Here is a 50,470-nt window from a genome sequence, read left to right as displayed (position 1 = left end):
CCTGTTGGCTGGGCGATGTCTTTGAGTCCGGATTGTGAGCTCATTAGTAAGGCGCTTATTATGGCTTATGAATTAAGAGGAAAACCTAAGGGAGTAATGTTTCATTCCGATCAAGGCAGTCACTTATAACTCGTCAGATAACGAGAAAATGTAACTAGCTAGGGCGGTGTCATTAAAATGAGAAGAGGTAATGTTGACAGCGATAGGAAGTACTTTTCTCTTGTCATTAAGGCAACGACGTAAGCAGTTAAATACTGTTTTATAATAACTATTATCATTACCTGATTTTAATATCAGCTTACACGAAGCATCTTAGGTTAATAATAGTGGTTCATTTGGCTATCTATTACAGATTGCTAGACGTACTATCAGCGACGGTAGTGGTATGTGTACAGCAACTACCTCAAGTACCAAGCAAAATTTGTAAATAGTTAATGAGGAAATAATGACAACAAGACCTGATATAACGATCTCTTCGTTGGATTTGAAGAGAGTAGAAGACCTAATTGATTCGCTTCCTAAAGCGGATATCGCTGGTGTGAGTGAACTAGAAGAAGAGCTTACACGCGCAACGATTGTTGCTCCTAAAGATGTTCCAGACAATATTATCACCATGAACTCAACGGTTAAGTTTATTGTTGAAGCTACAAATAAAGAGTTTGAATTGACGTTGGTGTATCCAAAAAACATGGAATCGAATGGAACAACTATTTCAATTTTAGCGCCTGTGGGTAGCGCATTGCTTGGTCTTTCTATTGGTGATGAGATTGAATGGCCGAAACCCGGTGGTGGAAATTTAAAGATTAAAATCATACAAGTGACGTTCCAACCTGAAAGGGCTGGTGAATATCAACTGTAGTTGACGTTGTAAAAAAGTTTTGGCGATACCCGTTATTGTAAGTATGTAAAAAATTATACATGTGAAACTTTTTTCTTACACATCGTTATCATTCCCGCTGGTCAGATGCTTCAATATCATAGTGAATCAAGCTCTATTGATTAATCAGAGAAATCCTGATGGCGTTGATCCAGCCGCTTTTCAAAAATACTTTGTTCAATTTGGCCGATTCACTGCGGGTACTGCTATCCACTACTCGCAATCAGACTTAGTATCCTCAGGAAAACATCAAGACTTAGCAACAGGACAAACCATTGGTATGCGTTTTCATTCTGCTAAAGTGACTCGCCATGCTGACGCAAAACCTATGCATCTTGGACATAGTATAAAAGCTGATGGTCGTTGGCATATCCTCGCCTTTGCTGGAGAGCAAAGCTTTATGGATAATAACTGCCAAGTTAAAGCACTATGTGAATTTCTACAAAATAATCCGTTATCCCCTATTCAGCGTTTCACACCAAATGGTGCGGATATAGATGAAATGATCACCGTACAAGCGGTTTTCCAAGCATCTCATCGAGAGGTTGAAGTAGACGATATCCATCCGCTTTTACAACCCTCGAAAGATCGCTATGGTTTAACGGATTATGAGAAAGTCTACAGCGCTATTTGTGAAGGCACTTCTTTCTATGACAAACGTGGAATTGATAAGGAGAACGGCTGCATTATTATTGTGAGACCAGATCAATATGTTGCTGATGTTTTGCCGCTAAACGATCATGACGAATTAACAAAATTTTTTGAAGCTGTCCTGAACCCAGTTTCTTAAACATTAACGCCCACTCCTCTCGTTGCCAAACGAGAGGAGTGGTAGCTGATACAGTTGTCAGAGTGTTAATTTAGTATTAATACTACATACGACAAACTCGTTTCCTTCCGAGACTTTGAGTAAAAAGGCCCAATTACGACGACTGCAAGTCGATCCCATGAACTCAACCTATTCGAATACAGAAAAAGGAAATATGCCTGTATTTCTACTTCTTTTAATATTCATTTTTGATATAGTTGTAAAAAAATAGGAAGCCACATGGAAATCAACATTCCCAATTTACGACACTTACGCGTTTTTCTTGCTGTTGCTGAATTTAAAAGCATCACCCGTGCTTCTGAGCGTATTTTTTTATCCCAACCCGCCATTACACAAGCTATCGCAAAATTAGAAAGTGTATTGGGCGCAACTTTATTTGAACGGCATTCAGATGGTATGTACCCAACCGACTCAGGTGAAGTCTGGCAAAAACGTGTCGCCAGAGCGGTTGATCACATCCAACAAGCTATTCAAGAGATTGTGAAAGACACGACAATTAAAGAGCGCTCTCCGAAAAATCTTATTGCCCTTATTAGTACCACGCAATTACGAGCTCTTATTGCGGTCAGTGAATCGCAAAATTTCAGTATCGCAAGCCGCCAATTGGGCGTGTCTCAGTCTTCTGTTCATCGTGCAGCACGGGATCTTGAAAGGTTATTGGGAGTGATACTTTTCGAAAAAAACAGCTTGGGGATCAGTACTACCAAAGCTGCTAGAACCTTATCAAAAGCCACGAAACTAGCTTTTAGTGAACTACGCCAAGGTATTTACGAAATTAACGCGCTGCAATTTAAAGACGTCAGCACCATCACTATTGGCAGTATGCCATTGGCACGGATGACTATTTTACCCAAATCCATTTTACAATTTAACGAACGCCATCCAGACGTTAATATAAACGTCACAGAGGGCCCTTATGTCGATTTATTGCATCACCTGCGCCAGGGAGACATAGACATTATCTTAGGTGCATTACGCCACCCAACACCGGCTGATGATGTGGTGCAAGAGGAATTATGGTCACCACCATTGTCTATAGTTGCGCGAAAAAACCATCCGCTTACAAAGAAAGCACAAATCTGTGTTCAAGATCTAGCTCAGTATGCTTGGGTGGTACCTACAAAAAGTACCCCCACTAGACAGGCCTTTGAGGCATTGTTCCAAGACGTCAATGTTGCTTTGCCGACGCGACTAGTGGAATCAAGTTCACAGGTATTGATTCGTGAATTACTCCTCGAAAGTGATCGACTTACACTTATCTCGGCTCATCAGGTTGAGCGAGAAATTAATATTGAATTGCTCACGGTATTAGATTTTCCGCTTGAACATACTCGTCGTCCAATTGGGCTTTGCGTCCGAAAAAGCTGGCTTCCCACGGTGACACAATCTCATTTTCTTAGCGTACTACGAAAAATATCTGAACACTTTCGTTAACAATGAGCTTAGTCTTGTTGCGAAAACTGAATAGCTTATGCGGTTTATGGATTATCCCCTTCAGATATCAAATGCTAGATTTGTAGTTAATGTATATTTGGGTATGACCCCATTCACACTCGCATAGTTAGGAGTAGATTAATGAGAATTTGTATCGCTGGTGCCTCTGGTGCTTTTGGAATGAAACACATGGACGCCATTGCAGCAATAGACGGCGTAAAAGTGGTATCTGTGGTTGGCACTAAAATTGATGCCATCAAGACATTTGCCCAGGAGCGTGGTGTTCCTCACTACACAACGGATTTGGCTGAAAGTCTCGCCCGTGACGATGTTGACGCAGTGATTTTAGCAACACCTACACAAATGCACGCGGCACAAACGATTCAATGTCTTGAAGCCGGCAAGCACGTAATGTCTGAAATTCCCATGGCTGATACCATTGAAGATGCTCGCAATGTGGTCGCTGCACACAAGAAAACCAATCTAGTCGCCATGGCTGGTCACACTCGCCGCTTTAACCCATCGCACCAATGGATTCGTAATAAAATTGAAGCGGGTGAATTGACTGTACAACAAATGGATGTGCAGACTTATTTCTTCCGACGTTCCAACAAAAATGCTCTTGGTAAAGCTCGTTCCTGGACAGACCACCTTCTGTGGCATCATGCATGCCACACAGTAGATTTGTTTCAATATCAAACTGGTGAAACCGCCAGTAAAGTTCAAGCCATGCAAGGCCCTATCCATCCAGAGCTAGGCATTGCAATGGACATGAGCATTGGTATGAAGGTACCTAATGGTGCGATTTGCACCTTGTCATTGTCTTTTAACAACGACGGTCCGTTTGGTACTTTTTTCCGCTATATCTGCGACAATGGTACCTACTTAGCACGCTACGATGACCTGTTTGATGGCAACGATAATAAGATCGATTTGTCGGGGGTTGCTGTGTCTAATAATGGTATTGAATTGCAAGATCGTGAGTTTATTGCAGCGATCAAAGAAGGCCGTGCACCAAATGCTTGTGTCTCTCAGGCGATTGAAGCAATGGAAACCTTGCATCGTCTAGAAGAATGCTTAGAAGCCTAAGTCACTCTGCTCTGCCGTGATGAAACACTACTCAAACAGGGAGCCTAGGCTCCCTGTTTTTTATGAAGGATTTTTTAATGTCAGCACAATCACTGTTTACTCATCCACACATTGGCCTTGGTTGCATGAACGTATCTCACGCATACGGTACGCCACTGGAAGAAAACCAAGCTATTGAAGCACTGCAAGCGGCTTTTGAGATGGGCTATCGCCATTTTGATACAGCGACTTTATATGGTGGAGGCAATAACGAATTACTTGTAGGCAAGGCTCTAAAGAATCATCGCAATGAGTTTTTCCTAGCCAGCAAATGCGGAATGGCCATGGTCAATGGAAAAAAAGAAATCAATGGTCGCCCAGATAATCTGCGTAAGCAATGCGAAGATAGCCTAAAACGGCTACAAACTGACCACATTGATTTGTATTATTTGCACCGTTTAGACCCTAATGTGCCTATCGAAGAAAGCGCTGGTACACTCGGTGATTTGGTCAAAGAAGGCAAAATCGGTAATGTGGGGTTATCTGAAGTGTCAGCTGATACGCTGATTCGTGCGCATGTTGAAACGCCTATCAAAGCCATTCAATCGGAATATTCTTTGTGGACTCGCAATCCAGAAATCGCTGTATTAGAAACTTGCCAGAAACTGGGTACCACCTTTGTGGCCTTTAGCCCCTTGGCGCGTGGCTTTTTAACCGGTGTGTTAAAAGACATTACCGAATTAGACGCCAAAGACATCCGTAATAACATGCCTCGTTTTCATGCTGAGCATTACCCAAATAACTTAGCATTATTAAATGATTATCTTGCTCTAGCCAAAGACATTGGCTGCACTCCAGCACAGCTTGCCTTAGCGTGGTTGCGTGCCAAAGACGACAACATCGTCTCCATCCCTGGCACACGCTCAGTGCAACACATGCAAGATAACCTTGCCGCAACTCAACTCACATTGGACGCGAAACAAATTGGCTTGCTGGACGAAATGATTAATCAAAATAACGTACACGGCACCCGTTACACCGCAGCTCAACAAGCAGAAATCGACACCGAAGAGTTTTAAATTCACCAAAAAAGGCGAGCCCACCAAAATGAGCTCGCCTTGTAAAATCCCTTTGTAGCACTGTTTTGCTAAGAGTTAACTCTCTGGCATTTCGTGTTCCAGCAGCATTAACCCTGAACCTGTATTGGAAATAGGGGCGTGGTAGTTACGGTGTAATTCCGTCACTTTACCTAATAAGGTACCGCGCATGGCGATGTGCATATTGAGTTCAACGGCTTGAGCGCCACCTTGCTCTACAAGATCTATGTTGGTGTATTTGGTGAGTGCTTCTGGGTCGTTGACTAATTTGTCTAGGCAGTCAATGTCGAAGGCGCGGTTGATAAAGCCTGCACGTTCTCCGTCGAGCTGATGAGACATGCCTCCGGTACCAAACACCACCACATTAATGTCTTTCTCATAGGACTGCACAGCACGGCCAATGGCTTGCCCCAAAGCATAAGTTCGCCAAGGCTGAGCCATTGGGTACTGCTCGCAGTTGATGCATACGGGAATGACTTTTACATGGCCATATTGGTGACCTGGCCACATCAGATTGAGTGGTACAGTTAAGCCGTGATCTACCTTCATTTCTTGACAGACCGTCATGTCAAAGCCTTCGTCAACGATGCTATTGGCGATGTGCCAAGATAAGTCCGATTCGCCTGTTACCGGCGGTATCGTTGGAATCCCCCACCCTTCGTCGGCATTGTGGTATTCATCCGCTACACCTATAGCAAAAGTAGGTTTTTTATCGATGAAAAACTCTAAGCCATGGTCGTTGTAAAACAAAATGATGACGTCGGGTTTTTTCTCATTTAGCCAGTCACGCACAGGTGGATACGCATCAAAAAAAGGTTTCCAATAGGGTGTTTGCTCTAACCCATTAGCCATAGCGTTAGCGATTGCTGGGATATGAGACGTGGTGACGGCTCCTATTATATTCGCCATTAGATTTCTCCTCGTCCGTTTTTCTCAAGCATTGCTTTAAAAGCATCAGTAGTCATACCTGTTTGCAATCCACCGATGTCTTGCATGTTTAGCTTTAATAAGCCGGCAAATTTTGCCAAGTAATAAATACTGCCGCCTTCTCGTAATAAGGCAATTATGTCTTTGTTATGAATGGCGTCTTTTTGTGCGGCACTAAGTTTGAACTTGTCACAATAAGCATTAGGGTCCGTGTTAAACTCATCACGAGCTACTTGTTCGTTAAATGTGTAGCACATTTTGTTTAAGCCGTAGCCTTTTTTGGCCATTTGCCCATCAAAAAGATAGGTGCCCTGAAAGTGACGGTCTGTGTAGTTACTAGCCATATGGTAACCTCTTATTTATTCTGTTGGGATGATACTAAGACCAATACAAGCGCATCGGATTGTCCACTAACAAAGCTTGTTGTAACTCTGTCTTTGGGGCGATATGAGGAATCACGTCCACAAGATGGCCATCATTTGGTGCCTCAACTTTCATGTTTGGGTGTGGCCAATCTGTGCCCCATAAAACCCGATTCGGAAACTGCTCGACTAAAGTACGGGCGAACGGATACACATCGGAGTAATCAGGTGCGTGTTGGGTTAAACGCTCAGGGCAGCTCACTTTACACCAGACGTCGTCGTTGTCGGCCATAAAGTCTACAAAGCGTTTGAAATCTGGGTGGTCAACACCATTTTTCACATTAGGTGTACCCATGTGATCGACTACTATGGTGGTGTTAAGTGCCTTTAAGAAAGGGATTAATTCTTCTAATTCTGCGGCTTCAAAATACACCACAATGTGCCAACCAAAGGGGCGAATCTTATCTGCAATGGAGAAAAATGCTTCTTTAGGGGTGCTATCAACTAGACGTTTTACAAAGTTAAAACGTACACCACGAACACCTGCGGCGTGCATTTTTTCGATGTCTTCGTGGGTGATGGTGTCGTCCACAAAAGCCACACCGCGGGCCAAGTCCCCTGCACTTTCTAACGCATCAATGAGCGCAGAGTTGTCAGTACTGTGACAAGATGCTTGTACAATAACATTACGTGAGAACCCCAAGTGATCACGCAAAGCGAACAGCTGCTCTTTTGACGCATCACAAGGGGTGTACTTGCGTTTTGGGTGGTAGGGGAATTTATCCGCTGGGCCAAAGACATGGCAGTGTGCATCTACCGCACCGGCAGGCGCTTTAAACGTCGGCTTGCTTGGCGTTGGGTGAAAAGGAATGTAGTTTTTGTCCATCATCTTCAAATACCTATTTTATAATTCGTTACTGTGAGCAAATACTTGTCCATCAAACAGTTTACGAGCGGTGCGTAAAATCGCTGCGGAACCCACTTCGCCTTGGTCATTTTGATCTAATATTACCGTCATTGCGCCAATAGGATGTTCTACATCCAAAGTCATTCGTGCACTTGCCTGATAACTGGCGACATCGTTTGCAGGCGAGCCTTTTAATACCGCGGCCGTTGCCACACTGACGGCACCCAAAACACCAATTGAGGCATGACAACGATGGGGAATAAAAGTACGAGTAGATAGCGCCCCACCGTTTGTGGAAGTACTCACCATGGTCATTTTCGGTACCGATTTGTCTTTCACGTTCCCCAGATTCATCATTGGACCAACTTGTAAACGAATCGACTCTAACTTAGCCCGTAATAAGTCATTGGCTTCCAGTTCTTCGCGAGACTCCAGACCTGTGATGCCCATATCCGTCGCGCGCATAATTACAACAGGCATGCCATTATCAATGCAGGTTACTTCGACACCATCGATCACATCGACAACACTACCTGTCGGTAGCAATGAGCCACAACTAGACCCAGCTGTGTCTTGGAATACAATCGGCACCGCCGCTGAAAACCCCGGAACGCCATCAATACGAGCATCGCCTTCGTACTGTACTTCACCATCTTTGACTAACACTCGTGCAACAGCAATTTGGCCAGTATTTTCCATGAAAATACGCACCGAGGTTTCCCCTTCGCACGCCGTCACCAAGCCTCGTTCAATCGCAAATGGCGCAATCCCCGCTAGAATATTGCCGCAGTTTTGTGCGTCGGTCACAATGGCCTTATCAACAAACACTTGCAGGAACAAATAGTCCACGTCAGCGTCGTCACGAGTTGATTTTTGTACCACAGCCACTTTAGAGGTAAGAGGATCTGCACCACCGATACCGTCGATTTGACGCTCATCGGGCGAGCCCATTACGCGCAGTAAAAACTGCGCGCGTGCCTCGTTGTCTGAAGGTAAGTCAGCGGCTAAAAAATAAGCGCCTTTTGAGGTGCCGCCGCGCATCCACATACAAGGTGCACTTTTGTAAATGCCCGTATGTTTAGACATATTTCAGGCCTTTTTCTTTTAGCCGTGCACGCATGTCGTAAATATCCAAACCCAATTCGCCGTTTGCCATACGAATACGTTTAGCTTCCTCGTTGGCCATACGAGCACGAGCAAGCTCAAGCACTTCAGCAGCATTTTCTCGTCGTACTACAACAACACCGTCGTCATCTGCTACGATCACATCACCTGGGTTAATTAGAGTATCAGCGCAAACCATGGACACGTTAACGGAGCCGACGGTTTCTTTAATAGTACCTTCTGAGAATACTGCCTTAGACCAAACTGGAAAATCCATTTGACGCAAATCTCGGGTATCGCGTACGCCGCCGTCAATGATCAGACCCACAACACCGCGGGACTGAGCAGATGTCGCCAATAAGTCACCAAAAAATCCATGGTTAGAAGGCGATGTCGGCGCAAATACCATCACGTCTCCAGGCTGACACTGCTCTATCGCTACATGCATCATCCAGTTGTCGCCGGCGGCACCCGAAATTGTGACAGCGGATCCGGCAATGGTTTTATCGATTTGAATTGGGCGCATATAGTGAGCCAATAAACCAACACGACCCTGAGATTCATGAATGGTCGCTACGCCGCATTGTGCCAAACCATCTATCACGGCTTGCTCTGTACGTTCGATATGTTGCACTACTACATTATTTCGCATGATCTTTTACCCCTAATCATTCAAGCCTTATGCTTTTAATCGAGAAAACACACGACGCGCATTGTCTTCAAAAACGGCCTGTTTTTGCTCAGCACTTAGTACGGTGTTGTTATCGATGTAGCGTTTTGTGTCGTCAAAATAATGGCCACTCTCTGGATCAACGCCACGCACTGCACCGATCATTTCTGAAGCAAACAAGATGTTCTTAGTTGGAATGATGTCCAATAGCAAATCAATGCCTCGCTGATGGTAAACACAGGTATCAAAATAAATATTGTTTAAGACACGTTCGGCCAGATCAAACCCTTGGTCCAGTGCCATACCACGGAAGCGCCCCCAGTGATAAGGCACGGCACCGCCACCATGGGGGATGATGATTTTTAGATCAGGAAAATCTTTAAACACATCTGACATCATTAATTGTTGGAAGCCAGTGGTGTCTGCGCCCAAATAATGGGAACCCGTTGTGTGAAAACAATCGTTACATGCTGCACTTACGTGGATCATCGCTGGAATATCGTATTCGCACATTTTTTCATAAATTGGGTAAAAAGAACGATCAGCCAAAGACTTGTCTTTCCAATAACCACCACTCGGATCAGGGTTCAAGTTAATGCCAATAAAGCCCATTTCTTCAACAGTACGTACGATTTCAGCGACGGATTTACCTGGGTCAACACCTGGTGACTGAGGCAATTGAGCGACCGGTGCAAAGTTGTCAGGAAAAAGATCACATACACGACGGATTAAGTCATTTTGATGCTCAGTCCAATATTGGCTAGTGAATTCATTACCAATGTGATGGCCCATCCAGCTGGCTCGGGGGGAAAATATAGTTAGATCGGTACCGCGTTCTTGCTGTAAACGAAGTTGATTATTGATGATACTGTCTCGAATTTCGTCGTCAGAAACGATGACTTTCCCTTTTTCGCCGACAAATGAAGGGTCTTTAGCTACAGCTGCTTTTTGTTTATCGCGGTATTCACCAACACCAACAGGTGTAGTCGTGTAATGCCCATGGCAATCTATAATCATCTAATAGCTCTCTATAATAATCGTATTTAAAGTCGTGACAAAGACAGTGAAGTCATAAATCGTTTTACCTTGGGGGTATTATGAAACTAAACATTAATACTCCCAATCCGCTTGTGAATAAGCTGGCTATTGTCTTGACTATCTCATCACTTCGTATAAGGAGTATTCTTTATCTAAAGGTAAGTTGGCTATTTCAATTTGTCTTAAAGGGTATTGCATTTTGGTATAGACATGTTTAGCTGAGGAAACAAACATACTCTTTACCTTAATGAGTGATCCTGCTATGGAAGACGCGCTTTATGAAATCACGTCCATGCGTTTGTTTGCTGGATTGTCGTTGGACAGTTCAATCCCTGATCACACAACCATCATGAACTTTAGACACTTACTGGAAAAGCATAAGCTCTCCCGTCAGCTGTTCAAAGAGGTTAACAAGTGGTTGTCCAGCGCTGGTATTTATCTAAAAGAAGGCACGATTGTCGACGCCACCATTATTGAAGCGGCTAGCTCGATTAAAAATAAAGCGAAAGCGCGCGATCCAGAGATACACCAGACTCAAAAAGGGAAACAATGGTTCTTCGGGTTAAAAGCTTACATCGGCGTTGAGGCTAGAACAGGGCTAACCCACAGTCTAAGCACAACGGCGGCCAACGTACACGACATTACAGAAACAGATAAGCTACTTCATGGTGAAGAATGCTTTATCTCGGCCGATTCGGGTTATCGAGGCGCTCAAAAACGAGAAGAGCTAAAAGACATCAAAGCGGATTGGTTGATTGCTGAAATGCCGAGCAAGGTGCGCCTTCTCAAGAAAAATCCAAGAATAAATAAGCAACCTATCCGAACGGAATACATAAAAGCCAGTATCAGAGCAAAAGTAGAGCACCCGTTTAGGATCACCAAGCGACAGTTTGGTTTTAGGAAAATCGTCTATCGCCTAAGCAACATTGATACTCTCCGATTAACGCATTCTCCAGACGAGCTAATTCTGCAACAATTCCGCCAACTAGTAGAAGTCGAATATCAAAATAGAAGGACAGTTTATTTTTATTGTCAGACGTTGAGTTTGACCTATGGTCGTCTACATGCGGTTTGTCAGCGTAACCTTAACAAAACACCTTTGCAGTTAATAAATAACCGAATTTTGATGGAAGCAACCTTTAGGCTAAAAGAATCATCAAGCTCCATACAAGCCATTGCCAACAGTCTGGGCTATCAGGACGCCAGCCAGTTTAGTCACTTTTTCAAAAAAGAAGTCGGTATATCACCCAGTCAATTTAAACGTATTCATTCCGGAAAAAAGGGAAACGCTCCTGAAGGAGCAAAGCAAGATTTTTCTGATTGGCCTTAGTTACTTCGATTATTTGGTTTGTGTACATTACAGCAATGAACATTAAGATCTACATATCCAAATTCGCCTACTGTGTACTCTTTCTGATATGAATGATCGCCATCGTCACTTTACCCGATTTCCCTTTGGACATGTCTTTTCTGCTTCAATAAATTTTCGACGTGCGTGTGCCAAGCAACTAGGCTGAGTAGCCATCTACATTCAGGTGCCCATCGCCCCCTTGTAAGTATCAAAATCCTATACTTATACGAACGAAAGTGAATAGATAAGTTACCACACATAACAAATGTTATAAGGTAACATAAATAATGCATTTTAAATTTATATTACTTTAGGAGTTTCGTCATGCGCGAAAAAAGACAGCCCTCATTATCAGTGCCCACTCAGCAGACTTTGTATGGAGGTGCGGTGGCGCTATAGCATTGCACCAAAAATTAGGTTACGAGGTGACAATCGCCTGTTTGTTATATGGAGAGCGTGGCGAATCCGCCAAACTTTGGAAACAGGAAAATATGACGCTTGAGAAGGTAAAGATAGAGCGGCGTAAAGAAGCTGAGGCCGCCGCTCAGGCACTTAACGCACATGATATTCATTTTTTTGATTTTGGCGATTATCCACTGGAGTGAGCAGATGGAGTGGAAACCAGACACCTTCCTAGACATTACTGAAGTATGGGAGGAGAAGAAAGCTGCTATCGAATGTATGCAAGGACAAGAACATCTTTGGAAATTCTATGAAAACCTAGCTGAAAATCGTGGCAACCACTTCCGCCGTAATTCAGGTGGTCAAAACTGTTAACATGCCGAGGTTTTTCAATCTCTTTATCCACGATGCGTCGATTCTTTATAAAAGCATCTAATCTTAATCGTGCCCTGATTTCATCCTCAGGGTACACTGACTGCGACAAGAAAACTGTCTAAGCTGATAACTCTGTTTTTTTACGTTTCGTTGATCACTACTGGTTGAGCTTTTGGCTTGGCCAGTGTCTAATATTAGATTATTTAGTGATGCTTGGACTGCTAAGCCACTTCTTGTAATCTGAAAATCATGCCACTTTAACCGCATAATAACGGCGTTTTTCAAGGTAGTTGTCGCCTAAAGTAATTAAGCAGCGTCTTTGTGTTGCTCTGGATTTAATTACACATCACCTATTTCTTTCTGCTTTTGACCAACGCTCAGGGCGCTCTTTCTTTTTCTGCTGATACAAGCCCGCTCGTTTCGCTAAGATTACTTGATCAAGCCCTGCATGCCTTTGATTTGGCGTGACAAACTGGATTCGACTATGGCGGTGTTCATGGTTGTACCAAGACACGAACTCTTTGACCCACTCTCTCGCACATTCCAGGGTTTTAAACCCTTCTGACGGCCATCTAGGGTGATATTTCACTGTTCTAAACAGCGACTCCGAGTATGGGTTATCGTTACTCCCCCTTGGACAACTGCGGGAGGTCACAACGCCAAGATCATACCTTTTTGCTCTCATCGTTAAGCTCTTTATGGGCGCACCGTTTTCTGAGTGTAAGACAAGATCTTTTTTAACGCATTTTTCTGCCCAAACACTACGCTCCAGTAGATCGGCGGCATGCTCTCCCGTTTCTTGATGATGCACCTCCCAACCCACTATTTTTCGACTGTAAATATCTTCTATCATGTACAGGTAGTAGTGCTGCCCAATCACGGTGGTTGACAGATAGCTAATGTCCCAACTCCACACCTCATTGGCTTTTTTCGCCGTGTAGCTTGTGGGCCTTTTATGGGCGTTCCTTGGTGCTGCTTTTCCTCTGTGATGAAGCATATTTTCCGCTTTTAGGAGACGATAAAAGCTGGATTCCGAGGCAATATACTCGCCTCTGTCGGCCAATATAGGGACGATTTGGCTAGGTGGCAGGGAAGCAAACTCGTCACGCTTGCAGACCTCAAGTATCTTCTGCCGCTCTACCTCACTCAGCTTGTTTGCCGGGGTGGGCCTTATCGCTGTGACTCTTCTATCCTCACCAATAGAGCCATCACTATACCAACGCTGTAACGTCCTGATCGATAAACCAATCATCTCGCAGGCAGGCTCTTGTCGTGCCCCTGACTCAACCGCATGACGGATCCACTGCGCATACTTTTGCCTATCGGCCAGCGTGATTAGCTGTCCTCTTTTTCCTCCCAATAGGCATCGAACTTTTTTCCCAGCACCAGTAGCGCAGCACTTTCTGCTAACGCTTTCTCCTTTCGTCTGATCTCACGCTCTAGTTCTTTAATGCGTTTTTGGCCGTTTGTTGCTCCGCCGTGAGCTTAGTGTTTCTTGTCGATTTCACCGTGTTGCCAGCAATACAGGCTTGCTTCCATCGCTTTACTTGCTCAGGGTACAACCCTTTTTCTCGACAGTACTGATGCAGATCCGCTTCAGACAAGGCAGCAGTTTCAAGTACGACAGCAAATTTTTCTTCATTTGACCACTTATCTGATGAACTCACTTTTGACTCGCTAAATCCTGATGTGTTGAATTGCTTTTGCCAACTACACAGGGTGGAGAGCTTAATGCCTTCTTGTTCTGCAAACTGTTGTTTGGACAATTCGCTTTGGCTGAGTTTCTGTAAGATAGCTTCTTTAAAGGCACTTGAATGTCTTTGGTAATTCACTGGTTTTAACTTACCGCTCCCTGTCTATTTAAAATAACAAATGAGGCGACAACTATCCTGACACAGGGGGTAAGCTTGCTCTTGATATTGCTCGTGATATTCCTGCCACAACAGCATCTTCGTCATGCCTTTTCGTCTGAGTTCGACAGCGTATTGAGTGAAGTCTGGCATGACTTTATCCCGACTGGCTTTTTTACCGTGATACAGCGCCTGAGTGAGATCGGCATCGCTGCAACTTTCGGGTAAAGGCCAACCTATCTGACTTTGTTTAAAGCGAGCGTTAAGTTCTGAGACCGTTGCAAGGCTAACATTGAGGCAACTGGCAATATTTCGGTAGGACAACCCACAGTCGTACTTAAGGCGTAATATTTCTTTAATTTTATTCATTGGAGTTCTCTTTTTTGCCATGATCGCTTCCTCACCTTCTTGCTTGAAAAGGAAAGAATAGCGAGTTATTGATTTAAAAGAGAAAAAGGTAGGATTCCGGGCATTCCGAACGCGGTTTTCGCTCTTCCGAACGCTGATTTCGGAGTTCGCTTAAAAGTGTTCGGATCATACCGAAATGGCTGTTCGGAATGCTCCGAAATATGCACTTTTGTGGATTGCTGATGAATTAGCACCGGTTATAATAGGAATTTTTGCTGGCGTAATGCTGGATAAGCTTTTTGTTTGCGCGGCAATTGGGCTTATCGTCACAAATCTTTATCGCAAATTCAAAGATAACCAACCAGATGGCTATTTAATGCACCTTCTTTATTGGTTTGGGATTCCCATTACGAAAGCCAAATCTTTCAAAAAAACTTATTCACGGAGATATACTCCATGAAGCTTAGTAGCTATATGAAGTCTTGGGGAGAGACTCAGAATGAGAAAAAGTGGTCGCACATATTTATCGTTGGATTAATCGTCGCGATTATCGTTTTGAGTTTGATACTTACCAATAAAAAACGATTGTAACGATCCAGCCTTTCATCCTCAAAAGCGAGGCGTGGGTGGCAGAAGCTAACGCTTCACAAAGCTATAAAGAGGCTTGAGGTTTACGCTTGTAAAGCTTTTTGGCAATGTAACGAACACAAATGTGGAATCTATCAAAGAAAAAATTTCCACCCTTTTGTCCCTAAAGATTTACTCTGATGTAACGATCGTTCCTCATGGAATACCGCCGCAATAAATGTTTTTTAACCTTGATAATCAGACTAGTCTTGTCGGACTTTATTCTAATCCGATAGCTGAACGCTGGTTAGTTTTACTTCGAAAATCTACTGGTAAAATATAAAAAATTAATGGGAACCGGAATATTCATTCTAATGCTCTATCAAAATGCATGTGTTTTAAATAAACATCGATAAATTTTTGCACAGCTGGTAGCTTTTCACGGTTTTTAGAGCTGTATAGGTAAAAGTTACGATAAATTATCGGGTCACAAATAGGTACCATTACCAGCTCATTTTGTTTAACCGATTCAAACGCGTAGGGCAAACACAAGGTCACGCCTAGGCCGTTTTTCACCATACTAAGTGCCGTAGACATAAAGTTCACCTGATGCTTCGGTTTGATAATGTAGTCGGCTGAGTCTCGCATTAAATTTTCTATTAAAAGATCCGTAAATGTTCCTCGAAGCGTTATCAGCTCCAAAGAGGCAATGTCTTTCCAGCGAATACGGCCGCCTTGTGCAATAGGGTGGCTAGGCAAAGTCGCTAAATGAAATGGCTGAGAAAAAATCAAACGCTTGCTCAACGAGGTTTGTAGCTTACGCTCTGGTCCAATACCTATATCGGCTTCACCACTGCTGACGATGTCTTGTATTTTTTCGACCCCACAATCAATCATGCTGACTTCCACTTGTGGGTACATGGTGTTGTACATGGAGATAATTCTAGGCAGCTCAACTGACGCCAATTGTTGAGCTACAGCAATTCTTACCTTGCCATAATCCAGTTCTTTAAGCCCCTTTACCTCGTTGGTTAAGGTGTCCATTTCATCCAACATGCGAATCACAGCTGGAAGAATATTGCGGCCCGCTTCTGAGGTTTCTAGCTTTCTGGTTGAGCGGTCAAACAGCCCAAGTTCTAAGTTATTTTCTAATTCTTTGATAATGCTGCTTAAAGCTGACTGAGTAATGTGAAGGGTCTCTGCTGCCTTGGTGAAGCTACCCTCTTGATGGACGGCCAAAAAAGCACGTAACTGTCGCAACGTAACATTCATAAGTTTAACCCATATATATATAAATAATTTCTGTTTGTCTTATAAATATATACCTTCTACTATTTTCTCATCAACACAAACACACAAAAGAATTATTTAAATAGAGGTCAAGGACTTATGGATAAGAAAAAAACATTTGTACCTGTTGAGAAAAACAGCGATTTTTCTATCTACAATTTACCTTATGGGATTTTCAGCAGTGAGTCGTTAAGCCCGCGCGTTGGGGTCGCCATTGGCCATCAAGTATTGGATTTAAGCCAACTTGAATCCGCTGGTCTTTTGCCTACTTCAAACAACCCTGTCTTCCATAACAGCACGCTTAATCCTTTTATTTCATTGGGTAAAGCCGTTTGGCAACAAACCCGAACGTGTTTACAAGACCTACTAGACGCAGACAACCCAGAGCTGCGTGACAATCAAGCGTTGCGCACTAGCGCCTTGATCGAGCAGGCGAGCGTACAAATGCACTTGCCTATTCATGTGCCTTCTTATACCGATTTTTACTCATCACGAGAGCACGCCTTTAATGTTGGCTGCATGTTCCGCGGGCCAGAAAATGCACTCATGCCAAACTGGACAGAATTGCCAGTGGGCTACAATGGCCGAGCCAGCTCTATCGTCGTCAGTGGCACCGACATCGTGCGCCCAAGCGGCCAGATCAAAACACCAGACGCTGATCGCCCCGTTTTCTCGGCGTGTCGCAAACTGGATTTTGAGTTAGAAACAGGCTTTATTGTGGGTCGTTCTAACGCCCTAGGTGAGCCCATTCCTGTTGAAGAAGCCCATGAGCACATCTTTGGTATGGTGCTACTCAATGATTGGTCAGCGCGAGACATCCAACAATGGGAATATGTGCCACTTGGGCCTTTTAACTCTAAAACTTTCGGATCTTCTATTTCACCATGGGTCGTCACCCTAGAAGCATTAGAACTGTTCCGCTGCCCAGCGCCTCAACAAGAACCGCTGCCATTGCCTTATTTGCGTGAGAAACGGGACAACAACTACGATATTAATCTTGAAGTGGCGTTTGATGTGGCGGGTGAAGAGACCGTGATCAGTCAAACTAATTTCAAGTACATGTACTGGACTATGGCTCAGCAACTGACTCACCATGCGATCAGTGGTTGCAACATGCAGGTAGGCGACTTGTTAGGCTCAGGCACTATTTCAGGCAAGGAAAAAGACAGCCGTGGCAGCCTACTTGAGCTTACTTGGAACATGTCTGAACCGCTCACACTCAAAAATGGTGAATCACGTAACTTTATAGAAGACGGTGACAGCATTGTGATGCGTGGCTATGCACAAAAAGAGGACGTACGAGTTGGCTTTGGCGAAGTGCGAGGCAAGGTTCTTCCTGCTCATACGTTTAACTTTTAAGGCAAGATCATGATTCAGCTTTACAGTTATTTTAGAAGTTCGGCAGCGTACAGAGTGCGCATTGCTTTGAACCTTAAAGAAATGCCGTATGAGTATCTCCCTGTACATCTGCTCAACAATGGCGGAGAGCAACACAGTAGCCACTATGCGTCTTTAAATCCGATGAAACTGCTGCCCACGCTGGTTGATGGACAAACGGTGTTGTCTCAATCTTTGGCCATTATTGAATATCTTGAAGAAGCATATCCCGATACGGTGTCGCTGCTTCCAGATAGCCCTGAGGCGCGCGCGCACGTGCGCGCCATCAGTCAGATGATAGCCTGCGATGTGCACCCTCTTAATAACTTACGAGTGTTGCAATATTTAAATTGCTCGTTTGATGTCGATGATGCACAGCGTCAACAATGGTACACGCATTGGATCACAGTGGGTTTTGATGCGTTAGAAAAAGTGATCGCAAAACAGCCAGGTAAATTCTGCTTTGGGGATACCCCAAGCCTTGCTGACTGTTGTCTGGTGCCACAGATTTACAATGCTAAACGCTTTAATATGAGCCTTGAGGCTTACCCACATATTGTATCCGTTGACGAGCATTGCAAAGACCACCCCGCTTTTGTGCAAGCAGCACCAGAGCAACAACCTGATATGGCTTAACCACTTAACCGACTAAAGGAAACTCTCATGACATTCAAAATAGAACAAATACATCATGTTGCGTATCGCTGCCACGATGCCAAAGAGACAGTGGACTGGTACAAGAAAAACCTTCACATGAACTTCACTCTTGCCTTTGCCGAGAACCATGTACCTTCAACCAAAGAACCTGATCCTTACATGCACATTTTCTTAGATGCAGGTAATGGCAACGTACTAGCTTTTTTTGAGTTACCTACCAAACCTAAAATGGGCAGTGATAAAAATACCCCAGCATGGGTTCAGCATATTGCCCTCCGTGTTAAAGACCGTGACACACTCGAAGTGGCGAAAGCACATTTAGAAGAGAATGGCGTTGATGTACTTGGTATTGTCAACCACGGTCTGTTTCATTCGATTTACTTTTTTGATCCAAATGGTCATCGCATTGAATTGGCTTATGATGATCCTGCTGCTGCCGAAAAAATTGCTCGAATTACAGAAGAAATGAAGCACGATATGCTTAACGAGTGGACAAAAACTAAGCGTGCACCTGAGCACACTAAGTTTCTACACGCCGAAGAGTTGAAAGCTAAAGAAACAAATTAAGTAGCAAAAAAAGAGCGAATTAAATAATAAAAATAACAGGAGATCGATCTGATGAAAAACTCTGCACAATCACATTGTCCTTTTCATGCTTCAAATAAGCGTAACGAAGAGGCAACGGAATTTGATATGTTTGGAGCGGAGTATCAACATTGTCCTGCGAGTTCTCTACAGTCATTTCGTGAAGAAAAGCCGATCTTCTTTTCGGAAAAAATGAACTATTGGGTAGTAACCCGTTATGCAGACATTCGTGAGATATTTCGTGATCCTGTTGTTTTTTCGGCTCGCAATGTATTAGAAAAATTTACCCCAGATACGCCAGAAACCGCAGAGATCTTACGCTCTTATAACTACGGTATGAATCGCACTTTGGTCAATGAGGACGAGCCGATTCACATGGAACGCCGCCGCGAGTTACTTGATGCTTTTGAAGCCGACAAACTTGAAGGGCTGCGCGAGCTCACCAGAACGTTAGTGACTCAAAAGGTGGATGAATTTATAGGTTTGGGCAAAGTAGACCTCATGGCCACGCTATTGTGGGATATACCTGTCATCGTTGCGCTTAAATTTTTGGGCGTGCCTGATGATGATATTTCGGTCTTACAACAGTATGGCGTAGCGCACAAGGTCAATACTTGGGGTCGCCCTTCACCCGAAGAACAGCAGCATGTGGCCACTAATGTGGGCAAATTTTGGCATTATTCAGGTGACGTGCTAGAACGCATGAAACGCAATACAGACGGCCAAAGTGGCTGGATGTATGACATGATCCGCAAAAATCAAACTAACCCTCGTGTTGTCACAGACAACTACCTGCATTCTATGATGATGGCTATTTTGGTTGCCGCCCACGAAACAACGGCTACTGCCACGGCGAACGCCATAAAGCATCTTTTGTCTAAGCCCAAACTTTGGCAAAAATTACATCATCAGCCAGAGCTTATTCCTGCTGCAGTGGAAGAATGCCTACGCTACGCCGGTCCGATTGTGTCTTGGCGGCGTGAGGCCACACAAAACGTACAAATAAACGGCGTCAATATTGCCAAAGGTGACAAACTGTTTCTTGTGATGGCTGCAGCGAACCGAGACCCAGAACAGTTTGAGAACCCTGAAGAACTTGATATCTTGCGCGATAACGCCAGTGAGCACTTATCTTTTGGTTACGGTGCTCACCAGTGTCTTGGGCGCAATATCGGTCGTCTGGAAATGTGCGCTTTTATCGAAGAGTTGACTCGTCGCATCCCGGATATGACGCTTTCAAAGCAGACCTTTACCGCCACTCCCAATACCTCGTTTCATGGGCCTGAAGCACTGTGGGTTGAATGGAACCCAGAAGCAATCAAAGGCACCGAAACAGCTAGTGTTTTTGCAATTGGCAACCCAGACAAGCGCACCATAGTTCGCCAGGCTAAAGTTGTGGCAATTCATACGGTTGCCACCGACATTAAAGAAATTGTCTTAGCGTCAGAAGACGACACCTTGGCGTTTCCTCATTGGACCCCAGGGGCGCACATTGAGCTTCATCTGCCGAACGGCTTAAATCGCAAATACTCCTTGTGCCCAAGTGTTAATACTGCGAATTATTCTATTATGGTCAAGCAAGAGCCTGAAGGAAAAGGTGGCTCAATGTGGATTCATCAAAACCTTAAATTGGGGGATAAACTGCCCATTCAAGGCCCCAAAAACTTCTTTCCATTACAGTCTCACGCCCAGCCTGTTTTATTGATCGCAGGGGGTATAGGAATCACCCCCATGTTGTCCATGGCTGAACAACTCACACGCGAAAACAAAGCTTTTAGGCTGCTGTACTGTGGTCGTACACGAGACAGCATGGTGCAAAACCACCAGTTGAAAAAGTATGAGCAAAACATTGAGCTATTTATTTCTAGCGAAGGAAAGCGTCTAAATTTAGACGCTGAACTCAAAACAAGCCCACCAGGGACGCCTATTTATACCTGTGGCCCCGAGGGCTTGATCCATGAAATCCAAGTTTTAGCTGAACGGTATCACCATATACTGAGTTCTGAACTTTTCACCTCACAAAGCAATACCTTAAACCCCGAAAAAGAACATGCGTTTGATGTTGAGTTGGTTGATACCGGAAAAACCTACCATGTCCCAAGAGACAAAACACTCTTGGAAGTTATGTTAGATAACAATGTTGACGTACCCAACGATTGTGCAGAAGGACTTTGTGGAAGCTGTGAAGTAATCGTTCTAGGAGGAGGTGAAATAAATCATCGAGACCACGTTCTTAGCGTAAAAGAAAGGCAAAGCAATAAAAGAATGATGACTTGTTGCTCCAGAGCATCAGGAAAAATAACCATAAAACTATAAACCCAATAACAATAAAATAGGAAGAAAGCCAATATGTTTAAAAATATGCGATCTATTGTATTAGCTAGTACCGTTTTAGCGGGATTCAGTACATATACTTCAGCGCAGACCGTGCTTAATGTCAGCACATGGCTACCGCCGACACACGCCCAAAATGCTGTGGTGTGGCCAACATGGGGTAAATGGGTAGAGGAGGCCACTGAGGGGCGTGTCACGGTTAACATCGAATACAGCTCGAACAATCCAGCTCAGCTTTTTGACATAGTTGAAGACGGTGTATCAGATGCTGCATTCAGTTTTCATGGTTTCATTCCAGGGCGCTTTAAATTACAAGAAATCGTAGAGCTACCAGGACTTGGCGTGAACGCTGAAGCAGCCTCAGCTGCTCACTGGCGTACTTATGAAAAATACCTTAAAAAAGCCAACGAACACGATGGTTTAGAGCTGATTGGCCTGTTTACTCACGGTACAGGAGTAATGCAAACACGCTTCCCTGTTACCAGTCTTGATGACTTGAAAGGTAAAAAAATTCGCATTGGCGGTGGCATTCAAGCCGAGATTGGCAGTCGATTGGAAGTGATCCCTGTGGCTGCGCCTGGAAATAAGGTCTATGAACTCATGCAAACAGGCGTAGTAGATGGTGTGTTTATGCCTATGACCGAACAGCAAGCCCAACGGTTGTATGAAGTTGCACCTTACGTTACGGCACTGCCAACTGGAATGTACATGGGCAGTTTTGTAATGTTTATTAGTCCTGACTTCATGGATTCTTTGAGTGAAAAAGACGCCAACGCTATTCGTAGTGTCTCGGGAGAGCGTTTGTCAATTATGGCAGGGGCAGCATGGGACAAGGCTGATATTGCGGCTAAAAAGTATGCCGAAGAGAAAGGCGGCACAGTCGTTGTGTTGGACAAAAATGATCCTATCACGTTGTCTTATACAGAAAAAACATCCGGTTTAGATGAGAATTGGCTGGCATCAGTCAAGGATAAAAATGTGGATGCAAGAGCGGCATTAAAAATGTTGAGAGCAGAAGCTCAAGCGTATGCCAAAGAGCAACAAAAAGACGCTGGAGCGCGCTAGTATGTCGTTTATCTCATGGTTGGACGCAAACTATGAGGAGAGAGGGCCAATGAAATGGTTGGCCTTCTTCTTTGAACTAATAGCAGCCAGTACGCTATTTGCTCTTATGGTCCTCACTTGTTTTGATGTTGTTGGTCGCTACTTCTTCAGTCAACCTATTCTTGGAACAACTGAATTGACAGAAATTGGCTTAGCTATTGTTATTTTCTCAGTGATGCCAGTTGTCACATGGCGTGGTGCACACATTGTTGTTGATTTGATTGATATATTTGTGAAGCATTCTGTTTTACGCCTACTTTCTTTGCTGTCTAGTGCTGTTATTGCCTCATCTCTTTATTTTGTTTCTTTTCGAATTTGGGATTTGGGAGCGCGAATGATAAGGCGCAATATTACTACAGACTTTTTGTATCTAGAGGTGGGCTTTTTTGTTCAATACATTGCCATATTAAGCTGGATTACAGGCATCAGTGCTCTTCTATATTTTGTTTTATCAGCCCGTAAATCATCCCCTCTAGGAGAAGTAAAATGACATTAGTATTAGTTGGCTTCGCTATCCTTTTGATAATGATCATGCTGTTTCGAATCCCTATTGCCTTTGCAATGGGGATAGTAGGCTTCTTTGGTTTTGCTATTCTAAATGGTCTTACGTGGGACAATATCGACAGTTTCCGATGGAAAATCCCCCTTTCTATGGCTTCTAATCGCATTATTGATACCGCAAAGGATTATGGGCTTTCTATTATTCCTTTATTTATCTTAATGGGTAACTTAATAACTCGATCTGGGCTATCAAAAGAGTTGTATGAAGCTTCTTATGCTTTTTTGTGTCATAGGAAAGGTGGTGTTGCGATGGCGACCATCGCAGCATGTGGTGGCTTCTCTGCAGTAAGTGGGTCAAGCCTCGCCACTGCGGCCACAATGGCAAAAGTAGCCATGCCCCCTATGAGAAAGTATGGCTACAGTGATGCCTTAGCGACCGCTTCCATTGCTGCAGGTGGCACATTGGGTATTTTGATTCCCCCTAGTGTCATGCTAATTGTTTATGGTTTGTTAACTGAAACCAGTATTCGTGAGCTGTTTGCCGCAGGCCTAATTCCTGGGATTTTAGGCATCGTATTGTACCTTGGTGCAGTAAAATACACAGTTTGGAGAAATCCAGACGCCGGCCCAAGTGCTGAGCGGATGAGTTGGTCTGAAAGATTGCGAGCCCTAAAAGGCGTACGAGACATATTAGGCTTGTTTGTGTTGGTGATGGGAGGTATTTATTTGGGTATCTTCACTCCAACAGAAGCGGCGGGTATTGGTGCAGGCGGGGCGTTTATCATTGCGTTATTTCGTCGTAGTTTGAGCTTATCGTCTCTTTTCAAAACACTGGCTGACAGTGCACGAACTTCTGCTACCTTATTCGTTATTGTTATTGGTGCGCTGATCTTTTCTGATTTTATTAACCGCGCTGGGCTACCAAGCATGATGGTTGATTTTGTATCGTCCCTAGATGTAGCACCAATCATGGTTATTTTTGTAATTCTAATGATTTACATCATTCTTGGCATGGTATTAGAGAGCTTTTCGATGCTTTTGTTAACCATTCCTGTTTTTTTCCCAATTGTGGTAGATCTTGGTTATAGCCTAGTATGGTTTGGTATCGTGGCGGTAATAGTGGTTGAAATTAGTCTAATCACGCCACCGGTTGGTATGAACGTCTTTGTACTTAGCGGCATCATCAAAGACGTTCGCACTGGTACCATTTTCAAAGGCGTGTTGCCTTTTTGGACCGCCGATCTTATACGCTTGTTCCTTATAGTGGTCATTGCGCCACTATCCTTGTGGTTACCTAGCTTAATTTATGATTAAACTGATATAACCCCCCATGATAATATTGAAATATAATATTAATTAATCCAAAAAAATCTAATAATCGTCACTGAATAATGGCGTTTCAAATATGAAACGCCATACTATTTTTAGGCCTTTGTATCAGAAAGGTTTTTAGCCTTACTCGCTCTAAAAAAAGATCCCAAATATAGAGCAATTGAAGTACTTTTTCCTATTGTCAAGCGTGATTAGCTGTCCTCTTTTTCCTACCAATAGGCATCGAACTTTTTCCCAGCACCAGTAGCGCAGCACTTTCTGCTAACGCTTTCTCCTTTCGTCTGATCTCACGCTCTAGTTCTTTAATGCGTTTTTGGCCGTTTGTTGCTCCGCCGTGAGCTTAGTGTTTCTTGTCGATTTCACCGTGTTGCCAGCAATACAGGCTTGCTTCCATCGCTTTACTTGCTCAGGGTACAACCCTTTTTCTCGACAGTACTGATGCAGATCCGCTTCAGACAAGGCAGCAGTTTCAAGTACGACAGCAAATTTTTCTTCATTTGACCACTTATCTGATGAACTCACTTTTGACTCGCTAAATCCTGATGTGTTGAATTGCTTTTGCCAACTATACAGGGTGGAGAGCTTAATGCCTTCTTGTTCTGCAAACTGTTGTATGGACCAAGAAATTACTTAGGAACACTGATCCTTGAAGCGAAAAAGGTGCCGAAACACTTCAACTTGACCAGCTATCCAACCAGTTTTTTATTTGGCTCGTCATGACTCCAGCAAGCACCTAAGAGTACTTTTAAATTTTCATATAACTTCGGTAATTGACTCATGACTTCTGAAACACCTTTGACCGCAGAACATCTAGCGACAGATTCAACCTCCTACCTGGTTTCTTTTCGAGTTAGTCATGAAAATGATGGACAGCTTAGCGAACATTTAAGTAGATTAATACCCAAACTAGAAGCTACGCTCGGGTTTGAATCTATAGACATCATACGAAGAAAAGGGGGGCAAGGTGTGGACTTCTACCTAGTAACTCGCTTCGAGTCTGTTAAAGCGCTGGACACTTGGAAAAAATCACGAGAAAGAATTGAAGCCCTAGCACCAATTGAAGAGATGTATATCACCGATATCTCAAGAGAACACACATCCGGCTCGAATATTTGGTTCGAGCCCGTAACCCGCCTTCCGTCACAGCCTCTGCCACCACTGCTTTGGAAACACTGGGTTCTGAGTATACTAGCGGTATATCCCCTTTTGATCCTTCTCATAAATACTCTGCGCCCCATAATTTCCCCGCTACATGAAGCGATAGGATTACTCGTAGTGGTAACTATTCTAACTGGACTCACTACGACATTTATTGTTCCTTGCCTTTCTAGAAAACTAATGCCATGGCTTTCGCGACGTTAGAACGACAGTCGGCAGATTGCTGAATCAAGCCATCTAGCAAATTCGGTGCCTGATAGTCTGATACACTTAGTGTGTGTTTCGTACTGCGTCTGCGAGCCTAGCCAGCGGCTTCCTGAGCATTAATTGAACCTCATCATCCACATCCATGGACTCCATGGATTCATACATGCATGCCACCCATAGATCTCTTTCTTTAGTCCCGATTCGGAAGGATTCATGCGGACCAGTCATACATACTGAGCCATACTTTTCCAAATAAATCTGAGGTCCACCCATCCAACCAATAAGATAGTCTGTCAACTTACCCCTGACGCTGGACAAGTCGACTGCATGCATCTCACGAAGTGCTTTGTATTTCGGAGCGTTATCCATCAGATCATAAAAATGATCTACCAGCGCTTTTATTCCATCCGATCCAAGTGCTAAATAGGGTGATTCGTACTTTCCCAATTTATGACTCCCGTTTTAGTTTTAATTTCGAAGTAATCCAATTTTGGATCTCACTTTCAGCGCATCAGATTTACCAGGTGTCTCTTCTCAGAATTTACCGGTAAAAAGAATCACTCCAAGTACAATAAAAGACACGCCAAATAAAATGCGACGATTAAAAATCTCATTCTGCCTTGAATAAATCCATGTACCTGCAAGAACAAATAGAGGTGTAGTTGCAGCGAGCGGAGCTACGACGATCAATGTTCCTGAGGCAAGTGCAATATAAAGAAACACCGGCCCAACACTGGAAAGAACACCCGCGATTAAAAAATACTTCAGTTCCCGGCTATTGCATGTGATTTTTGTTCTTGTAAATACCACGTACCCCGTGAGAACTATCCACGATGTGATTACCGTAATGGCACTCGCCACTATAGGATCAGTACCATTTTCAATTCCGATTTTTCTAAACGATATCGATACACCATATGCAATAGAAGCAAGTATTGGTGCATAAAAAGACAAAAATGTCTTTAAGATTGGAATCTTTACCCTCTTGGATTGAGTTGACATACCGATAAGCAAAGAACCTAGCACTACCGAAATAGCGCCATGCATTTGAGCGTATGAAGCTGCTTCCCCTATTACGAATACCCCTAACGCAACAGAAACTAAAGGGTGTGTCAGCGTAATAGCCGTTGCAACGTTGGTACCTAACGTGGACATTCCAATAAATTGGAATAGCCGTCCCAGTAGAGGAGCGAATAGACCCGCGAGGATAAAGTATCGCCACTCCCATATATCGAAAGGGAGCGGCGATAAACAAGCTAAAGATATAATACCTAGAAACAGTACGTTAGCTGTTAGCGTTATCCACAAGACGCTCAAATTTGATGCGTTTAGGCGACCCATCTTTATTAGCAAAAACGTACCAGCAAACATCATTGACGATAACGTCGCCCAAAGTATCTCCACTCTATTACTCTCTCCAGTGATTAGGGCTTCCCTGCCCACCGGACCAATCCTTTAAGCGCGACTCGTAACCATTGCCTTCACGCGTTGTCTCAAGTGAGGAGTAACGAAGATAGTCAAAAGCACTATTATGCTGCCTGTAATCAGAGGAACTGCACCAGGCGAGATAAACAATAAGCCAGCAATAAATAGGGCTACCCTAGCAGCTGCATTCAGCGCTTCTATGAAGAACCCTTCCACTGCAGCACTCAACAGGATTACGCCGATGGCCGCACCTACACAACTAATTGCAATGTGAGAGATACTTCCTTCTAGAAGCAGCCCATCACCATACATAAATGCAAAGGGTACGATGAATGCAGTTATCGCAAGTTTCACTGCACCAACCGCAATTCCCAGAGGTTTGGCATCAGCAATCGCCGCAGCAGCGAATGCAGCTACCGCTACAGGCGGTGTCATTGCTGACAATACTGCAAAGTACAGGATGAACATATTTGACTGCAGAGGAGAGAAATCCAGTGAAGCCAAGGTCGGTCCGACGAGCACCGCAGCCAAAATAAAGGCTGAGGGTGTCGGCATTCCCATACCTAGGATGATTGCTAATATGGCAGAAACTACGAGAACAAGGAAAGTAGTGTTTCCTGCCAACAAAAACACTAGATCAGCAAACTTGCCACCCAGCCCAGTCATCGAAATTCCGCCGATTACCAAGCCGGCAGCAGCACAAGCAGCCACAACCGAAACCATTCGAACGGTAGTTTCACCTAGGGCTTCCCAGATCGCCTTTAAACCCATGCGAGTTGAAGGTTTTACAGCCGCAACTGCAACCACACCTATGGTGGCAAAGGCAGCAACATAAGTAGGCGAGAATCCCATAATCAACGCCCCTGAAAGGACAACTAGCGGAAGGATAAACAAACCTCCGTTAGACATTGCATCCTTAACTTTAGGCACTTCATCTTCGCCAAGTCCACCCAGTCCCATTTTCTGAGAGCGAAGATGAACCTGCGCATATACGCACAGATAGTAAAGCAAAGCGGGAACAATACCTGCTATCGCGATATCACGGTATTCGATACCCGTATACTCCGCCATGATAAAAGCTGCTGATCCCATAACCGGAGGCAAAAGACTACCTCCCGTCGAGGCTGCAACTTCCACACTACCTGCCAAAGAACTCCTATAACCAAGGCGTTTCATAATTGGGATCGTAATTGAACCCGTGGTAACAACATCAGAAGTCGGACTTCCTGACATTGTTCCGTAAAGACCTGAGGAAATAATTGCTATCTTAGCTGGACCACCAACTCGGCGCCCTGCAAGAGCAGATGCCAGGTTGTAGAAGAAATCCGCACCACCCGCACGAGACAAAAACGTACCGAACAGAACAAAAAGGAATGCGTAGGTGGCAGCAACACGAAGAGGAACGCCAAAGAGCCCATCACTCGTAAACATCATAATGTCTAGAAAGTGATTGAATCCAACTTCACGAAAGCCCAACCCAAATGGAAGATCGTGGCCAAATAAGTTATAAACTACAAACGCTGCTACAACACTTGTCAGACCAAAACCCACAGTTCGTCTGGTAGCTTCGATAGTCAGGAATAGAAGTATCGAACCGGCTATGAGATCCGGCATTTCTAGAGGATAGAGTAGTGTGATCCTCTCAACAATCCGACTACTTTCAACAAAAAAGTAGATCCCAACAGCCGCACTAGCCAGCGACAGAACCCAATCAGTCGGTCCAGGCATATCAGACCGACCCCAGGGGCCGGCCGAATACATAATGAAGAGCAGAACAAGGATTGATGATAAAAATACTACTGTCATTCCAAACAGGTCAACATATACAACCGTCGTCGTATAAATCACTGTCAATGCTATTATTGCGCCAAATGCCTGGATAATTTTCGCTAATCCTGAACTGAGGCGGCGCTTGGACCCCGTCTGAATTAATAATGATAGTATGTCTTTCATTTAGATAATTCCTGCTCTTGTTTTTGTTATAGTTTTACTTCAAACCAACTTCTTCAAGATATTTGAGTGCGCCCTTGTGATAAGGAACTACGGTTACTGAAGCCATGATTTCGGGCGTTAACGCCTTCATCGCAGAGTGAACACTCACGATCGTTTCGTAATTTTCAAACAACGCCTTGGTCAGGTTGTAAGCGAGCTCTTCATCCATGTCCTCACGAACCGCCAGAGTTGCCCCCAAAGAAGCCGTATGTACGGCATTCGGAGAAAACTCATATGTTCCTGCTGGAATATCAAAAGAAACAGTCCCACTCTCCGCATTTATAGCGTCTACAGTGCCCTCTTCCATCGACAGCAGAGTAAGGTCTACACTGTTAGCCGCTTGCATAATCGAGCTATGTTTTACGAAGAGAGAATTGATCAGAAGATCTGCTCTGCGGTCCTGAATCAGAGAAATCTGCTCGCCAGATGCAGCATAAATAATCTTGCCACCCCAGCTCTCGATATCCGCTTCAGTAACACCGATAGCTTCTAGCATTTCCACTGCAATATTAGACGCAATATTTCCGCGTTTATTGATGGCAATCGTGATTGGTGGTTTTACTTTTGCGATGTCTTCAAAAGCCTTAATGCCATATTCTTCTGCGAAGCTATTGCTAATCAGCGCCTGCATAGGCGCCCAAGTGTAGAGGTAAGACAAAACACGAGCTGAGTCTATCGGTTCACGAAACGGATCGTCTCCTTTTTTTGCTAACAGGAGCTCCGCATCATGAATAATCGCGAGGTTTGCCTGATCACGATCGAGCAATCCTACGTTAGCAACGCCACCACCAGAAGTCTGATAGGTTATCTTAGAACCCTCGTAACTCTCTCTAACCGCGCCATCGACACCCGCTCCCAGCAGACTCCAAAGCCCACCAGGAGATGCACCGGCTATAGTCATCTCGTAGCTTTCTGAGTGCGCTATCGGTGATAGCATTAATACTGCGGAGACCAGCGTTCCGGCCATACCTTTTTTAATGGTTGAAAACATAATCTTTTCCTTTTGTTTTTGTTTTTTGAGTTTGCTTAATAACCAACTATGTAACAGCAATTTAATCTCGTACTGGAGATTTAACCTGTGACCTAGTGCCTGACAGACACCCTATTTATATCTTGAAACCCTCCATACTTGACGCGTGAAATAATTCCTCAGGCGTTACTAATCGCTTCGACAAACCTTCCGCGTGATGTTGTGCTAGGAACCGTTCTAGAGTGTGTTTATTCTGATCGAATCCGTACGACCAAAAATCATCACCCATCATCAACTTCGCAGCTCGAAGCTGATCCTCAACAAATGGAAGAGTCACCTTGGTCGCAGACGTATCAGACAAACGTTCGAGAGCAATTGTTTTCGATTTTTCAAACGCTTTGTAAACAGAGAATGGAAGCCATGGATGTTCTTCTACTAATGTTTTTCGAATCCCTAAAAGGTGCATGATTGGGAACAGCTTAGTCTTCTCATACCAAGCTTTCGCTTCAGCCATTGGGTCTTCAAATAAGTACCCTACATTAGGATGTCCCGCTGCAAAACAACTTGGTGCGCGAGGCCCGATCACCGCATCTATCTCACCAGCAGCGAGCATGCCTGATAGGGTTTTACCTTCAGGAATATTGTTAACTTCGACACCATCTGTGAGATTCAGGTTGACTTTTTCAACGCGGCCCGGGTCTTCATAACCTCCACGAACCCACTCGATCTCATTAGGCTTAACTCCATACTCTTCCTCTAAAAAGAGTCGAACCCAAACATTTGCTGTCAATTGGTATTCAGGCACACCGACTCGCTTACCTCTCAGATCCTCTGGTGACTTAATGCCACGATCAGTTCTGATGTAGACCGACGTATGTCGAAAAGCACGAGAAGGAAAAACAGGCACCCCGATGTATGGGCTGTTGTTGTCAGCAGTTTTCACCGTATAGCTACTCATTGAGAGCTCGGTGATATCAAAATCTGCATGCCTGAACGCACGGAAAAAAATCTCTTCCGGATCATGTAGCATAAAAACGGGGTCTACCCCATCAATTTGAACATCTCCGTCTACCAGAGGTCTCATGCGATCGTAGTTACCAACGGCAACAGATAATTTCAATTTACTCATGCTCTTCACACCTTTCGTTATAGTTGTTTTAGTGGGCTCGTCAGTCCAGCGGACTCAGAAACAAATCCGTTACCGCTCTCTCCTGATACCAAGCTCTTCGCATTCCATAATTCTCTGCCGCTTATACTACCAACACAACAAACTTTAAAAGTCGGAATTGTATGCGGCTTTGCTATTTATCCACTTCGTCGCAGCTAAAAGGGCTTAACGAGTAGGACTAGCTTTCACATCTGTATCAGCGTGACTACCTTCTTCATTAGAAAATAATTTAGATATAAAAGTTTAGATATCTAATTTTTTAATCTAGCCCATAAATTTGCGTCAGTCAACAAATATTACTTAGCGTAATAAGGAACCCGCCATATCAGGATAGTTGTCGTGTGAATTGATTCTTTAAATATTGTGCGGTGGACAGAAGTGAGAGCTGTGTGGCGCGTTATTCGAAAGAGCACCGGGAATGGATGGTACGGCAGATGATGCCACCGTTGAACCGCAGTGTGCCGGAGCTGGTCAAGGCGACCGGCATTACCGATGCAACCCTGTATACTTGGCGTAAACAAGCCAGAGCAGCAGGAGCCGTGGTGCCGAGAGGTGGGAAGCAGGCCGATCAATGGTCGAGACAAGACAAGTTTCGTGTGGTGTTGGAGAGTACCGGTCTCAATGAGGCGGAGTACTGTCGGCGCAAGGGTCTGTATGTCGAGAAGATCAAGGCGTGGAGCCAAGCCTATGAGCAGGCCAACACACCGGCCCGGCCAGCCAAAACCCGCCGGAGATGAGACGAGGAGAAAGCGGTCAAGAAGCGGATCAAGCAGCTGGAGAGCGAGTTGCGCCGCAAAGATGCGGCCCTGGCGGAAACCGCAGCGCTTCTGGTGCTGCGAAAAAAAGCCGAGGCGCTCTAGGGGAAGGACGAGGACGAATGATCAGCGCCCCAGATCGCCGTGAATCCGTGCAGTTGATCAACGACGGGCGCACGTCGAGCCCAGGCCTATGCCGAGCTGGGTCTGACTCTGCACACACTGCAACGCTGGCAGCACCGTCCGGAGGATCGGCGCCCCAACGTGCCACGCCCAGTACCGGCCAACAAGCTGAGTCCGGACTAGCGCCGCAGTGTGCTGGAAGTATCCAACCAGGCGGAGTTCGCCAGTCTACCGCCGCATCAGATCGTGGCGCGCCTGGCCGATCGCGGCACCTAGCTGGCTTCGGAGTCGACTTTCTACCGCGTACTGAAGGAAGCCCAGCAACAGCATCCGCGTGGTCGCAGCCGACCACTGGTGAAGCGGACACTGACCACCCATGTGGCCGACAGCCCGAACCAGCTGAGGTGCTGGGACATCACCTGGCTACCAAGCACCGTCAGGGGACACTACTTCTACTGGTACATGATCAAGAACGTCTACAACCGCAAGCTGATCCCACAGCATCAAGTTATCCATTCGAGCCAAGAAAATCTCTTTACGTGTTTTACGACGCTTGTTGTTGAATCCGCTGTCGGCAAAAGTGAGTTGATGCGACATGGTCAATCTCGAAGGTTAAAATGAATTGTCTCATACATAGGACTTATTCGTATCTCCCCTAGGTGTCCCACGGTAAACTCCTATTATTAATAGAGCAGCCTGAGACCGTGCTCTTTTCTTCTTTAAATAGGAGATATCTTTCATCCTGAAATTTAACAGCTAGAAGATTTCTCTGAGTCAGTAAGTCGTTTTATTATAGCTGCATACCTTTGCTGCCGTCCTTGTCATTATCGTGTTAACACAGATTGCCATCTGATTAATTTTCACCCTGCACTAAACAGAAAAAGAACGGATCTTGTTGAATAGATCTTTTCTTTACGTTTTTTCTTTATTTGTAGATCATTAAGCAATTTTTAAGAATCATTAAATGATATACAATACTTCGATGGCTTTCACATGTGAAAGAAAATTAGCCCTCCTAAACTTATAAATGGTGGAGTATATATGGCAAAAGTAATCAGCTTTGCGAATCAAAAAGGAGGAGTGGGCAAAAGCACTATCTGCATCCAGATGGCTTTTTATCTGTCCATCAAAAAGAAGAAAAAAGTCCTAGTTATCGATATGGACGGTCAAGGCAACACTTCTAGCCGGTTGGCTCCAAGAGTTGAGGATGCGGATTATCTTTTCACTCCAATCCTTTCAGGCACAAAAACAGCGGATCTTTTTGGCGATCATGTCGGTGAGATAGAAGTTCTAAAATGTCCTTCAGGTATGGATCTCATTCATGCTACCAAGAACGATCCAGACTTGTTCGAGATAGAAACGGTTCAGCTTGATCAAGCTATGAACCCGGCAAAACACCTCGAAGAATTGTTTCTTAATTACGATTACGTGCTGATAGATTGTCCACCCAGCCTTGGGCGTAAGCTTGTGGCTGCTTTAGTTATGTCAACGCATGTGGTTTGTCCGGTTAAGCTTTCTGGCTTTGCTGTGGACGGCGTTGAAGGTCTTCTCAATACAATCATCGGTATCAAAGAAGGTTACAACAGCTACTTGGAAATACTTGGCATTGTCATTAATGACATGGACAGGTCAATCAACCAAGAACGGGCTTTCAAAGAACTTGAAGACTCTATCCCAGATTTATTATTTAAAAATAAAATTATGCACCGCCCACCCTTAGATTCAGCTATCACAGAGGGGATTCCAGTTTGGGAGCTTCGTTATGGTCATGTGGCCGCAAAAGAAGTTGAAGCAGTGCTGCAAGAAATATTAGAGAGATCGGAGTAATACATGGCTAAGATTGGAAATTTACAGGGTTTATCCGCTTTGGCTAAAGCGGCCTCAAACAAAAAAGCTGAAGATGAAAAATCTATGTTCAGTGCAGAGTTAGCAGATCAAGAGAACAAAAGAGTCATCACGGTTTCACTCGATGATGTTGAGTCAAAAAATCAAGTGCGTAAGCAATTCAGCAACATTGAAGGCTTGGCTGACACAATGAAGGTTGAGGGTCAACAAAGCCCTGTTATTGTCTATCCGAAGAACGACAGTGGTAAGTATGTTATTCAGAAAGGTGAGCGTCGCTGGAGAGCGTTAAGGGTCGCCGGTATAGACCAAATAGACATCATTGTTAACGACAAAGAAATGTCATCTCTGGACGAGGTGGCTGGTGAGCTTATTGAGAATATCCAACGAGAAGATCTAGCCCCAATGGAGATAGCAAATGCTTTAAAAGCGTTTGTAAGCGAAGGCTGGAAGCAAGTAGATATCGCTAAACGCTTGGGTAAAAGTGCTATATTTGTATCGACGCACCTTTCTTTGCTTAAACTACCAGATTGCGTTAAAGATATTTACGAAAAAGGCATCTGTGGTGACACCGAAACGCTAAATAATCTACGTTTACTTTTTGATCTTAACGAAAAGAAATGCAGGGCCATTTGTGCGTCTGCGACAAAAACTGGCATTACTCGTAAACAGAGCCGGGATCTTTTGAATGACGCTAAGCGTGTAAAAGAGGAAGCTAAGAAAGAGAAGGCTACCGAGGTTGATAACCCTGAAGAGGGTAGTACCAATGATAATGTAGCTAACTTTGAGCCTAACGAAGATTTCCATGAGGACTTAAGCGTTGGTGATTCTTTAGAGCAGGAAAATACTGACGATACAATTCACCCAGGCGATGCTGAAAATCAAGCCGATCTTTTAGAAAGTTGCGAAATCGATGAGGATGATGAAATTGACGAGAATGAAGGTAATAGCGAGGCATATAAACTCGTTGATCCCAAAAAACTCGTTCTTTCTGTTAACGTGCTAATTGATGATGATGTTAAGTCAGGTATGTTGTTACTAGATAGAGTTTGTAGCGAACCTAGTTATGTATGGGTAAAAGTGACAGAAAACTTTCAAGAGAAAGACGTTCTTGTATTAGCGTCCGACGTTGAGCTTATAAGCATGAAAGGCTTGAAATAGGAGACAGAATGGAAGTATCGAATGATATAAAGAGAAAGTTCGATATCATAAACGCGCTGTCGAAGGTGGAGAGGCCAACGCTGTCGTACTTGCATCATGAGACTAATATTCCAGAATCTACACTCAAGAGGCAGCTGGCGGCCTTACGTGCGTGTTTTGGTATGAGGATAATGTTTGTTCGTGAGGCTGATGGTAATAGAGGTGCTGTAGGCTATTACATTTTGGCGGATTGGGGCATTATAGATCGTGATGAGTTCTTTAAGTTTTACATAAAATCTATGGTTTAAGGGCGTTCTTATAGCGAGACTAGGGGAGAGTGCTATGTACAGTGTTTATGTTTCGTCTGCATTAATGTTGTTTTATATATTGGCGGTGGCCGTCATTATTTTTAGGCGCAACAAAAAAATTATTAAGAAACATGGAGGTAAAGCTTCGTTTTTGTGCATTGATGGCCTAGTTTATCTAGTGAAAGACGACGAACATGAAACTGTGAATCGCATTATAAATCGACCAGTAAACCACATTGAAGAACCCTGAAAATTGAACTATCCTAGGTCTTGCACGAAATGGCGTAAGCCATATTGATATATTAAGAGTAGCGACATAGTTCTTATAATGTGTGAAATGGCGTAAGCCATACTTGAAGCTCAATCTTTCTCATGTGAAAGATTGAGCTTCAAACCCTCAGATCTCAAATTCCACAACGTATTGACCGTCTGCTACACCTGAAAATCCAGATGTGTAAGAATCTTGAATGTGATGCCTTTTTGTTTTCTTGGGGCCATCATCCGTCAATACTGTTATACCTTCATCTTCCTCTATGCACTCTCTGGCCTTTTGGTCTAACCCTTCCAGCAATACAACCAATATGATTTTATTACTGTCCTTATGGATTATGCTTCCTTTAAAAATCTCGTGATGATTCTTACCTTTCGAGTCTATTATCTGTACAGACATAGCGAAATCCTTCCTCCATCTAAGAAGGCTTTAGTAGTGAGCGCTTGATGAACTTTGGTGTGTTTGGCATTGAAATCGCGATAAATTCCTGTCGTTTCTTCAATGACCAGCTCATAAACTCAACAAGTGCCACATTGTTTCTGTTAGTATTCTCTACTTGCATATCATTTCTCCAGATTTGGTTATGCTAAACGGGGTGTATCGAAGGTCGAAGAGCGATACACCTCTTTTTTTGAGCAATCATCGTATCATAAATTAAACCTAAAAAATCATAAAAAGATGCTATATTTTTTACAAAATAATGCTTATCGGGAAGCCTTACCGATATAGCTGGCTTAGAATTAACTAGATGCGAGGTGTGAAGTGCTTATGGATTGTTGAGGCTTGGGCAAGTGGCCTTTCTCCCCGGATACTATGAGAAGAAAGGCTGCTTAGAATGATTCATTCAGTACGATTTTTTGTCTTTTTGGGCGTAACCGGCTTTTTTTCGGTGTATTTGGGATAATTTGAACACCCCCAAAAAATAAGAGGCTTTTTTGTCGTCCTTTGGTTTTTCTTTCAGCTTTACCATCTGGGCATCTCATTTAGGACACGTCGAGGCATTTTTTGCCTTTCGCTCCGATTTTTTTAAGTCTATAGGCTTGCCACGATTGCCATCAAAAGTTTTTACAGAACTCATTTTTATATCCTCAAAAAACTTTTTGATCCCTTTATTTGTAGGCGTCTAAACCAACCACATTCTTACCAAGCCAAGCCAAGCCAAGAGTGCAGAGTAAAAGGTTTAAGTAAAGGCAACAGATCGGATAAGAATTGAATCTTTCACATGTCTGCTATCTACACCTATCCGTCTCAAAAACTAGACCGCTGGATTGATATTATTCTTAGAGGCCGCGGTGACCACTTTAAAGATACCGACTTCTTCGACCGTAACCAACAGACTCCCCTACATAAGTAGGGGAGTCTGGGCCCTTATGTGTCAACTAACAGTACATTTTCATCACTGACTTTCCTTGGTATTGATGATTTTGGCACGGGTTATTCATCTTTATCCCAATTAAAACAGCTCCCCGTCAATATGCTAAAAATTGATCGTAGCTTTATTATTGAGCTTGAAAGCAATGAAGATGACCAGAAAATTGTAGAGGCCATCATTGCTATGGTACATAAGCTTAATATTAAGACACTTGCGGAAGGTATCGAGACTAGGAAGCAGTGGCAATTGTTGGAAGAGTTCCAATGCGATTTTGGGCAAGGGTATTATGTCAGCAAGCCAATTACCGCAGAAGCCTTTAACCAAGGAAACCTTATCGTACATAGTGAGAAATAGAAAAAATTACTTGATACTTTGGTAGTCTGTTGCAGATCAATCAGATACTTAAATTTACATATATGAAATAATATATCTGTTAGGATTAGTAATGAACTGTGAAGTACGCTATATCATATATTAGTTTTTAGCCATTAAAAAATAATGGTATGGTCCTTACAGTTAAGTATAACAAGGATAGTTGTCATAAAGTCGTGTCTAGTTGCGACACCATCAGAGCATAGGTTTTGATACAACTTTCTTTTGATCAATACGAAACTTAAACTATTTCTACAAGAGAGAATACTAACCATGTTTGGTTTTATGAAGAAGCCTTCCCCGATTACAGATAGTAATGAATTGTCCGATGATAAATTGCTATTGAATGCACTCCTTGATGAAACCGCACTTGTAATTTTTAACAGTGATGGGCACATTCTTGAAGTAAGTCAAAATTTTTCTGACTTTATGGGGTACAACAAGGAAGAACTACTAGGCGTACACCACCGGACATTGGTTGAAGCTGATTATGCATCCTCCCCTGAATACAGCACATTTTGGCGAAACCTTATTGCAGGAAAGTCTGAACGTGACACTTTTAAGTACCTAACGAAAAACAAAAAAATCATTTACGTTGGTGCTCGTTATATACCTATAAAAGATGTTAATGGCAGAGTTTATAGGATTGCAAAACTTGCCTTTGATATTACCGATCAATATCATGCGGCCGAAACGCGTGATGCTGTTTTTACGGCTCTTGACCGTTCTCAAGCAGTGATAGAATTCACGCCAGATGGCACTATCCTTAATGCTAACCAGAACTTTTTGAATGTAATGGGCTATCAGTTAAACGATCTAAAAGGCAAACATCACCGCATTTTCTGTGACGATAGTTTTTATAAGGACAACCCTCTGTTCTGGAAAAAGCTTGCCCAAGGAGAATACCAGTCTGGGCGCTTCTGTAGGGTAAACTCATCTGGAAAAAAAGTCTGGTTAGAAGCAACTTACAATCCAATTTTAAACGAAAATGGTGAAGTTCATAAAGTCATTAAATTTGCGACAGATATATCAGAGCGCGTTAACAGCGCTCTTGATACTGTCCTTTTGGCTACTCAGACCTCTGAAAGCACATCGTCACTTACTGCAACGGCTATGCAAGAATTGCAAAGCAGCGTACAAACCAGCTCACAGATTACCGCGGAAGTTAAAAACACCACAGAGGTTGGACAAGAGTTGAGTAACAACTCTAAAAATATTCAGGAAATTGTCACAATAATACGCTCAATTGCAGAGCAAACAAATTTGTTGGCGCTCAATGCCGCAATAGAGGCTGCAAGAGCAGGAACCTCTGGCAGAGGCTTTGCGGTAGTCGCAGATGAAGTGAGAACGTTAGCAGCAAGAACCTCAACTGCTACATCCGATATAGGAGAAGTAGTCAAAAAAAATGCTGTTCTTATTGAACAGATAGATTCAGGTTTAAGAGAAATAAATGTGACGGCAAGTAAGGGTCAAGAGTCCATAGAGCACGTTTCAGAGGCAATTGAAGGTGTTAACTCAAGTATTAATACCTTGGTAGAAACAGTTGAAACTCTCAAACCATAAAAATGTATTTTTAATCGAATCATTCTTATATAAGAACACATAATTTCTCATAATACTGTCAAAATCAGTGAGGACGATAGGACGTGTTCAGGCTCGAAGGTTAAAAATGAATTGTCGCATGGGAACGACTTGTTCGCATTTTTCCTAAGTTTTATGCACGAGGTACCAGGCTGCATTAATGAATTAAGAGCAATAATATGGCTTTTTAATTGAAGGCTGAAGCCAAAGTCGAAGCTAATGATAAGGCTGAAGCAGAAACCAAGAGTAAAATTCAAGACAAATCATGAGCTTGTTTTATCCTAAGCCTATTGGTAATACAGCTAATAATGTGATGACACTTAGCTTAAGCTAAGTGTCATACCCTTCTATAAGTACTTTGGTAAGGTGTCTATGACAGCTTAAGTCTTCTCTAAATTGCTTCCAGTAAGAGACTCCCAAAAATCAACGGACGACTTAATCTCACTAAAATCATTAGATAGGTTTTTTAAGACACCAGTTATTACACAGGCTGCTTCTTCGCATGACTGTCGAGTAGCGGCTTCTTCCAGCATAATAAGAAGTGAATTGCTCAGTTCTGCCTTTCGCTCCAACTCGCTTTTGTATGTGATTACTTTGTCTGTAGGTTTAATTTTTTGCATGGGTTTACCTTCGTTTTTGGACGTACACTTTCACGAACAATGGCACGTTGATACGGTTCTATAGTTGAGCCGGTACAGAAGCCAACCCAAGCATCTAAGTAGTCGTCATAGTTGTGACCGGGTGACTTACAGCTACCGGAATAGATCTCTGGCAAGCCGCTTTCTCCGCCATTGTTTGTAACGAACATCCAATCGTCTTCATCCATGCCTTTACCTTGATCACAGAAGCGCTCCCAGCGTGAAAGTTCGTATAATGAATACTGCTTAATTGAATGCTTTGTCTGGTTTGTAGCGTTAGAGCTTTTCTTGTCAATGCCATCTATTACAGCCATAAGATCGCTTGGTTCGAACGGGTTCTTTGCGTTGACCTCTGGAATATCACTGTCTTTACTAAGTACTTTTAAATTCCCTTCCCCTAGCACATGGACGTATGCAGGTTGTCTTAATGCAGCACCACCTCGTCCTATGTTTTCCCAAGATAGAGTGGAATCGCGTGAAGTTCTCTTCATTTGTGTTTCTTTGTTCTGAGCTTCTATTGTGTTTATGTGAGTGACAACATCTTTCGAGGCGCACCCCGACACGATGGCCGCACCAATCATTAAAATGGCTATTCGCTTCATTCGGTTTTTCCTATTCAGTCAGGACGTTTTTTTCTACTTAACTAAGTTTAAATTCATTTAAAGCTTATGCCGCAAGCTCTAATTTCCCAATTTGGTTATAAGCGCGTTTTAATTTTTGTCAGTAAATCTGTGAATATTAACCCTTCGATTACTTTCTGTTTTGGAACGATTACATGGCGTTACTGAAGAGCTTCAGATCTATTGCATCCCTATTTTTTCAATCGAACAAACTGAAAGGGAAGCAAACACTGCAAGATGAAGCAGCGGGGTACGATGAAGAGATACCTCGTTATCCTCCTTTCGCCAAAGGTTTGCCGGTTGCTCCCGTTGATAAGGTGTTAGATAGCCAAGGTGAGCTGATAGAACGTATTCGCAATGCACTCGGTTTTAACAAAGATGAGCATGAACGACTAATCATGCCTGTCGTCAAAAGATATGCAGAGTTTGTACATTTGTTACCAGCCTCAGAATCACACCACCATCGAGGTGCTGGAGGGTTGTTTAGACATGGCCTAGAAGTCGCGTTCTGGGCTGCCCAATCTTCAGATGCCGTCATCTTTTCTATGGAAGGGTCGCCTCGCGAAAGACGAAACAATGAACCAAGATGGCATTTAGCTAGTTGCTTCTCTGGTTTGCTTCACGATGTGGGTAAGCCCTTGTCTGATGTCTCTGTAACGAACAATGACGGCTCACTGTCATGGAACCCTTATGCCAACACGCTTTATGGTTGGGCTGAACAGAATGGGGTAGATCGTTATTTTATTCGTTGGCGCGATAACCGTCACAAGAGGCATGAGCAATTTTCCTTACTTGCTATTGAGCGGATACTACCGCCGAACGTTTTAGAGTACCTATCTGAGTCTGGCCCTGAAATTCTTGAGGCCATGCTAGAAGCGATTGCTGGAACCAGTTCTACACAGCCAGTAACTAAAATAATGCTCAAGGCCGATCAAGAAAGTGTCTCTCGTGACATCAAACAAAATCGATTGAACATAGATGAGTTCTCTTACGGTGTTCCAGTTGAACGGTATGTGTTCGATGCCATTCGCCGCTTAATCAAAACGGGGGAGTGGAAGGTCAATGAACCGGGTGGACATGTATGGTTCATGCCTCAAGGCGTGTTTATCACATGGAAGCAGATTAAATCGCTCTATGATCTCATTTCAAAAGACAAAACTCCTGGCATACCTCGTGATCCAGATACGCTTGCAGACATTCTTATTGAAAGGGGCTTTGCTGTACCAAAAGAGCTTGTTTCCAATGAGACAGGTGAGGTTGCAAGTTATCGCTACTGGGAAGTTTGCCCGGATGTTCTTCAAGATGGCCGGAGTCCCTGTTCAATTAAGTTGCTCGCTTTAAAGATTGAGTCGCAAGAGCTTATTTTCACCAGTATGCCACCCTCTACAGTGAGTGGGGCTGTTGGCGATGAAATAACGGATATTCTGGATAAGATCAAAAACAACGACGATGAATCAGGCAACGACGAATCAAGCAACGACGAATCAGGCAACGACGAATCAAGCGACGACGAATCAGGCAACGACGAATCAGGCAACGACGAATCAGGCAACGACGAATCAGGCAACGACGAATCAGGCAACGACGAATCAAGCAACGACGAATCAGGCAACGACGAATCAAGCGACGACGAATCAAGCGACGATGAATCAAGCGACGACGAATCAAGCGACGACTGCTTTGAAACTCTAATTCTCACATGCGAAATCGACGAAGAATCTACTGACAGCGCAAAGCCAAGCGAGATGAGTCAAAACGACGATGACAATGGCAATGACGATGATGATTTTGGTCTGGATTTTCCCGCTGAAGGATTTGGAGTTAAAGAGACCTCTGGCTCGTCTAATGCAGACACGAAGAAAAAAGAACCGCCCAATAAGCCTTCTGCCGCTCATGAAGATAAAGCAAAACCCCGGGAGGAAAAGCCTTCATCTAACTTAGATCTTGCCGACCCCGACGATCCAAGTGTATCGGAAGATACAGAATTTGAAATAGATCAGAATCAGGGTATAGAAGAAGCAAAAGCGGAATTAATCACCAAACTCGATAAATATTCTGACGCGGCAAGCGATTTAGTGAAGAAAGCGGTGCTTCCTCTCTTAGATAGAGAAGAGACGCTTGGTGATGTTTTGTTTGTCATGAATGACCAATTAGCCATACTTTATCCCGATGGTGCAAAAAAGTTGGGAGAATCATCTGAAGTGCTGGCTTCTTTATGGAGTACAGCCTTGGTATCTGGCGATCCGGTCATGCCGAATAAGAAAATTCAAAGCTTTAGAGGCGTTAAGGATGTTGTTCTTATCCCAGAAATTTCATCAATGATTTTAAATGCCATCTCTTCAGACAGTGACGCTAATGCTAATGACTATTTACCAATGAAAGATCAAATCGATGCTGTCAGTAAGAAGAAAACAAGCGGAACAACAAGTAAAGAAAAAGCAGTAAAGTCAAACCCAAAGCCAAAATCTCAACCGGCTGCATGGCAGGAGCAAAACAAAACTCCAGCAAGACCGCTAGTTAAAAGAGCTTGAAAAGTATGTTTCTTTCCATCCAGCGCTCCCTGATGAATCTATTCGCATCGACCCTCTTAGATACTTTACGCGAGTCACTGAAATAGCGAGTCGTCTTGCAGCTTTAATACCTTCAGAAGCCGGTGCAAATTCATTTAAGAGCTTTACATGGCAGGCCCTTAACAACATTGCTCAAGGGTTGGTGATGACGTACCAAAGACCAAATTTAACGCTGCTTCGTCGATTTTTGGAAGGTGGCCCGGCAGGTTTAGTGATCAAAGCCGTAGAAGCCTATGCAGAAAAAAATCTTCAGGATTGGGAAGCTTTAGCGCAGCCTTACAAAGACAAGGCCAAAAACGGTCACAGAGAAAAGCAGGCGTTCGCTCTGTTGCGATTTTATTATGATGTCATTCAGCCGGACTACCCAAGCTCTGAACTTGAAGGTCTGTTAAGTATGTTTCAGCACGACGCCACCCACTTTTCAAAGATGGTTTCAAATCTACTGCCAATAATGAATATGCTGACATCGGGAGAGTTAGGCAAGATGCTTTCTCCTGACGCTACAGACCTCGACGACCTACGCGGCATAACAGATACAGCAAAAATCATAAACAACGGCCAAGTTGCTTACATTGGCCTCGATTCACTCACGGATAGCATGGTTGGTAGTGCTATCGGCTCAATAATGCTGTCAGATCTCACCGCCGTTGCGGGTGATCGGTACAATTTTGCAGTGAACAATAGAGTCGTGAATATATTTGTAGATGAGGCGGCTGAAGTGATAAACGATCCCTTTATTCAGCTGCTAAACAAAGGTCGTGGTGCAAAGCTTCGCCTTTTTGTTGCAACGCAAACTTTTTCAGATTTCTCAGCCAGAATGGGCAGCAAAGACAAAGCCATTCAGGTTCTAGGGAACCTCAACAACAAATTTGCTTTGCGTGTGCTTGATACAGAAACACAAGAATACATAACCAGTAACTTGCCTAAAACTAGGGTGAAGTACGTCATGAGAACGCAAGGGCAAAATACACATGGAGACGAACCGGCTATGCACGGTGGCAACCAAGGAGAGCGTCTAATGGAAGAGGAATCCGATCTAATACAGCCTCAACTGCTCGGTATGCTGCCAAATTTAGAGTTTTTCGCAACCATTTCAGGCGGAAGGCTGATAAAAGGTCGCCTACCAATTTTAGAGTAATAAGTAAAAATATAAACCGTGCTATAGGAGGAATGATGTACAAAAGCCCTTATTACCAAGTGACCTACGGACTTAAATCCAGATCTAAAGGAAAGAAAAATACCGAACTACTATCGCTATTACAATTTGATTGGCCTGTTTCTCGATACATTTTAGAAAAAATAAGTGAGTGTTTTTCTTGCGAATCTAATCTTGAGGATGAACAGATATATCAAATAATAGAAAAGGCACTGTCTCGATATGGCGAGACTGTCTATTTTAAAAACGGAGAGAAGATGCCAGATCCTATGAGGTTTGCTGTTTTCTTAGAATCCTTGATTTCGGAAGCGGCATCGACATTAGGAATTGATGTGTTGGCAAAAAGTTATATCGAAGTTAACGCCATCACAGATCTGGTGGTTATAAGCAAAGAAGGGGACTCTTCCCCCGGTGAGGATACCAATAAAGAAATGATTCGAGACTCGCTGTTTAATCTCATAACCAGCCATAAAGTAAAAAATGTATTAAGGAGAGCTAAGTATGAAAATACCCTTATGGCTGATAGTTAGCATACTCGTTATTGAGCTTGGCGCGGTGTTGCTGCTTGTACCCGGTAGTTTTACCAAAGACGCAATACAAAAAGAAAGCGCGTATGTCGAGTCAAGTCTTGGCCCTGAAACAAGTGAATGGATAAACAATAAAGCTGACAGTTGGCATAAACTCATCATGATCGACTCTGGTATAGAAAGAGGAATCTACCGAACATTTATTCCTACAGAAAAGGCGCGAAAGGAATCAAGAGGCATGGAGGAGATGGGTCAGTTCTGGTTTGATTGGATCAAGGGCAGAATAAACACATTATCTGAAGTGGTTTACCAATTTCTAGCAAGAATTGCTTTACTTGTTGTTTGGTCGCCTTACATGCTGATACTTCTTGTCCCAGCTGTCTACGATGGCTTAATGACATGGCGAATCAAAAGAACAAACTTTGATTATGCTTCGCCTATAATTCACAGGTATGGCGTTAGATCGATAGGTTACTTGTTTCTCGCTTTCTGCGTTGTTTCTTTTTCTCCCTTCGCCGTAAGCCCTCTTGTTATACCTGTTGTTATGATGATTACCTGCATACTCATCGGTTTTGCCATTGGCAATTTTCAAAAAAGAGTTTAATTGTTTATGGGTGGTCAATTCTGACCGCCCGAAATCTTTCACATGTGAAAGAGGACAAGAAAGGCATTAATGGTTTTTTAAAGCTAGGCTCTCGATCTACTTTTAACTTAACTATTTCGAATCGATCACACAGTATCTTTCACATGTGAAAGAGATCAAGGCGGACAATAGAAATATATAACTCAATCGACAGTCCTAAAGCCATTGATGGGCTATGCAATATTGTCGCGTACGATCTTAAAAAAGAACTGTGTAGAGAACAGTTTTTTGTGGTCGACCGTACGATTAATTCAAACTAACCAAGTCCTTTCAATCCCTCCTAGCAGTCAAGTTAACAAATTTGACATCTTTAAGTGTCATTATTGTAATCTTGTGTCCTACCGAAATTAAGTCTACAATTATGACATCTTTAAATGTCATTTTTGCTAACTAGAGGTGTATTGTGAAAAAGTCTGAGGCAATTAAAAAGCTCTTAGAATATGACAAGCGTAGTCGCTGTGTTTTTACTAATTCAGATCTAGCCAAAATTTTTCATCAAGATAATGATCGAACTTTGCGCGCTGGAATTAAACGTTTGCAAGAAGATGGCTTACTCATCCGAATGATTAATGGTGTGTACTTATTCAATTTAGCGCAGTCGAAAGGCAGTGATACGTTGGAGCAAATTGCTAAAACTATTCGACGTGGGGAATATAACTACATTAGCCTGGAGTCAGCACTTTCTGATTTCGGTGTTATTTCGCAAATTCCAGTAGATCGCTTAACGGTTATGACAACGGGGCGTTCCGGTGAATTCAAAACACCTTTGGGTACAATTGAATTTACGCATACGAAACGAGATCCAATGGATATTATAGAAAATACCAGTTTAGTCGGCAGACCACTTAGGTTAGCAACGAAACAAACGGCATACAGAGACTTAAAACGAGTTGGTCGAAATACACATTTAGTAAGCAAGGATGGGCTATATGAAAATTGATCAAGAAAATTTCGCGCTATTGGTGAATAAAGCAATGAAGGTTGAAAATGTATCTCATATGCGTTCAGTGATAGAGAAAGAGCTCTTACACTACGATATTTTATTTGCGCTAGAGAAGGGTGGACTTTTAGACAAACTAACTTTTCAAGGTGGCACGTCGTTACGACTTTGTTATGGAGGCAATCGTTTAAGCGAAGATCTTGATTTTGTTGGCGGGAAGGATTTCAGCTCAGCAATATTGGCAGACATGAAACATTGTATAGAAAAGTACACTGGCGAACGATACGGGCTTGAAGTGACAGTAAAAGAACCAAAGGATCTAAAGCAAGATCCTAAATATTCTGAATTGAGCATTGATAAGTGGCAAATAGCGGTAGTGACTTCTCCTGAGAGAAAAGATTTACCAAAACAAAAAATCAAGGTAGAAGTGGCAAACATTCCAGCCTATACAAGAGAGCCGCAACCTCTTCAAATAAACTATGATTTTTTGCCTGATGGGTACAGTGATACGCTAATTTTGACAGAAAGCTTGGATGAAGTCATGGCGGATAAAATCATTTCTTTACCTGCCACAACAAGGTATGTCCGCCACCGAGATATATGGGATTTAGCTTGGTTACAGCAACAAGGCGCGACACTCAATATGGACTTAGTTAAGAAAAAGGCGTCAGATTATAAACTTGAACACTTCAACAAAATGTTAGAAAACTTTCTCGAACGACTTCCTGATATTGTGTCTAGTGAAGCATTCATTGCAGAAATGAAACGTTTCTTACCAACAGATGTATTTGATAGAACCCTAGCTCAGGATAAGTTTCAAGTTTACCTGCAAAATAATTTGGCGAAACTATTTAAAACTGTGAGTAACGAATTTCTAGGCAACGTTACTAATAATGAATTTAGAATGTAAAAAATTGGGTCCACAAAGCAGTGACTTTGTAGACCCAAATCTTTTAAGTGCCTTGGGTATCACCACAGCCCTAGCCCTAGACCTAGACCTAGACCTAGACCTAGACCTAGCCAATATCTCTCCTAGAGTCATCAGAGGTCAGTTTTAAGTGGTTTTATTGTGAACCGTCAGAGAGCTCAATAGCGATTCGTGCATTGAACTTGAAGCGATCCCACCAACTAAGAAACAAACCGTTTGTAGACGCTCATTTGGCGTAAAAGTAACGAAATTTGAATTGTTACATGAAGCCATTAGTGAACTACTCGTGGCTAAAGCCGACGAGTATGCGGCATATATTTGATCAAAACGCCCAATCTGTATTTAAAAGATTAGTAAGCTCCGCATTTACTGCGTCACGATCTGCTTTAGCATTAACTGTTTTTACCTGTATAGCTGGAGCTGGAATATTCCCAGACAATGAAGCGGCGTAGTATTGTGCAAAGCGAACAGCTACTGCGCCTTGGTCGAAGCGGTGTTGAAGAAAGTCCCTTTGCTCCTCGGACTCCAAGCTCGGCCAAATAGGCATAAGTTGCTCCTCCAAAAAACGTTTCTTATGGACGTCTGTCTCCGTTGACACTTTAAGCAAATCAACCAAATCAGCACCAGTATCTGAATTCGCATAATCCTCTTCAATGGCTTTATTAAGCCATCCAGCGGCATTCTTAATTTTTGTGGCACTGTCCTCTGCGGAAAGGAGCTTCATATTGGAGAGACAGCGTGTTACGCCATAGGTGGCTATTAACCTGTCGGAAACAGAGGACTTGAAGAAAAGATTAAGCTGACGCTTAACAGACAATCGAACTTCGTTTTCCCCCTCTATCGGAACAAGCGAGCCTTTAACTATTTTAGTTGGGTGATAACCAAACTTCGTCGTTATAGTGAATACGATTGTTTTCACCTTGGCCGTTGATTTTGGCGTGAGGCGATCTGGAAAACTGTACTTCACATCAATGTCAGTAGTGTTTAAATCATCTACAGCAGGTTGAAGTACCCTTGTATGGAAATTGCTAAAACGAGGATATTTATCACCCAGTTCAAGCACTTCACGCAATTTATCATAGCTAAGCGGCAGACTAATACTGAAGTTCCCTTTCTTTACCTTCTCTAGCGAATAAATACTCCTCAGTAACTCATACAATCTAATACCATATTGTGACTCCATCCCTTGGACATGATGTAAATGGTATTTAGTAAAATGGCCTTTGAGATTGATAAGATAAGGTTCCAGTTCGGGGTGAAAGCTAAAAGAAGCAATTTTTTCTTTATCATCCCATTTTGATTTATAAAAGAGGTTCACTTTCTCAAACGATTTTCCGTCGTCGATCTGTTTTCCATCTTTGTCTTTCATTGGCAACCTAATAATCTGGCTTTGTAGGTTGGTTGTTATCTCATCAATATGTCGATGAAGATTTCCAATTGACGACACACCCAAGTTTTCAAGATCGGCCTTCGTAAAATTCCACTGGTTTTGCTTTTTGAAAGGTTCAAGAGGATTTATTAGCGCAATCAGTGCGTTCACAATTTTCAGTTCAACCTTCGACAGATCAAATCTTCCCCACACTAGAGCATTATCCTTATAAATGACTAAGTCATTCTTTAAAGCTAACTCGGGGGTAACGTTTTTAACACAATCAATTTCGGTGCCGTCATGCTCTAGTGTGCCTTCAAGAACTTCGTTTTCGCCTATCATAAAAACCTACACCTGATTAGCTTCTCTTTGATGTCAAAAAGTTGCTACATAAAGCCAGTGACTCAGCCAAAAAAAGGCATTTTGCCCTTTCACATTGATAAAAATGTAGTCCTTACGACCGCAAAGCCTAAAAGTTGCTACATAAAGCCAGTGATTTAACCAAAAAATAGAGCCATGGCTCTTTTTACTGATCAAACGTAGCAACTTTAGACCATAAAATCTATAAGTTGCTACATAAAGTCAGCGCTTAACCCTAAAGTTACTACAAAATGTCACTTCAATCACTCAAAAGGCCACTTTTCAATGATCTTCCGTAGCAACTTACTGGTTAAACGTAGCAAAACAGAGCTGTTTGCTGGCTTTATGTAGCAACTTACTAACCAAACGTAGCAATTTACTGATTTTATGTAGCAACCTGCTGCCCAAATGTAGCAACCTACTAGCTTTATGTAGCAACTTACTGGCTTTATGTAGCAACTTCTTGAACTATGTTCATATAAATCAATAAGTTATCCACATCTAAACAAGTATAAACAAGGTAAACAAGAATAAATAAATAAACATGCCTGTGGATAGAATGACTTTTATTAAAAAGTGCTTTAATCCCTCCGCCTCTCTCTCCAACTTTAGGTCAAAAATTCGCATCGATTCAGAATCGAAACAGAAATTCATTCTGATTGCCAAGAATCTTTCACATGCGAAAAGTTTTTATTTTAGCTCAGTGCTTTGTCTACCTCTGATTCTTTTCTAATTGAGTACCTGAAAATGCTGTAACTGCCCAAAAAAGACCATAACGCATTAGATGCAGAACTTTGCCTAAAGCAAAATAAGAAGAAACTAATTAAAAGTAAGTTTTATGAAACCTGTTCGTATTCCAGAGCGAGTAGATAGGCCGCCACACTTGCTTTTGTGCGTATTCCGGTGATTGCGAACGCTTGTTTCGGTTTATTCCGAACACTTGAACCAGCACTTTTTCTCTTTCCCTATTTTTACTCTAAGTGTTCGGATTGCGCCAGTTTTCTCATTGATTCACCTCCCAGTTCTATCCTATGACTATTGTGTACCAATCTATCCATTAAGGCGTCTGCCACTGTGGCGTTACCAATCATGTTGTACCACTCCTTCACGGGAAGTTGGCTGATGACGATGGTGCTGCTATTTTGATAACGATCTTCAAGCACTTCTAATAGGTGTCCTGCCTGCTCTTGGGTCAGTTTTTCCATACCCCAGTCATCGAGGATCAATAAGGTTTTCTTAGCCAGCGACTGGAGTTGTTTTTGATAGGAACCATCCAATCGACCTGCACTCAGGTCGTCGAGAAGGCGGGTTAACCGATAGTATCTAACAGCGTGTTGTTGATCGCAGGCGCTGGTCGCCAGTGCACAACCAAGATACGTTTTACCTGCCCCTGTTGGGCCAGTGATTAAGATGTTCTGGTGTTTGTACAGATAACGGCCCGTTAGTAACTCACTCATCTGCTTACGATGAAGGTTTCGTGTTTCTTTGTAGACAAGTTGACTGGGTTGAGCATCCAGCCTGAGTTTTGCTTGTCGCTTTAAACGCTGGATCTTGGTTTGGTTACGGTTCAAGATTTCACTTTCTAGCAGCAGACTTAATCGTTCTTCGAAGTCCAGCTCTGCATAGGTAGTCAGTTGCTCTTGTTGCTG

General features: G+C 43.2%; 46 protein-coding genes and 7 pseudogenes. 31 read left to right on the top strand and 22 right to left on the bottom strand.

Going from position 1 to position 50,470, the window contains the following annotated elements; genetic code table 11:
- The 6 genes and pseudogenes from J9B83_RS13140 to J9B83_RS13115 form a co-directional block, all read left to right on the top strand.
- Window positions 1-123: pseudogene (locus tag J9B83_RS13140) on the top strand (IS3 family transposase); the annotation flags it as partial.
- 322 nt (window positions 124-445) lie between these two features.
- Window positions 446-859 carry a nucleoside diphosphate kinase regulator gene (gene rnk, locus J9B83_RS13135; protein ID WP_072842434.1) on the top strand — a complete coding sequence of 138 codons (414 nt, stop codon included), beginning with the start codon at window positions 446-448 and terminating at the stop codon, window positions 857-859.
- 121 nt (window positions 860-980) lie between these two features.
- A complete protein-coding gene (locus tag J9B83_RS13130; RefSeq protein ID WP_258861168.1) occupies window positions 981-1,667 on the top strand; it encodes an FAD-dependent phenol hydoxylase family protein in 687 nt (228 codons plus the stop codon).
- A gap of 258 nt (window positions 1,668-1,925) precedes the next feature.
- Window positions 1,926-3,140 carry a LysR family transcriptional regulator gene (locus tag J9B83_RS13125; RefSeq protein WP_211537293.1) on the top strand — a complete coding sequence of 405 codons (1,215 nt, stop codon included), beginning with the start codon at window positions 1,926-1,928 and terminating at the stop codon, window positions 3,138-3,140.
- A 141-nt stretch (window positions 3,141-3,281) separates the two neighbouring features.
- On the top strand, window positions 3,282-4,229 hold the full coding sequence (locus tag J9B83_RS13120; protein ID WP_211537292.1) for a Gfo/Idh/MocA family oxidoreductase: 948 nt from the start codon (window positions 3,282-3,284) through the stop codon (window positions 4,227-4,229).
- 77 nt (window positions 4,230-4,306) lie between these two features.
- Window positions 4,307-5,287, top strand: coding sequence for an aldo/keto reductase (locus J9B83_RS13115; RefSeq protein WP_236037298.1), 981 nt, complete (start codon window positions 4,307-4,309; stop codon window positions 5,285-5,287).
- Between the two features lie 75 nt (window positions 5,288-5,362).
- On the opposite strand, the gene J9B83_RS13110 is transcribed toward J9B83_RS13115, so the two are convergent.
- Genes J9B83_RS13110 through J9B83_RS13085 form a run of 6 tightly spaced genes read right to left on the bottom strand, consistent with a single transcriptional unit; the run spans window position 5,363 to window position 10,292 of the window.
- A complete protein-coding gene (locus J9B83_RS13110) occupies window positions 5,363-6,214 on the bottom strand; it encodes a class III extradiol dioxygenase family protein (RefSeq protein ID WP_211537291.1) in 852 nt (283 codons plus the stop codon).
- Complete coding sequence (locus tag J9B83_RS13105) at window positions 6,214-6,576, bottom strand: protocatechuate 4,5-dioxygenase subunit alpha (protein WP_211537290.1); 363 nt, start codon at window positions 6,574-6,576, stop codon at window positions 6,214-6,216. The genes J9B83_RS13110 and J9B83_RS13105 overlap by 1 nt, the downstream gene beginning before the upstream one ends.
- A gap of 34 nt (window positions 6,577-6,610) precedes the next feature.
- Window positions 6,611-7,483: an amidohydrolase family protein gene (locus J9B83_RS13100; protein WP_211537289.1), complete on the bottom strand. Its 873-nt coding sequence runs from the start codon at window positions 7,481-7,483 to the stop codon at window positions 6,611-6,613.
- A gap of 15 nt (window positions 7,484-7,498) precedes the next feature.
- Complete coding sequence (locus J9B83_RS13095) at window positions 7,499-8,587, bottom strand: 4-oxalomesaconate tautomerase (protein WP_072842367.1); 1,089 nt, start codon at window positions 8,585-8,587, stop codon at window positions 7,499-7,501.
- A complete protein-coding gene (locus tag J9B83_RS13090; RefSeq protein WP_072842368.1) occupies window positions 8,580-9,257 on the bottom strand; it encodes a 4-carboxy-4-hydroxy-2-oxoadipate aldolase/oxaloacetate decarboxylase in 678 nt (225 codons plus the stop codon). Before J9B83_RS13090 ends, J9B83_RS13095 begins: the two co-directional genes overlap by 8 nt.
- Before the next feature lie 27 nt (window positions 9,258-9,284).
- Window positions 9,285-10,292 carry an amidohydrolase family protein gene (locus J9B83_RS13085; RefSeq protein ID WP_072842369.1) on the bottom strand — a complete coding sequence of 336 codons (1,008 nt, stop codon included), beginning with the start codon at window positions 10,290-10,292 and terminating at the stop codon, window positions 9,285-9,287.
- 268 nt (window positions 10,293-10,560) lie between these two features.
- Between J9B83_RS13085 and J9B83_RS15810 the strand changes: the two are divergent.
- The 4 genes and pseudogenes from J9B83_RS15810 to J9B83_RS16030 all read left to right on the top strand — a co-directional run.
- Window positions 10,561-11,221: pseudogene (locus J9B83_RS15810) on the top strand (IS5 family transposase); the annotation flags it as partial.
- A gap of 131 nt (window positions 11,222-11,352) precedes the next feature.
- Window positions 11,353-11,643 (top strand): helix-turn-helix domain-containing protein, encoded by a 291-nt coding sequence (locus J9B83_RS15805; RefSeq protein WP_236037302.1) that lies wholly within the window; start codon window positions 11,353-11,355, stop codon window positions 11,641-11,643.
- Window positions 11,644-12,065: 422 nt separating this feature from the next.
- Window positions 12,066-12,269, top strand: a complete 204-nt coding sequence (locus tag J9B83_RS16035) for a PIG-L family deacetylase (protein WP_281251036.1) — start codon at window positions 12,066-12,068, stop codon at window positions 12,267-12,269.
- A gap of 4 nt (window positions 12,270-12,273) precedes the next feature.
- Complete coding sequence (locus J9B83_RS16030; protein WP_281251037.1) at window positions 12,274-12,441, top strand: PIG-L deacetylase family protein; 168 nt, start codon at window positions 12,274-12,276, stop codon at window positions 12,439-12,441.
- Between the two features lie 339 nt (window positions 12,442-12,780).
- On the opposite strand, the pseudogene J9B83_RS13070 reads toward J9B83_RS16030, so the two are convergent.
- Window positions 12,781-14,273: pseudogene (locus J9B83_RS13070) on the bottom strand (IS3 family transposase).
- 27 nt (window positions 14,274-14,300) lie between these two features.
- Window positions 14,301-14,681: pseudogene (locus J9B83_RS13065) on the bottom strand (IS21 family transposase); the annotation flags it as partial.
- A 154-nt stretch (window positions 14,682-14,835) separates the two neighbouring features.
- On the opposite strand from J9B83_RS13065, the gene traL reads away from it, so the two are divergent.
- A complete protein-coding gene (gene traL / locus J9B83_RS13060; protein ID WP_114412835.1) occupies window positions 14,836-15,099 on the top strand; it encodes a type IV conjugative transfer system protein TraL in 264 nt (87 codons plus the stop codon).
- Window positions 15,100-15,572: 473 nt separating this feature from the next.
- Here the strand turns inward: traL and J9B83_RS13055 are convergent, their stop codons facing one another.
- Window positions 15,573-16,478, bottom strand: coding sequence for a LysR family transcriptional regulator (locus tag J9B83_RS13055; protein ID WP_114412836.1), 906 nt, complete (start codon window positions 16,476-16,478; stop codon window positions 15,573-15,575).
- Window positions 16,479-16,595: 117 nt separating this feature from the next.
- Between J9B83_RS13055 and fahA the strand changes: the two genes are divergently transcribed.
- From fahA to J9B83_RS13020, 7 genes are read left to right on the top strand one after another with little or no spacing between them, the layout of a single operon-like run.
- Complete coding sequence (fahA, locus tag J9B83_RS13050; RefSeq protein ID WP_114412837.1) at window positions 16,596-17,855, top strand: fumarylacetoacetase; 1,260 nt, start codon at window positions 16,596-16,598, stop codon at window positions 17,853-17,855.
- Between the two features lie 9 nt (window positions 17,856-17,864).
- Window positions 17,865-18,509 carry a maleylacetoacetate isomerase gene (gene maiA, locus J9B83_RS13045; RefSeq protein WP_211537288.1) on the top strand — a complete coding sequence of 215 codons (645 nt, stop codon included), beginning with the start codon at window positions 17,865-17,867 and terminating at the stop codon, window positions 18,507-18,509.
- A gap of 27 nt (window positions 18,510-18,536) precedes the next feature.
- A complete protein-coding gene (locus tag J9B83_RS13040) occupies window positions 18,537-19,097 on the top strand; it encodes a VOC family protein (protein ID WP_114412838.1) in 561 nt (186 codons plus the stop codon).
- 51 nt (window positions 19,098-19,148) lie between these two features.
- The gene (locus tag J9B83_RS13035; RefSeq protein ID WP_114412839.1) at window positions 19,149-21,431 is read left to right on the top strand and encodes a cytochrome P450/oxidoreductase; all 2,283 of its coding nucleotides are present in this window, start codon (window positions 19,149-19,151) and stop codon (window positions 21,429-21,431) included.
- A gap of 33 nt (window positions 21,432-21,464) precedes the next feature.
- Window positions 21,465-22,514: a TRAP transporter substrate-binding protein gene (locus tag J9B83_RS13030; protein WP_114412840.1), complete on the top strand. Its 1,050-nt coding sequence runs from the start codon at window positions 21,465-21,467 to the stop codon at window positions 22,512-22,514.
- A 49-nt stretch (window positions 22,515-22,563) separates the two neighbouring features.
- Window positions 22,564-23,043 (top strand): TRAP transporter small permease, encoded by a 480-nt coding sequence (locus J9B83_RS13025; RefSeq protein ID WP_236037297.1) that lies wholly within the window; start codon window positions 22,564-22,566, stop codon window positions 23,041-23,043.
- Complete coding sequence (locus J9B83_RS13020) at window positions 23,040-24,368, top strand: TRAP transporter large permease (RefSeq protein WP_114412842.1); 1,329 nt, start codon at window positions 23,040-23,042, stop codon at window positions 24,366-24,368. Before J9B83_RS13025 ends, J9B83_RS13020 begins: the two co-directional genes overlap by 4 nt.
- Window positions 24,369-24,551: 183 nt before the next feature.
- On the opposite strand, the pseudogene J9B83_RS13015 reads toward J9B83_RS13020, so the two are convergent.
- The 6 genes and pseudogenes from J9B83_RS13015 to J9B83_RS12990 all read right to left on the bottom strand — a co-directional run.
- Window positions 24,552-25,004 (bottom strand): annotated as a pseudogene (locus J9B83_RS13015) (IS3 family transposase); the annotation flags it as partial.
- Between the two features lie 810 nt (window positions 25,005-25,814).
- Window positions 25,815-26,198 (bottom strand): group II truncated hemoglobin, encoded by a 384-nt coding sequence (locus J9B83_RS13010; protein ID WP_072842371.1) that lies wholly within the window; start codon window positions 26,196-26,198, stop codon window positions 25,815-25,817.
- Window positions 26,199-26,285: 87 nt separating this feature from the next.
- The gene (locus J9B83_RS16025; protein ID WP_211537287.1) at window positions 26,286-27,155 is read right to left on the bottom strand and encodes an EamA family transporter; all 870 of its coding nucleotides are present in this window, start codon (window positions 27,153-27,155) and stop codon (window positions 26,286-26,288) included.
- Window positions 27,156-27,206: 51 nt separating this feature from the next.
- Complete coding sequence (locus J9B83_RS13000; RefSeq protein ID WP_114412843.1) at window positions 27,207-29,129, bottom strand: TRAP transporter permease; 1,923 nt, start codon at window positions 29,127-29,129, stop codon at window positions 27,207-27,209.
- Between the two features lie 34 nt (window positions 29,130-29,163).
- Window positions 29,164-30,219: a TAXI family TRAP transporter solute-binding subunit gene (locus tag J9B83_RS12995; RefSeq protein ID WP_236037296.1), complete on the bottom strand. Its 1,056-nt coding sequence runs from the start codon at window positions 30,217-30,219 to the stop codon at window positions 29,164-29,166.
- Window positions 30,220-30,274: 55 nt separating this feature from the next.
- Window positions 30,275-31,267: an ABC transporter substrate-binding protein gene (locus J9B83_RS12990; RefSeq protein WP_072842373.1), complete on the bottom strand. Its 993-nt coding sequence runs from the start codon at window positions 31,265-31,267 to the stop codon at window positions 30,275-30,277.
- A gap of 428 nt (window positions 31,268-31,695) precedes the next feature.
- Here J9B83_RS12990 and J9B83_RS12985 point away from each other — a divergent pair, with 428 nt between their 5' ends.
- Window positions 31,696-32,043, top strand: a complete 348-nt coding sequence (locus J9B83_RS12985; RefSeq protein ID WP_139248953.1) for a transposase — start codon at window positions 31,696-31,698, stop codon at window positions 32,041-32,043.
- Between the two features lie 28 nt (window positions 32,044-32,071).
- Here the strand turns inward: J9B83_RS12985 and J9B83_RS15800 are convergent, their stop codons facing one another.
- Window positions 32,072-32,551 carry a hypothetical protein gene (locus tag J9B83_RS15800; RefSeq protein WP_139248955.1) on the bottom strand — a complete coding sequence of 160 codons (480 nt, stop codon included), beginning with the start codon at window positions 32,549-32,551 and terminating at the stop codon, window positions 32,072-32,074.
- A gap of 110 nt (window positions 32,552-32,661) precedes the next feature.
- Window positions 32,662-32,781: pseudogene (locus J9B83_RS15795) on the bottom strand (IS5/IS1182 family transposase); the annotation flags it as partial.
- 444 nt (window positions 32,782-33,225) lie between these two features.
- On the opposite strand from J9B83_RS15795, the gene J9B83_RS12975 reads away from it, so the two are divergent.
- The 3 genes from J9B83_RS12975 to J9B83_RS12965 are packed head-to-tail and all read left to right on the top strand — an operon-like array spanning window position 33,226 to window position 35,474.
- Window positions 33,226-34,011: a ParA family protein gene (locus tag J9B83_RS12975; protein WP_211537286.1), complete on the top strand. Its 786-nt coding sequence runs from the start codon at window positions 33,226-33,228 to the stop codon at window positions 34,009-34,011.
- 3 nt (window positions 34,012-34,014) lie between these two features.
- Entirely contained in the window at window positions 34,015-35,187 is a 1,173-nt protein-coding gene (locus J9B83_RS12970; RefSeq protein ID WP_211537285.1) for a ParB/RepB/Spo0J family partition protein, read from the top strand.
- Between the two features lie 8 nt (window positions 35,188-35,195).
- Complete coding sequence (locus J9B83_RS12965) at window positions 35,196-35,474, top strand: helix-turn-helix domain-containing protein (RefSeq protein ID WP_211537284.1); 279 nt, start codon at window positions 35,196-35,198, stop codon at window positions 35,472-35,474.
- 397 nt (window positions 35,475-35,871) lie between these two features.
- On the opposite strand, the gene J9B83_RS12960 is transcribed toward J9B83_RS12965, so the two are convergent.
- Complete coding sequence (locus J9B83_RS12960; RefSeq protein ID WP_211537283.1) at window positions 35,872-36,144, bottom strand: hypothetical protein; 273 nt, start codon at window positions 36,142-36,144, stop codon at window positions 35,872-35,874.
- A gap of 973 nt (window positions 36,145-37,117) precedes the next feature.
- Between J9B83_RS12960 and J9B83_RS12955 the strand changes: the two genes are divergently transcribed.
- Window positions 37,118-37,471, top strand: coding sequence for an EAL domain-containing protein (locus J9B83_RS12955; RefSeq protein WP_328797740.1), 354 nt, complete (start codon window positions 37,118-37,120; stop codon window positions 37,469-37,471).
- A gap of 291 nt (window positions 37,472-37,762) precedes the next feature.
- Window positions 37,763-39,052: a methyl-accepting chemotaxis protein gene (locus J9B83_RS16020; RefSeq protein WP_211537282.1), complete on the top strand. Its 1,290-nt coding sequence runs from the start codon at window positions 37,763-37,765 to the stop codon at window positions 39,050-39,052.
- Window positions 39,053-39,450: 398 nt separating this feature from the next.
- Here J9B83_RS16020 and J9B83_RS12945 read toward each other — a convergent pair whose 3' ends face one another.
- Window positions 39,451-39,690: a hypothetical protein gene (locus J9B83_RS12945; protein WP_211537281.1), complete on the bottom strand. Its 240-nt coding sequence runs from the start codon at window positions 39,688-39,690 to the stop codon at window positions 39,451-39,453.
- Window positions 39,660-40,310 carry a hypothetical protein gene (locus tag J9B83_RS12940; protein WP_211537280.1) on the bottom strand — a complete coding sequence of 217 codons (651 nt, stop codon included), beginning with the start codon at window positions 40,308-40,310 and terminating at the stop codon, window positions 39,660-39,662. Before J9B83_RS12940 ends, J9B83_RS12945 begins: the two co-directional genes overlap by 31 nt.
- A gap of 173 nt (window positions 40,311-40,483) precedes the next feature.
- On the opposite strand from J9B83_RS12940, the gene mobH reads away from it, so the two are divergent.
- The 7 genes and pseudogenes from mobH to J9B83_RS15780 all read left to right on the top strand — a co-directional run bounded on the left by mobH (window position 40,484) and on the right by J9B83_RS15780 (window position 47,222).
- Window positions 40,484-42,859, top strand: a complete 2,376-nt coding sequence (gene mobH / locus J9B83_RS12935; RefSeq protein ID WP_211537279.1) for a MobH family relaxase — start codon at window positions 40,484-40,486, stop codon at window positions 42,857-42,859.
- Between the two features lie 10 nt (window positions 42,860-42,869).
- Window positions 42,870-44,036, top strand: a pseudogene (gene traD / locus J9B83_RS12930) (conjugative transfer system coupling protein TraD); the annotation flags it as partial.
- A gap of 35 nt (window positions 44,037-44,071) precedes the next feature.
- A complete protein-coding gene (locus J9B83_RS12925) occupies window positions 44,072-44,584 on the top strand; it encodes a hypothetical protein (RefSeq protein WP_211537278.1) in 513 nt (170 codons plus the stop codon).
- A complete protein-coding gene (locus J9B83_RS12920) occupies window positions 44,556-45,185 on the top strand; it encodes a DUF4400 domain-containing protein (protein WP_211537277.1) in 630 nt (209 codons plus the stop codon). The genes J9B83_RS12925 and J9B83_RS12920 overlap by 29 nt, the downstream gene beginning before the upstream one ends.
- 442 nt (window positions 45,186-45,627) lie before the next feature.
- Entirely contained in the window at window positions 45,628-46,164 is a 537-nt protein-coding gene (gene abiEi, locus J9B83_RS12915) for a type IV toxin-antitoxin system AbiEi family antitoxin (RefSeq protein ID WP_072842379.1), read from the top strand.
- Window positions 46,154-47,074: a nucleotidyl transferase AbiEii/AbiGii toxin family protein gene (locus tag J9B83_RS12910; RefSeq protein WP_114412844.1), complete on the top strand. Its 921-nt coding sequence runs from the start codon at window positions 46,154-46,156 to the stop codon at window positions 47,072-47,074. Before abiEi ends, J9B83_RS12910 begins: the two co-directional genes overlap by 11 nt.
- Window positions 47,058-47,222 carry a hypothetical protein gene (locus J9B83_RS15780; RefSeq protein ID WP_236037295.1) on the top strand — a complete coding sequence of 55 codons (165 nt, stop codon included), beginning with the start codon at window positions 47,058-47,060 and terminating at the stop codon, window positions 47,220-47,222. The genes J9B83_RS12910 and J9B83_RS15780 overlap by 17 nt, the downstream gene beginning before the upstream one ends.
- Before the next feature lie 192 nt (window positions 47,223-47,414).
- Here the strand turns inward: J9B83_RS15780 and J9B83_RS12900 are convergent, their stop codons facing one another.
- Together J9B83_RS12900 and istB are read right to left on the bottom strand one after the other, a co-directional pair.
- Window positions 47,415-48,803: a replication initiation protein gene (locus tag J9B83_RS12900; protein ID WP_072842469.1), complete on the bottom strand. Its 1,389-nt coding sequence runs from the start codon at window positions 48,801-48,803 to the stop codon at window positions 47,415-47,417.
- A gap of 989 nt (window positions 48,804-49,792) precedes the next feature.
- The coding region (gene istB / locus J9B83_RS12895; protein ID WP_211537276.1) for an IS21-like element helper ATPase IstB at window positions 49,793-50,470 on the bottom strand (678 nt) is incomplete at its 5' end.

It is taken from the genome of Marinomonas vulgaris (assembly GCF_018145875.1).
Taxonomy (GTDB): domain Bacteria; phylum Pseudomonadota; class Gammaproteobacteria; order Pseudomonadales; family Marinomonadaceae; genus Marinomonas; species Marinomonas vulgaris.
The sequence above is the reverse complement of the archived record's forward strand: the minus strand, read 5'-3'. Positions and strand labels throughout refer to the sequence as shown.

Bases quoted from the DNA above. Each gene is read 5' to 3' on its own strand.
- rnk (WP_072842434.1), top strand. From the start codon at position 446: ATGACAACAAGACCTGATATAACGATCTCTTCGTTGGATTTGAAGAGA.
- J9B83_RS13125 (WP_211537293.1), top strand. From the start codon at position 1,926: ATGGAAATCAACATTCCCAATTTACGACACTTACGCGTTTTTCTTGCT.
- J9B83_RS13120 (WP_211537292.1), top strand. From the start codon at position 3,282: ATGAGAATTTGTATCGCTGGTGCCTCTGGTGCTTTTGGAATGAAACAC.
- J9B83_RS13115 (WP_236037298.1), top strand. From the start codon at position 4,307: ATGTCAGCACAATCACTGTTTACTCATCCACACATTGGCCTTGGTTGC.
- J9B83_RS13110 (WP_211537291.1), bottom strand. From the start codon at position 6,214: ATGGCGAATATAATAGGAGCCGTCACCACGTCTCATATCCCAGCAATC.
- J9B83_RS13105 (WP_211537290.1), bottom strand. From the start codon at position 6,576: ATGGCTAGTAACTACACAGACCGTCACTTTCAGGGCACCTATCTTTTT.
- J9B83_RS13100 (WP_211537289.1), bottom strand. From the start codon at position 7,483: ATGATGGACAAAAACTACATTCCTTTTCACCCAACGCCAAGCAAGCCG.
- J9B83_RS13095 (WP_072842367.1), bottom strand. From the start codon at position 8,587: ATGTCTAAACATACGGGCATTTACAAAAGTGCACCTTGTATGTGGATG.
- J9B83_RS13090 (WP_072842368.1), bottom strand. From the start codon at position 9,257: ATGCGAAATAATGTAGTAGTGCAACATATCGAACGTACAGAGCAAGCC.
- J9B83_RS13085 (WP_072842369.1), bottom strand. From the start codon at position 10,292: ATGATTATAGATTGCCATGGGCATTACACGACTACACCTGTTGGTGTT.
- J9B83_RS16030 (WP_281251037.1), top strand. From the start codon at position 12,274: ATGGAGTGGAAACCAGACACCTTCCTAGACATTACTGAAGTATGGGAG.
- traL (WP_114412835.1), top strand. From the start codon at position 14,836: ATGGCTGTTCGGAATGCTCCGAAATATGCACTTTTGTGGATTGCTGAT.
- J9B83_RS13055 (WP_114412836.1), bottom strand. From the start codon at position 16,478: ATGAATGTTACGTTGCGACAGTTACGTGCTTTTTTGGCCGTCCATCAA.
- fahA (WP_114412837.1), top strand. From the start codon at position 16,596: ATGGATAAGAAAAAAACATTTGTACCTGTTGAGAAAAACAGCGATTTT.
- maiA (WP_211537288.1), top strand. From the start codon at position 17,865: ATGATTCAGCTTTACAGTTATTTTAGAAGTTCGGCAGCGTACAGAGTG.
- J9B83_RS13040 (WP_114412838.1), top strand. From the start codon at position 18,537: ATGACATTCAAAATAGAACAAATACATCATGTTGCGTATCGCTGCCAC.
- J9B83_RS13035 (WP_114412839.1), top strand. From the start codon at position 19,149: ATGAAAAACTCTGCACAATCACATTGTCCTTTTCATGCTTCAAATAAG.
- J9B83_RS13030 (WP_114412840.1), top strand. From the start codon at position 21,465: ATGTTTAAAAATATGCGATCTATTGTATTAGCTAGTACCGTTTTAGCG.
- J9B83_RS13025 (WP_236037297.1), top strand. From the start codon at position 22,564: ATGAAATGGTTGGCCTTCTTCTTTGAACTAATAGCAGCCAGTACGCTA.
- J9B83_RS13020 (WP_114412842.1), top strand. From the start codon at position 23,040: ATGACATTAGTATTAGTTGGCTTCGCTATCCTTTTGATAATGATCATG.
- J9B83_RS13000 (WP_114412843.1), bottom strand. From the start codon at position 29,129: ATGAAAGACATACTATCATTATTAATTCAGACGGGGTCCAAGCGCCGC.
- J9B83_RS12990 (WP_072842373.1), bottom strand. From the start codon at position 31,267: ATGAGTAAATTGAAATTATCTGTTGCCGTTGGTAACTACGATCGCATG.
- J9B83_RS12975 (WP_211537286.1), top strand. From the start codon at position 33,226: ATGGCAAAAGTAATCAGCTTTGCGAATCAAAAAGGAGGAGTGGGCAAA.
- J9B83_RS12970 (WP_211537285.1), top strand. From the start codon at position 34,015: ATGGCTAAGATTGGAAATTTACAGGGTTTATCCGCTTTGGCTAAAGCG.
- J9B83_RS12965 (WP_211537284.1), top strand. From the start codon at position 35,196: ATGGAAGTATCGAATGATATAAAGAGAAAGTTCGATATCATAAACGCG.
- J9B83_RS12960 (WP_211537283.1), bottom strand. From the start codon at position 36,144: ATGTCTGTACAGATAATAGACTCGAAAGGTAAGAATCATCACGAGATT.
- J9B83_RS16020 (WP_211537282.1), top strand. From the start codon at position 37,763: ATGTTTGGTTTTATGAAGAAGCCTTCCCCGATTACAGATAGTAATGAA.
- J9B83_RS12945 (WP_211537281.1), bottom strand. From the start codon at position 39,690: ATGCAAAAAATTAAACCTACAGACAAAGTAATCACATACAAAAGCGAG.
- J9B83_RS12940 (WP_211537280.1), bottom strand. From the start codon at position 40,310: ATGAAGCGAATAGCCATTTTAATGATTGGTGCGGCCATCGTGTCGGGG.
- mobH (WP_211537279.1), top strand. From the start codon at position 40,484: ATGGCGTTACTGAAGAGCTTCAGATCTATTGCATCCCTATTTTTTCAA.
- J9B83_RS12925 (WP_211537278.1), top strand. From the start codon at position 44,072: ATGTACAAAAGCCCTTATTACCAAGTGACCTACGGACTTAAATCCAGA.
- J9B83_RS12920 (WP_211537277.1), top strand. From the start codon at position 44,556: ATGAAAATACCCTTATGGCTGATAGTTAGCATACTCGTTATTGAGCTT.
- J9B83_RS12910 (WP_114412844.1), top strand. From the start codon at position 46,154: ATGAAAATTGATCAAGAAAATTTCGCGCTATTGGTGAATAAAGCAATG.
- J9B83_RS15780 (WP_236037295.1), top strand. From the start codon at position 47,058: ATGAATTTAGAATGTAAAAAATTGGGTCCACAAAGCAGTGACTTTGTA.
- J9B83_RS12900 (WP_072842469.1), bottom strand. From the start codon at position 48,803: ATGATAGGCGAAAACGAAGTTCTTGAAGGCACACTAGAGCATGACGGC.